We start from the raw sequence: 55,103 nt of genomic DNA, 5'->3' as shown, positions 1-55,103 counted from the left end.
GCGAGTGCGCGATCGAGAAGACGATGGCCGTCGTCGGAACCAAGTCCGCGATGCTGATCATGCGCGAGGCCTACTACGGCACCACCCGATTCGACGACTTCGCCCGCCGGGTCGGCATCACCAAGGCCGCCACCTCGGCGCGGCTGAGCGAACTGGTCGAGCTGGGATTGCTACGGCGCCAGCCCTATCGAGAGCCCGGGCAGCGCAGCCGCGACGAGTACGTGCTCACCGACTCCGGCATCGCATTCATGCCGGTGGTGTGGGCGATGTTCGAGTGGGGGAGACATCATCTGCCCGGCCGCAACCGGCTGCGGCTGGTCCACCTGGACTGCGGCGCCGAGGCGAGCGTCGAAATCCGTTGTGCGGAAGGGCATCTGGTGCCGGCCGACGAGCTCGGCATGCGACTGGCTAAGAAGTCTGGTTGAGCGCGGCCAGCAGCCGGCGCGCCGCGGCGACCCGGCGCACGGCGGGCCCGGTCAACGTGTCCAGGGCGCACTCGGGGTCGGCCGGCGGGCCCATGTGCCCGCAGCCGCGCGGGCAATCCGCAATGGCCTCGGCCAAATCGGAAAACGCCATCATGACGTCGTCGGGCTGGATGTGTGCCAGCCCGAAGGACCGGATGCCCGGCGTGTCGATCACCCAGCCGGTGGTGCCCAGCGGCTCGGTCAGCGGCAGCGCCACCGACTGCGTCGAGGTGTGCCGTCCCCTGCCGATATCGGTCACGACGCCGACGGCACGGTCCGCGTCGGGCACGAGACGGTTGACCAAGGTGGACTTGCCGACGCCGGAATGCCCGAGCAGCACGGTGATCTTGCCCGCGAGCAGGTCCGCGACGGCCAGCAGGGGATCGTCGCGGCCGGCGGCGACCACGGTCAGGTCCAGGTCGACGAACTGTTCCGCGAACGGCTCGGGCGGGGCGAGGTCGGTCTTGGTCAGGCACAAGATCGGCGTGAGGCCGCCGGCGTAGGCGGCGATCAGCGTCCGGTCCACCAGGCCGGTGCGGGGCGGCGGGTCGGCCAGTGCCACCACGATGAGCAGCTGATCGGCGTTGGCCACCACCACCCGTTCGGTCGGATCGGTGTCATCGGCGGTGCGCCGCAACACCGTTCGGCGCTCGCCGCGGCGCACGATGCGGGCCAGCGTATCCGCCCGCCCGGACAGGTCGCCGACCACGTCGACGTCGTCGCCCACGACGATCGGGGTGCGGCCCAGTTCGCGGGCCCGCATGGCGGTGACCCGGCGATCGACGTCGCCGCCCAGCACGCATCCCCACCGGCCGCGGTCGACGCTGACCACCATCGCGGCTTCGGCGTCGGCGTGCTCGGGGCGGGTCTTGGTCCGCGGCCGCGACCCCCGGCCGGAGCGGATCTTGACGTCGGACTCGTCGTAGTCGCCGGGCCTCACATGCCGTGCCCCAGCATCCGGGCCCACAGCTGCGGAAAGTCGGGCAACGTCTTGCTGGTGGCGCCGATGTCGCTCACCTCGACCCCGTCCACCCGCAGCCCGACGATCGCGCCCGCCATCGCCATCCGGTGGTCGGCGTACGCGTGCCACGTCCCGGCGCGCAGCGGCGTCGCGGTGATCACTAGGCCGTCGGACGTTTCCTCGCAATCGCCGCCCAGGCGGTTGATCTCGGCGCTCAGCGCGGCGAGCCGGTCGGTCTCGTGCCCCCGCAGGTGAGCGATGCCGGTGAGCCGGGATACCGATCCGGGCGTCGCCAGCGCCGCCAGGGCGGCCACCGAGGGTGTCAGCTCGCCCACGGCGCGCAGGTCGACGTCGAAGCCGCCGTACTCCTCGGAACCGCGCACCTCCAGAGACGAATCGGTCTGCTTCACAACGGTATTCAACTTGCCTAACACGGACAAAATGTCGTCGGCGGGCTGCACGCTGTCGGCCGGCCAGCCGGTGATGCGCACGGAACCGCCGCTGACCACCGCCGCCGCAAGGAACGGAACGGCGTTCGTCAGATCCGGCTCGACCTGCCAGTGCCGCGCCGCCACCGGCCCCGGGCGAACCGTCCAGCTGTTGGGAACGGAATCGTCGACGTCGACGCCGGCCTGCCGCAACATCACCACCGTCATCGCGATGTGCGGGGCCGACGGCAGTGCCGCACCGGTGTGTCGCACGGTCAGACCCTCGGTGAACGAGGGCGCGCACAACAGCAACCCCGAGACGAACTGCGAGGAGGCCGAGGCGTCGATTTCCACGGTGCCGCCGCTGATCGAGCCGGCGCCCAGCACCCGGAACGGCAGGCCGGAGCCGTCAATCCGGACGCCGAGCCCGCGCAGCGCGTCCAGCAGCGGCGCGATGGGCCGCGCCCGGGCCTGCTCGTCGCCGTCGAACTCCACCACCGACTCGGCCAGCGCCGCCAGCGGCGGCACGAACCGCAGCACCGTGCCGGCCAGGCCGCAATCGACTTGCGCCGGCGTCTCCGGATCGACACGACCGCTGACCGTCAGCTCCGTCCCGTCACCGTCGACACGCAAGCCCAGGGTGCGCAACGCCCCGATCATCAGGTCGGTGTCCCGGCTGCGCAGCGCCCCGCTGATGGTCGGGGCGCCTTGGTCCAGGGCCGCCGCCAGGCCTGCGAGCACCAGGGCCCGGTTGGTCTGCGACTTCGAACCCGGAACGGTCACGGTCGCCCGCACGGGCTGCGATGCCACGGGGGCCGTCCACGCACTCATCGGTCCATCATTGCCTGTCGCCGGTTTTTGCCACCAATAGGATTCGGTGGCTCTGCCACTATGGAATGTATGTGTGGACGGTTCGCGGTAACGACCGATCCGGCCCTGCTGGCCGAGAAGATCAAGGCGATCGACGAGGCGACGGGCGCCGACGCATCCGCGCCCAACTACAACGTGGCCCCGACCTCGACCATCGCGACCGTCGTCAGCCGGCATTCCGAGCCCGACGACCAGCCGACGCGGCGGGTGCGGCTGATGCGCTGGGGCTTGGTGCCGCCGTGGGCCAAGGCCGGTGCCGACGGCGCGCCGGATACCAAGGGCCCGATGCTGATCAACGCTCGCGCGGACAAGGTCACCACGTCGCCCGCCTTCCGGACCAGCGCCAAATCCAAGCGCTGCCTGATCCCGATGGATGGCTACTACGAATGGCGGGTCAATTCGGACGATGCCGCCGGGAAGAAGACCCGCAAGACGCCGTTTTTTATGTACTCCGAAGAAGGCGAGCCGCTGTTCATGGCGGGTCTGTGGTCGGTGTGGAAACCCGCCAAAGACGCCGCACCACTGCTGAGCTGCACCATCATCACCACCGATGCGCCGGGGGAACTGGCGCAGATTCACGATCGGATGCCCTTGGTGATGCCCGAACGCGACTGGGACCGGTGGCTGGACCCGGACGCCGCGATCGATGAAAACCTGCTGGCCCGCACACCCGATGTGCGCGCCATTCGGATGCGCGAGGTGTCGACGTTGGTCAACAACGTCCGCAACAACGGCCCGCAGTTGCTCGAGCCGGCCGAGCCGCAGCCCGAACAGATGAAAATTCTCTAGCGCTGCCTTAGCGCGACGTCGTCATCGGTGCGTTGTTCGCCGATTCGTGATGACTCGATTGAGCAACGGTTTTGTGGCACATACATACCTATTTCTCACCGATGTGGCGCGGGAGAACCCGTCGGCCTGACCATCGATCTCATGACGAGTGCACTGCTTTGCCCCGAGCTTTGCCCCGAGTGCAGCTTTCCCGAACTCGCACCCGGTCTGTGCTACTTCTGCGCTCCCGTTGTCGAAACGCCAGTCATCGCTCTCACGACCGCCCGGCGGCCTAGGGGGCCGCGTGCCGACGCCGAGCGCAGCTTGGCTGCCGCGGGCTGACGCGGAAAGCGCCCCGGCGTTGAGCGGCACGCATCACTGACTGCCGCTCACGTCGAATCGGTTGCGGGAGAACAAGTTTCAGCTTCCGCTTAACTCTGCTGGGCCGCGAGCGCCACCGCGGTGGCGACGGCTTCCAGCAGGCGGCCGAGTTGCTCGGCGTCCCCGACGTCGCGATCGCCGGCGGCCAGCCGGGTGAAGACACCGGCGATGAACGTGGTGACGGCGGTGGTCTGCGCGGCCAGCAGTGCGGGGTCGCGGGTGCCCGGCTGCAGGTGGGCGATGGCGTCGCGGGCCATGCCGTTGATCCGTGCGACGAACACCTGCGACGTTTCGGCCAGGCCGGGGTCGCGGGCGGCGCCCAGCAGCAGTTCGTGGCGCGCTCTGTTGAGCATGAGTCCCGCCCCCTCCGCTTGAAGCATGGTGAGCCGCGCCAGGTGCGCGAAGGGGGAGCGCGGATCGACGGGTTCGTCGATCACCGACTGCAGGTTGGCCACGTCGATCTCCGCGACGCGCTTGCCGACTCCGCGCAGCAGCGCGGCGCGGGTGCGGTAGTAGTACGACGTGGTGCCCTCGGGAACGTCGGCGACGCGGTCGACCCGCCCGTGCGTCAGCCCGCGCGAGCCGTGCTCGGCCAGCACCCGGATCGCCGCATCGCACAGGTCGCGGCGGCGTTCGTCGCCGTCGCGTTTCCGGGTCGTGGTGCCGGCCATCAACGCAGCACCGTGCCGCCGTCGACGTTGACGATCGCCACCCTGTCGGTCAGACCGCGCAGTCCCATGAGCGCCCCTTCCCGCATCGAAGCTATTGACTTTACCTCTAGAACTGTAGAGGATCGCCAGTCATGGCCGGAATTCATCGGGTGCGCCCCGGAGCGGGGGACCTCTCGGCCGCGACGGGCGCCCCCGCGCAGCCCCTGGGCGACGGCGTCTGGATGTCGCCCGGCGTCTCCAACTCGTATGCGGTCGCGACCGACGACGGGCGAGTCATCGTCAACAGCGGCCTGGTCTTCGAAGGACCGTTGCACCGCAAAGCTTTTGCCGACGTGGCCGGGCCGACGCGGGCCATCATCGTCACCCAGGGGCACGCCGATCACTGGGGCGGGGTGAACTCGATGCGCGACGATGAAACCGACGTCGTGATGCACCGCAACTACCGGTATTGGCGCGATGACAACACCCTGCTGATGGGCTACCGGGTCCCCAAAACGTCGTTCGCCTTCGGAAAGTTCTCCGACGCCGTGCTCGAACACTTCAAGACGATCGACCCCGCGACCATCGACTTCTCGTTCCCCGAGCCGACCACGACCTTCGACCAGCACACGAGCGTCACGGTCGGCGCGCGCACCTTCGAACTGGCCTGGACGCCCGGCGGTGAGACCACCGACGCACTGGTGGTGTGGCTGCCCGAGGATCGAATCCTGTTCACCGGCAACCTGTTCGGTCCGCTGTTCGGGCACGTGCCGAACCTGATGACCATCCGCGGTGATCGATATCGCGATCCGATCCTCTACATCGAGTCGCTGAACACCGTGCTCGAATATGGGCCGCGGCGGCTGATCACCGGCCACTTCGATCCCATCGAGGGCGCCGATCGCATCGCGGAGGAGGTCACCGCGATGCGCGACGGGATGCAGGCCGTGCACGATCGCACCGCCGAGCTGATGAATGCCGGCGCCGACATCCACACCGCGATGCGCGAGGTCACGATGCCCGAGCACCTCGACATCGGCGAGGGCTACGGCAAGACCTCCTGGAACGTGCGGGCCATCTGGGAGATGTACACCGGATGGTTCCGGCACCGCTCGACCACCGAACTGTATGGCGTGCCGGCGGATTCGATCGCCGCCGACTTGGTCAGCGCCGCCGGCGCCGACGCGCTCGTGAACGCGGCGAGAGCTCACCTGAGTGCGGGGCGGCCGGTGCAGACCATTCACCTCACCGACCTGATTCTGGCCGCCCAGCCGATGCACGCCGAGGCGCGGGCGGTGGCCGCCGACGCGCACGAGGCGCTGTTGGCCGACACCGAAAACTTCTGGGAAAAGGCCTGGCTCACCAAGTCCATCAACGAATTGAGGACGACCGAATGAACACCGTCAACTTCGACTTCACCGGCGCCCACGCGCTGGTGACCGGCGGCACCAGCGGCATCGGCAACGCGATCGCCGCCGCGTTCGCCGGCGCCGGGGCCGCCGTCACGGTGACCGGGACCCGGGGGTCGGCCGCGGACTATCCCGAGACGGAGCTGAGCGCGTTCACCTACCGTCAGTGCCGGATCCAGGATGCCGAATCCGTTGACGCGCTGGCTGATTCGCTGGGTGACCTGGACATCCTGATCAACAACGCGGGCGGCCCCTATCCCGCGGGCGACGAATACGACCCGGACGGCTACGTCGCGTCGGTGACGCAGAACATGCTGGGCCCGATGCGGCTGACCATGCGCTGTCATGAGCGGCTCAAGTCCAGCCAGGCCCCCGGCGGCGCGAGCGTCGTCAGCGTGGTGTCGATGTCCGCGTTCCGCTCGGCGGTCTTCGTCCCGGGCTACGCCTCGTCGAAGATGGGCCTGATCGCCTTGACCATGAATTTGTCCCGCCGGTGGGCGAACGACGGGATCCGGGTCAATGCCATCGCGCCCGGACTCATCGACACCCGAATGACCCACCCCGCCATGGGAATTCCCGAGGTGATGGACGTCGAGATCGGCTTCCACACCCCACTCGGCCGGCCCGGCACCCCGCAGGACTGCGCCGGCGCGGCGCTGTTCTTGTGTACCGACGCCGCCTCGTACATCACCGGCAGCACCATCGCCGTCGACGGCGGATACCTGACGGTCTAGCGCCATGAGCGACTTCGATAGCATCGCGACTACGGACGACGTCTTCAAACTGGCCGCACAGCGCACCGGCCTGAGCGAAATCGACTCCGACTCTTGGCGAGACGGACTGGCGATCATGCTCGACGAGCTCAACAGTTCCCCGGTGTTCACCCCGTTCGGCCGCGAACGCGTCCTCGACGACGCCACCAACGCTTTAGGCCGGCGCATGCAGGTCCACGACTACATCAAGTCGCATCCGGAGGTGCTGGATACGCCCGTCGAGCGGCCCCTGATCGTGCTCGGCATGCCCCGTACCGGCACCACCGTGATCAGCTACCTGCTCGACCAAGACCCGGCGCGACGGTCGCTGCTGCACTGGCAGTGCGTGCACCCGATCCCGCCCGCCGCCAGCGACGCACTGCGCACCGACCCGCGCTGCCTGGCCCTGCTGGAAGAGCAACGCAAGATCCTCGAAATGGTGACGCAGGCGAAAATGCCGCTGCCGCACTGGGAAGACGCCGACGGGCCCACCGAGGACATGTTCATTCACAACCAGGACTTCAAGGGCCTGTCCTGGGACTCGTTCCTGCCGACGGATCGCTACGCGCGGTGGCTGTTCGACGAGGCCGACATGAGCAGCACCTACGAATATCAGAAGCGCTACCTGCAGGTCCTGCAGTCCACGGCGCCGCGCAACTGGAGCCTGAAGATGCCGTCGCACTCGGTGCACATCGAGGCGCTACTGAAGGTGTTCCCCGACGCCCGGCTGATCTGGGCGCACCGCGATCCGTACAAGGCGACCGGGTCGCTGTGCAACCTGTGGCGACTGCCGCAGAGCCTGGTGATGAACACCGAGCTGCTCGATCAGGCGGACATGGGCCGGCTGGCGATGTGGCAGATGAGCTACCACGTCGAGCGGCCGCTGCGTGCGCGCGACCGCATCGGCGACGAGCGCTTCTTCCACATGTACTACCACGAGATGATGCGCGACCCGATGGACGTCATGCGGCGGATCTATGAGTGGGCGGACGAACCGCTGACCGCCGAAACCGAAGTGCGCATGCGCGATTGGCTCGCCGAGCATCCGCAGGACAGGTTCGCACTCAACGCCTACCGCCTCGACGAATACGGCCTGAGCGTCGAACAACTCGCTCCGGTCTTCGCCGAATACCTCGATACCTTCGACATCGAACTGGAGGGTAGACCGTGAAAGCCTCCGTGGTCACCGGACCCGGCCGGGCAGAGGTTCTGCACACCGAGCGCCCCGAGGTCGGCCCGCGCGACGTCCTGGTGCGGATGCGTGCCTGCGGCATCTGCGGTTCCGACGCGTTCTACATCACCATCGGCGGCATCCCGCCGCGCCAGGGGCACACGCCGCTCGGCCACGAGCCGGCCGGGGAGGTCGCCGAGGTCGGCGCCCAGGTGACCGGGCTGTCCGTCGGCGACCACGTGGTCATCAACCCGATGGCCGCTCCGAGCGGCATCATCGGCAACGGCGGTGCGACCGGGGCGCTCGCCGACTATCTGCTCATCGAAAACGCCGTGCGCGGAACGAGTCTCGAGGTGATCCCGGACCACATCCCGTGGGAGGTGGCCGCACTCAACGAGCCGATGGCCGTCGCGCGCCACGGCGCCAACCGCTGCCGGCCCAAACCGGCGGACAAGGTCGTCGTCTTCGGCGCCGGGCCGATCGGGCTGGGCGCCGTCCTGGCCTTCAAATCCCTTGGCGTCAGCCACGTCGTCGTCGCGGACCTGATCCCCGGCCGGTTGGACAAGGCGCTGCAGATCGGCGCCGACGCCGTCGTCAACTCCGCCGAGGAGGACGTGGTGGCGCCTGATCGAACTGCACGGCGAGGGCGAAGCCGGAATTCCGGGGTTACCCCGGCGCGCAGGCACCGACATCTACCTCGACGCCGCCGGTGTGCCCGCCGTCGTCAACACCGCGCTGGCGGCGGCCAAGAAGGGCGCCACCGTGGGAATCGTCGGCGTGCACAAGGAGCCGGTGCCGGTCGAGTTCGTCAACGTGATGAGCAACGAGATCACCATCCTCGGTTCCATGGGCTATCCCGACGAGATCTTCGAGGTGACAGGGGATCTCGTCGCGAACTGGGAGAAGTACGCGCTGATCGTCAGCCACACGATCCCGTTCGAGAACGTCGGCGAAGCGCTCGAGCTGGCCCACACTCCGGGGGCCGCCGACAAGGTCGTCGTCACGTTCTGCTGATGTCGGCGGTGACCGCGCCGGTGAGGCGGACCAGATCCTGCGGCGCCACCGCGACCTCCCAGCCCCGGCGCCCGGCACTGCAGAACACCCGATCCCACGCCAGCGCACCGGAATCGACAACGGTCGGCAGCTTTTTGCGCTGACCGAACGGCGACACCGCACCGAGCACGTACCCGGTCGCCCGCTCGGCGACGGCGGCGTCGGCCATGGATGCCTTGGCAACCCCCAGCGCGGTGGCCGCCGCCTTCAGCGAGAGCCGGGCGCTCGCCGGCACGATCGCGACCGCCAGCCCGCCCGGAACCGTGACGACCAGCGTCTTGAATATCTGCCCGGGTTCGACGCCGGCTGCCTCGGTGAGCGCTTTGACCGCCTCCGCGCCGAACGACTGCTCCCGCCGGTCGTGCTCGAACGTCAGGACTTCGTGCGGCACACCGGCTTTCACCAACGCGGCAATGCCCGGTGTGGCGGCCACGCTATTACGGGCCCGTGTACCCCGGCGGGTTGACGCCATCGACCCAGAAGTCGACGCCGAGCTTCGAGCCGGGAATGCAGTCGTAGGTGGACAGGTCCGTGACGCCGGATTCCACCAGCACGTCCTCGCACAGCAGCATGTTGCCGGTGAACTCCTTGGCCGGCTTGTTGAGGATGACGTAGGCCGCATCGGAGTAGATCTCGGGCTTGCGGGCCCGTCCCATCGCCTCGTCGCCGCCGAGCAGGTTCTGCACCGCGGCGGTGGCCACCAGCGTGCGCGGCCACAACGTGTTGGACGCGATGCCCTCTTCGCGCATCTCCTGCGCGATGCCCAACGCGCACAACGTCATACCGAACTTGGCCATCATGTACGCCGTCGGCTTCAGCCACTCCTGGCCCAGCAGCACCGGCGGGGACAGCGTCAGGATGTGCGGGTTCTCCCGGCCCTTCATGTGGGGCAGGCACGCTTGGGAGACCGCGTACGTGCCCCGCACCTGGATGCCGTTCATCAGGTCGAACCGCTTCATCGGCACCTCGGAGATGGATCCCAGGTTGATCGCCGACGCGTTGTTGACGCAGATGTCGATGCCGCCGAACTGCTCGACGGTCTTGGCCACAGCCGCCTCGACCGATTCCGGGTCGCGGACGTCCCCGACGATGGGCAGCGCCTGCCCACCGGCTTCCTCGAGTTCCTTGGCCGCCGTGAACACCGTTCCGGGCAGCTTCGGGTGCGGCTCGGCCGTCTTGGCGATCAGGGCGATGTTGGCGCCGTCCTGCGCGGCGCGCTTGGCGATCGCCAGGCCGATACCGCGGCTGGCGCCGGAGATGAACATGGTCTTGCCGTTCAGGGACATGGCGTCACACTAACGCCACGCCCGAACCGCCGGGATCGGGGTCCGATCGGGCCGGCAGGCACCGGTATCGCGCCACATCGGGCTGCGGAAATAGCGAGGTCGTGCGAGGCGTTGATCCAGTCGGTTTCAGATGCGGTGGAGCAGGCCCGGACGGACGGTGTCGGGGTCAGCCTTTAGATTGGGAGGAGCAGCGTGGTGTCAACGGCGACGAGCCTGTTAGGCGAGGAGCGGTTGGCTGGCTTCCTTGCCAGTCCGGTGGCGCTTTCCGTGCTCTCCGGCAACACCGCCGCAGAAGGGACCGGGTTGATCGACATGGCCGATGCTGAAGATGGCCGCGATGGTGCGACGGGGCCCGAGACTGCCGAGCCCGCAGCGCCCGAAGAGACGGACGCCGAGCTAACGGCGCGGTTCGAGCGCGACGCTATCCCCCTGCTGGACCAGCTCTACGGTGGCGCGCTGCGCATGACGCGCAATCCCGCCGACGCCGAAGACCTGCTGCAAGAGACTATGGTCAAGGCCTATGCGGGCTTCCGGTCGTTCCGGGCCGGCACCAATCTCAAGGCGTGGCTGTACCGGATCCTGACCAACACCTACATCAACAGCTATCGCAAGAAACAGCGCCAACCCGCGGAATACCCGACCGAGGAGATCACCGACTGGCAGCTGGCCTCCAACGCCGAGCATTCGTCCACCGGGCTGCGTTCAGCAGAGGTGGAGGCACTCGAGGCGCTGCCGGACTCGGAGATCAAAGACGCGCTGGCGGCTTTGCCGGAAGAATTTCGGATGGCGGTCTACTACGCCGACGTCGAAGGTTTCCCGTATAAGGAAATCGCCGAGATCATGGATACGCCGATCGGAACGGTAATGTCACGGCTGCACCGCGGCCGCCGGCAGTTGCGTGGCCTGTTGGCCGACGTTGCCAAGGAGCGGGGCTTCAACCGCGGTCAGCAGACGCACGAGGAGGTGTCGTCATGAGCGAGTTCTCCGGCCAGGGCGGTGCCTCGCCCGACGCCTGCCCCAACGACGAGTCGCACGGCAGCGTCGGCTGCGCGGAGGTCATCCGGCAGGTCTGGCTGCTGCTCGACGGTGAATGCGGCCCGGACACCCGCGAACAGCTGCGCCGGCACCTCGAGGCATGCCCCGGCTGCTTCAAGCACTACGGGCTCGAAGAGCGGATCAAGGCGTTGATCGCCACCAAATGCAAGGGCGAGAAGGCCCCCGAGGGGTTGCGCGAGCGGCTACGCCTCGAGATCCGGCGCACCACGATCATTCGGGGCACGCAGTAGCGTCGCTCTAGGCGTTGGGGCGCTTGCCGTGGTTGGCCTTGCTGTGCTTGCGGTCGCGCTTCTTACGGCCTCGTTTGGCCATGGTGAAAACCTCCGTGATTGCTGTCAAACTGGGCGCCCCGCGCCCGTTGGCTTGACGGCCATTCTCTCACGGGACGTCCTATGCAGTGTCTTCGCCCTCGCGGGGCCCCTCCGGGCCCCGTGCGCCGCGGCCCCGACCGGCGCTGTGGTTCGATGTATCCGAGCCTGATGGGCGGAAAAGAACCGTGATGACCAGCAGCCAGCCTGCGCGAAGGCCGAGACGAGTGGGGTGAAGATGGCGGAGGATGTGCGCGCCGAGATCGTGGCCAGCGTGCTCGAAGTCGTTGTGAACGAGGGCGACCAGATCGGCAAAGGCGACATCGTGGTGCTGTTGGAGTCGATGAAGATGGAGATCCCCGTCCTGGCCGAAGTGGGCGGCACGGTCAGCAAGGTCAGCGTGTCGGTGGGTGACGTGATTCAGGCCGGCGACCTCATCGCGGTGATCAGCTAGCCTTTCGGACCCCCTCGACCAACCGCCGGGAACGACCCGGGGAGTGAGCGATGTCAACTCTCGGTGACCTGCTCGCCGAACACACCATGTTGCCCGGCAACGCGGTGGACCACCTGCACGCGGTGGTCGGGGAGTGGCAGCTGCTGGCCGACCTCTCCTTCGCCGACTACCTGATGTGGGTGCGGCGCGACGACGGCGTGCTGGTCTGTGTGGCGCAGTGCCGGCCGAACACGGCGCCCACGGCGCTGCAGACCGACGCGGTAGGCACCGCCGTCGGATCCGACCGATTGGCCCTCGTGGCCGAGACGTTCGCGTCGGGCACCGCGCAGCGCAACGACGTTGCCGGACAACAGGATTCGTGGTTGCCAGGCACCCACATCGAGGCGTCTCCGGTGCGTTATGGCGGCAAGGTGGTGGCCGTGCTCACCCACCATCAGACCGCGTTGGCCGCCGACCGCACGTCCGGTCAGCTGGAGATCGCCTACCGGGAGTGCGCCACCGACCTGGTCCACATGCTCGCCGAGGGAACCTTTCCGGACGTCGGGGACGTGGTGATGTCGCGCTCGACCCCGCGCGCGGGCGATGGCTTCATCCGCCTCGACGTGCACGGCGTCGTCGCGTACGCGAGTCCCAACGCGCTGTCCGCCTACCACCGGATGGGCCTGACCACCGAACTGGAGGGGCGCAACCTCATCGAGGTCACGCGCCCGCTGATCTCCGACCCGTTCGAGGCCCAGGAGGTGGCCGAGCATGTAAGTGATCTGGTGGCCGGCGGGCGCAGCATGCGCATGGAGGTCGACGCCGGCGGAGCCACCGTGCTGCTGCGCACGCTGCCGTTGATAGTCGACGGCGCCAGCGCCGGTGCCGCGGTGCTGATCCGCGACGTCACCGAGGTCAAGCGTCGCGACCGGGCCCTGATATCCAAGGACGCCACCATCCGGGAGATCCACCACCGGGTCAAGAACAACCTGCAAACCGTGGCGGCGCTGTTGCGCCTGCAGGCCCGCCGGACCGTCAACGCCGAGGGGCGCGAGGCCCTGATCGAGTCGGTGCGGCGGGTGTCGTCGATCGCGTTGGTGCACGACGCGCTGTCGATGTCGGTGGACGAGCAGGTCAACCTCGACGAGGTGATCGACCGCATCCTGCCGATCATGAACGACGTCGCGTCGGTGGACCGGCCGATCCGCATCAACCGGGTCGGCGACCTGGGTGTGCTGGACTCCGACCGGGCCACCGCGCTGATCATGGTGATCACCGAACTGGTGCAGAACGCGATCGAACACGCCTTTGACCCAGCGGCCGAAGAGGGCTCGGTGACGATTCGCGCCGAGCGATCCGCCCGCTGGCTCGACGTCGTGGTGCACGACGACGGACGCGGCCTGCCGGAGGGATTCAGCCTGGAGAACTCCGACAGCCTCGGTCTGCAGATCGTGCGGACGCTGGTGTCGGCCGAGTTGGACGGCACGCTGGGCATGAGTGAGGCGCCCGCCCGCGGCACCGATGTGGTGCTACGGGTGCCCATCGGCCGGCGGACCCGATTGCTGCTGTAGGCGTGCGCACTGACTTACACGCAAAGGTGCGGCCCCGACTTTCGTCGAGGCCGCACTATTTGCGTTATGTGGGTTAAACCCCGCTGCGGGCCTTCGTCCGGGCGTTGCGACGCTTCAACGCACGCCGCTCGTCTTCGCTCATGCCGCCCCAGACGCCCGAGTCCTGGCCAGTGTTCAGGGCCCAACCAAGGCACTCTGTGGTCACCGGACACCGATTACAGACCAGTTTCGCGTCAGCGATCTGCGCGAGCGCCGGGCCGCTGTTCCCTACCGGGAAGAACAGCTCCGGGTCCTCGTCACGACAGACCGCCTTGTGGCGCCAATCCATACGTCTTTACTCCTCACTGAGTGCGCAGCAAGGCGCACGGCCATTTTCTTCGGCTGTTTAACGCGTGCAGAAGAAAAGGAGTCCGGACTCCTACGTAGTTTCTGCATGCAACCTTTTGATCGTTTCACAGGCTCAACAGATGTCAATAGCGTGAGTTCGCTCGTGGGCTATCTCACTTTGATCATCTAGTCGCCAAGCCCTCACTCCGTTGTACTACACTCCGCGGGCTGCTTCGGTGTGATTTTCTCTTCGCACGCCGCCTCGGCGGCTATCGGAGCAGGTCAGCGCCATTTCTGTTGAGGTGGCGCAACCACCGCCAGCGCGTCCGGGACCGCCTTGAAAGTCATGGTTTCGCGCACGCCGAGGTAATCGCCGTCGAACTGGCAGGCCACTGCGCCTGCGGTCGAGGTAACTCGCACGCACGGCAGGTCGTCCTCGGTAATGAGGTGCTTGAAGTCGAACTTGGGCCGTTTTGCGAACATCTGCCGCACGATTCGCAGGGTGGGGATCGTCTTCATGGTGGTAGGCGCGAACACCCCCAGGCCCGACTCGAAGCTGCAGCCGGGATTGGTCCACACCGGCCGTTCGTTGGCGAAGGTCCACGGGCTGGAGTTCGACACGAACGCGAAGCTGACGCCGGTGATGGGTTCGCGGCCGGGAAGTTCCAGCGTCAGCATCGGTTCGCGGCGCGTGTAGCCCCACACGGCGGGCACCGCCGCGCGGATGTAGCGCCACGCCGAAACCTTGCCGCCCTTGTCCCGTTCGGCCTCGACCGCGGCCACCACCTCGGCATCGACGCCCATGCCGGTGTTGAACACCGCCCAGCGTTCGCCGCAGTCGATCAGGCCGATCCGCCGCCAGGCTTGGCGCCGCTGGTAGTCGTCGAGCAGCTGGATGAGCTGATTGGTGGCCGCGACCGGATCCGCGGAAATACCCAGGGACCGCGCCAGCACGTTCGCCGAACCGCCGGGCACCACGGCAACCGCGGGTATCGGTCCGCCCGGAAGCGGCCCCGGCCGGCCGAGCAGGCCGTTGACCACCCCGCTCACCGTGCCGTCGCCGCCGTGCACCACCACCAGATCGATCCCGTCGGCGACGGCCTTCTGCGCGAGCTCGGTGCCGTGACCACGGTGGTTGGTGTGTTCGACGGTGAGCTGCAGGCGGCTCTTGAGCGCGTGGGCCAGCAGGTCGCGACCGGCCGGGGTGGTGGAAGTGGCTGTGGGGTTGACGATCAGCACGGCCCGCATGAGCCACGAGCTTAGGCGGGCCGGTTAAGGCCACGCTGTGGGGGAACCGCCGGGGACCGGGCGGCTGCCCTGGCTACGCTGACGCTGTGACGCCGCCAGCCGCCCCGATCGCCGTTCGCCGCGCCGGCCTGATCGTCGTGTTGCAGGGGATCGCGGCATTGATCGTGGCGGTGGTGTTGGTGGTCAGGGGCATCGCGGGAGCCGATCAGCAGGTGGTCAACGGCCTGGCAACGGCGGGTTGGTTCGTCTTGGTCGGCGCCGGGGTGATCGCCGCGGGGCGCGCGCTGATTTTCGGCAAGCGCTGGGGCCGCGGGTTGGCGGTCATCACCCAGCTGTTGTTGTTGCCGGTGGCGTGGTACCTGGCGGTCGGATCACATCAGCCGGGATTCGGGATTCCGGCGGGCGCGGTGGCGCTGATCGTGCTGGGATTGCTGTTCAGTCCCGCCGCGGTGCGCTGGGCCGCCGGCGATCAGGGCGACTCCGCCAAGCCGGCCAACGACGCCCCGGACAGCCGGTAGGTCGTCCATTCGTTCTGCGGCTCCCCGCCGATGCCGTCGTAGAGCGTGATGGCGTCGGCGTTCCAGTTGAGAACCGCCCAGGACAGCCGCGTGTATCCGCGCCGCAGGCATTCGGAGGCCAGCGTGGCCAGCAGCGCGCGGGCCAGCCCACGCCGGCGAAACTCCGGCCGCACGAACAGGTCTTCCAGATAGATGCCCGCGACGCCGTCCCAGGTGGAGTAGTTGAGGAACCACAGCGCCATCGCCGCGACCTCGCCGTCCACCTCGGCCACGTGGCCGTACACGGTCGGCGGGTCACCGAAAAGCGCTGCGGCGATTTGCGTTTCGGTCACCGTACACTGATCGGCGGCGTGCTCGAAGTCGGCTAACGCGTGGATCATGCCGGTGATCGCGGTGGCGTCGTGCGGCGCGGCGCGGCGGATGTGGTGGCTCATCGCTCAACTCCCAGAGCGTTGAGGATCGTGCCGAATTTCGTTGTGGTTTCGGCGAGTTCCTCGTCGGGATCGGACTCGGCGACGATACCGCCGCCGGCCCGCGCCAGCGCGCTGCGCCGGTCCGCCGACAGCTGCGCGCAGCGCAGCGACACCACCCAGCGGCCGTCGCCGCGGGCGTCGCACCACCCCACCGCCCCGGCGTAGAACCCGCGGTCGCCCTCCAGTTCGGTGATCAGCCGCATCGCCGCCTTGGTCGGCACCCCGCCGACCGCGGGGGTGGGGTGCAGCGCCAACGCCAAATCGATTGCGGTGCTTGATGTGTCACGCAAGCGTCCGGTGATCGGCGTGCACAGATGCCAGACCGTGGCGGTGTTGCTCAGCTGTGGTTCGGCGGCGATGGACAGGTCGTCGCACAGCGGCTCCAGGGCAGTCCTGATGGATTCGATGACCAGCTGGTGCTCGTGACGGTTCTTGGCCGAGGCGGCCAGCGCGGCGCCGTTCTCGGCGTCGGTCCGCGGGTCGGCGGCGCGCGGGGCCGAGCCGGCGAACGGCCGGCATTCAACGCGGCCACCGCTGCGGGCCACCAGCACCTCGGGGCTGGCGCCCACCAGGGCAGCGCCCGCGTACTCGCCGCCGGCGGCGGTCAGGTCGACCAGGTAGCCGTAGGCCGCCGGGTCCGCGGCAATGAGCCGGCGCAGGATCACGCGCGCATCCAGCGGGGCATCGGCAACCAGGCGCAGGGCGCGGGCCAGTACCACCTTGTCCAGCGGGTTGTCGGCCGCGGCGAGCTGCTCGCAGGAGCGGCGGATCCGGTCGCGGTATTCGACCGGCGGCGGCACGGCTTCGGCCACCCGCACCGGCGGCAGGCCGTCGCGCGGCCAGTCCGGGGGTCCGTTCGTGGCGGCCACCGTCTCGGGCGTCAACAGCGCAGCCGGCCTGGTGACGTCGAAAGGCAACGCGCCCAACACAATCGGCGCTTCCCCCGATTGCAGCGCGGCCTGCGCCGCACCCACCTCGCCGTAACGGCGCCGCACACCTTCGGCAATCAGGGTTCTGGTCGGCCCGCACAGCGCGAATGGCGGTTGGTTGCTCACTGACCGGTCAATCCGAGCGCCCGCAGCTGCCGTACCCCGTGCTCGAACCCGCAGACCGCGATCGACGCGGTGATCATGCCGAAGCGGCTGCCCTCGACCAGCGGCAGTTCTACCCAGCGGGTGATCACCGCGCGGGAGAAGTGGCCGTGGCTGACGAAGATGACGTCACGCGCCTCCATGTGCTCCAGCGCCGTCGCGACGGCCGCGTCGGCGCGCTCGCTGACCTGCTCGACGGTCTCACCACCCGGGCAGCCGTGCGTCCACACCAGCCAATCGGGCACCGTCTCGTGGATCTGCTCCGTGGTCAGGCCCTCGTAGGAGCCGTAGTCCCATTCGGTCAGCAGCTCGGACATTTCGTCGACGGACAGCCCGGCCAGCTGCGCGGTGGTCAGGGAACGCTGCCGCGGACTGCTGATCACCAGGGGATCAACGAGTTTGAGTTCTCGGAGTACGTCGCCGGCCAGCTCGGCCTGCGTTCGGCCGGCCTCGGTCAGCTCGACCTCGGTGCGGCCGGTGTGCTGGCCGGACTTCGACCACTCGGTCTCGCCGTGACGCAGCAGCACCAGGCGGTGGTTGTGCAAGCCCATATCGATCGATTCTGCCGGACGACGCGCGGTGGTTGCTCAGGCCGCAGCGCACGGCGGGCGAACGTGCCAGGATGGGCGTTGTTGAGCGCATGGCGATTACGCAGAGGGGAGAGCCGCGCCTATGGCTGCTAAGACCCGGGTATTGGCGGTGGCCAACCAAAAGGGGGGTGTCGCCAAGACGACCACGGTCGCGTCGCTGGGTGCGGCGATGCTGGACGAGGACAAACGGGTGCTGCTGGTCGACCTCGATCCGCAGGGCTGCCTGACGTTCTCGTTGGGCCAAGACCCGGACAAGCTACCGGTCTCCGTGCACGAGGTGCTGCTCGGCGACGTCGAACCCAACGCCGCGCTGGTCGAGACGGCGGAGGGGATGACGCTACTGCCGGCCAACATCGACCTGGCCGGCGCCGAGGCCATGCTGCTGATGCGGGCCGGTCGCGAATACGCGCTCAAGCGCGCCCTGGCCAAACTCGGCGACGAGTTCGACGTGGTGATCATCGACTGCCCGCCGTCGCTGGGCGTGCTCACCCTCAACGGGCTGACGGCCGCCGACGAGGTCATCGTGCCGCTGCAGTGCGAGACCCTCGCGCACCGCGGGGTCGGCCAGTTCCTGCGTACCGTCTCCGACGTCCAGCAGATCACCAACCCGGAGCTGCGACTGCTCGGCGCCCTGCCGACGCTGTACGACTCGCGCACCACCCACACCCGCGACGTCCTGGCCGACGTCGCCGACCGGTACAACCTGCCGGTGCTGGCCCCGCCGATTCCCCGCACCGTGCGATTCGCCGAGGCCAGCGCCTCCGGCTCGTCGGTGATGGCCGGCCGCAAGAACAAGGGCGCGGTGGCCTACGGCGATCTGGCGGCGGCGTTGCTGAAGCATTGGAAGAGCGGCAAGCCGCTGCCGACGTTCGCCGTCGAGGTCTAACTAGCCCAGTGCGACCAGGGTGTCACCGCGCTGCTCGAGCACCCGGGACCCGATCACGGCCGGGAACACCGGATTGCCCGGCGGCGGGGCGCTCGTCGACCGGTCCACCGGAATGTAGCGTTCGTTGGCGCCGCTCAGCGGGTCGTAGACCCCGATCGCGTCGGTGAGAGGCACCAGCAGCCGGCCCGCCATCATCACCCCGGGACCCAGCGGCGTCTTGTCGCCCGCGGCGATGGTGTAGCGCAGCGCCAGCGTGTTCGCGTCGAAGACCATCAGCGAATCGCCGGTCCACCAGGTGATCTGGCTGCCAGGGTGCGAGACCGCGGCCGAGCGCGACGGCGGCTTGGGCAGCGGGGTGCTGGACACGGTGGCGCCGGTTTGGTCGATCACGTCGACGCGAGGTTGCGGCGCGGGCAGGTAGACCGCGGTGGTGTTCTCCGCGACGGTCAGCACCCGGGCGCCCGAATCCGGCGCGATCCCCGGTTCGGCCACGATGTGTTGCTGGGGTTCGTCGTCGTCCTTGCCCGGCCGCAGCAGCACCAGCCGCAGGTCGGCCTGATTCGCGCAGCTCTCCAGCACCGACACCGCCTGCGAGCTGGCCGCGGCCGAGATCAGCTTGCATCCGGAGTGCAGTCCGCGCGTCGACGGCTTCACCCGCGCGTCGGTCTCGCCGTAGGCCAGCATCCGGACCATGTCCGAACGCCACAGCTCCAGCCGGGTGTCGCCGACCGACAACACCGTCATGCCGTCGGAGGAGAGCCGCACCCTCGGGTCGGCGTAGCCGCTGCGGGCGGGCCCCCGACGACCGGTGGCGCCGTCGAGCGTGCTCACCTGGCCGCAGCCGCGTTCGTCGCGGTAGACGCCGACGGCGTAGCGGTACAGCCAGGTGACCCCGCACAGGTCGATGTCGCGGGCGTAGCTCCAGCGGGACTGGCCGGTATCGGGATCGCGCCCGTCGATCTGGCGCCCGGCAGCGGTGACGACCTCCCCGCCGGCTACCACCGGGGCGGTGGTAGCCGGGCTGGCGGCGCTCCACAGCTGCTTCAGGCCGGCGGGCACCTGACGGGCCGGGGTGGGGTTGGGTGCGGGAAAGGCCGCGGGCCGGCTGATGGTGGCGCGAGCGTCGCTGCTCCACCAGACCAACGCCGCGATGGCGGCGACGACGACCACGATGGCCGCGGCGGCGACGATGTCGCCTGTGGTCCGGCGCTCGGGTCTGACCATGCGTCGGCGCGAACCTCTAGTTGCTCTGCGTGCCGGCCGCGGCCGCGGTGGCGGCTTGTCCTTCGGCGGGCTTGCGACGCCGGCGGCGGCGCCGGGTGGAGCCCGCGTTGCCCGGGGGCGAGGCGGTCGCGGTGTCCGCGGTGGCCTCGCCGTTGCTGCTGGCGGCCCCGTTGCCCGACGGGTGCGCGGTGACGGGTTGGCCGCCCCGGGTGCGCCGGCGGGTGCCGGAGCGGCGCGCGGGCCGCTCCGACTTCTGCTCCGGCTTCCTGCCGTCGCGGTCACCGCCGCGGCGCTGGCCTTGCGGCTTGCGGGCCGCGCCCACGGTGCCGGTGGCCTCGGCGGGGATGCCCATCTCGGCGTGGAGGTGCGGCGAATTGGAGTAGGTCTCGGCGGGCTCGGGGCAGTCCAGCCCCAGCGCCTTGTCGATCAGCGACCAGCGGGGTAGCTCGTCCCAGTCCACCAGGGTGACCGCGATACCGGTCTTGCCTGCGCGGCCGGTACGGCCGATGCGGTGCACGTAGGCCTGTTCGTCCTCGGGGATCTGGTAGTTGATGACATGGGTGATGTCGTCGATGTCGATGCCGCGGGCGGCGACGTCGGTGGCGACCAGCACGTCGATCTCGCCGGTGCGGAAGGCCTTCAGCGCCTTCTCGCGGGCCGCCTGGCCCAGGTCGCCGTGCACCGCGCCCACCGCGAAGCCGCGCTCGGCCAGCTCGTCGGCCACCTTTTGGGCGGTGCGCTTGGTGCGGGTGAAGATCATCGTCGCGCCGCGGCCCTCGGCCTGCAGCACCCGGCTGACCAGCTCCACCTTGTCCAGGGCGTGGGCCCGGTAGACGTACTGAACGGTGGTGTCGTGGGTGGCCGCCGAGTGCGGCGCTTCCGCCCGGATGTGGGTGGGCTGGTTCATGAAGGTGCGGGCCAGCGTGATGATCGGGTCCGGCATGGTCGCCGAGAAAAGCATGGATTGCCGGTCGGTCGGGATTTGGCGCAGGATGCGTTCGATGTCGGGCAGGAAGCCCAGGTCGAGCATCTCGTCGGCCTCGTCGAGCACCAGCACCGACAGCCCGCCCAGTTGCAGGTGGTTCTGCTGGCTCAGGTCGAGCAGCCGGCCCGGCGTGCCCACCACGACGTCGGCGCCGGCGCGCAGCGCCTCGATCTGCGGCTCGTAGGGGCGTCCGCCGTAGATGGGGACCACCGAGAGCGGCCGGCCGCCCTCGGCGATCAGGTGCTTGGCCGCGAGCGTGAGGTCATCGGTGACCTGCAGGCACAGCTCGCGGGTGGGCACGACGATCAGCGCCCGCGGTGTGCCGTTGAGGGGCCGCGCGGCGGTGCCGGCGGTGATGCGCTGCAGCAGCGGCACGCCGAATGCGAACGTCTTGCCCATGCCCGTGCGGGCCTGCCCGATCAGGTCGTCGCCGGCGAGCGCCATCGGCAGGGTCAGTTCTTGAATGGCGAATGGGGTTTCGATCCCCTTTTCGGCGAGCGCGCGCACGATTTCGTCGCGGACGCCGAGTTGCGCAAATGTGGGTTGGGGGGTCAGTTCAGTTGTGCTGGTGAGTGCGGTCATGCGTGGGTAGGTAGCCTCTCGGTGACGTATCGGTTTGTGTCGGTATTTCTCTGTCGCGGTCACGCGCGCACGAGTTCCGACTCCGATTTCGTCGCCGAGTCGCCGGCCCTGGCTCAGTCTGGGATGGCCCAGTTAGGGCGGGCCAGCTGTGCACGCACATTTCGCCGATAGCGGCTTGAAAAACAAATACGGCATGAATAAAGCCGCCATCTACCTACATGATAGCTGGTCGACAGCCGGCTCCCATTTTGCGCTAGGTCAGCCGACTACAGTGTTGCCATGACCCGGCCCTCCTGCGAGCCCTCCCAAGCCGATCTGGCCGCCGAGAACATCGACGATTCGCCCGCCCCGCGGCTGTCGGCCGATCACCCGGGCGTCAACGAGCTGTTCGCAGTCCTGGCCTACGGCGAGATCGCCGCGTTCTATCGGCTCACCGACGAGGCTCGAATGGCCCCTGACCTGCGCGGACGGATATCGATGGCGAGCATGGCCGCCGCCGAGATGCAGCACTACGAGCAGCTGCGCGACGCCCTGGAAAGCCGCGGCGTGGACGTGGTGTCGGCGATGTCCAAATACGTCTCGGCGCTCGAGAACTACCACCGGCTGACCATGCCCAGCACGTGGCTCGAGGCCTTGGTCAAGACGTATGTGGGCGACGCCCTGGCGGCCGATCTCTACCTGGAGATCGCCCACGGACTGCCCGCCGAGGTCGCCGACGTGGTTCGCGCGACGCTGTCGGAGACCGGGCATTCGCAGTTCGTCGTCGCCGAAGTCCGCGCCGCGGTGACGGCCAGCGGCAAGCAACGTAGCCGGCTGGCGCTGTGGTCACGCCGGTTGTTCGGCGAAGCGATCACTCAGGCCCAGTACCTGCTGGCCGACCACGACGAGCTGGTCGACCTGGTGATGTCGGGCGCCGGCGGGCTGGGCCAGCTCAACGCGTTCTTCGACCGGATGCAGCAGACGCACGAGCGTCGCATGCACGAACTTGGCCTGAGCTGAGCGCGGCTCGGCCGTTTGGCCTCAGCCGGCGCAGGTCGCCATGTTCGAGGTGTTGGACGCGATGATCCGCTGACCGGCGGCGTTGAATACCGAGCAGTTGAGCCGGCCGTAGAAGCTGGTCGCGACGACGGATTCGGTCTCCACGCCGGGATTCAGCACCACCACCTTCGACCACGGCAGCGACACGTTGAACTCGGTCTGCGGCACGCCCCGCGCGTCGGTGTAGACGATGTTCACCAGGTCCAGCAGCTGCTTGGTTCCATTGACGCTGTAGACGATGGTGCGCGGGTTGAGCGCGGCCGACGGCGGTGCCGCCGCGAGCGGGGGCGCGACAGTGGGCGCCGCCAGCGCCGGCGGCGCGCTGGGCGCGGCGCTGGGGGTGGTCACCGTGGTGACGGTCTCGGGCGGTAACTGGGTCGGGCGCGGGGCGGCGCTGGGTGCCGCGGATGCCTTCGTCGTCGCGGGTGCCGAGGTCACCGGGTGGGGAGCCGGTGCGCCCACCGTGGCCTTGGTGGACGCGCTGTCGCCGCTGTTGATGATGACCGCGGTGGCGATGGCGCCCAGGGCGACCACCGCGCCCAGCACCGCCGTGGCGGGGCGCCAGCGCGAATCGGCCGGCCAGCCCGTCCAGTTGTAATCGGCGTTCAGGTAGGGATCGGCGTCGTCGAGCTCGTCGAGCTCGTCCGCGGGGTAATCCCGGATCCTGTCGTCAAGGTGCGCCCACGTGGTACCCATGTTGCCGAAGTTAGCCATGTGAAAGCACGGATCGGGTAGCGCGCGGGCGGCCGAGACAACCTGCAAGCGAATCGTTACCGGGCTGCGACCAACGTTTCGCTGACCGCGAAGTGTGGGGACGCGGCGAGGTGGGGTTCAGCCGCGTCCACTAGCCTGCTGCTGACAGGGCCGGGACGGCAACACCTGCGCAAGGCTGCAAGACCCATGGAAGGGGTGACCGTGGAGGTCAAGATCGGTATCACGGATAGTCCGCGCGAGCTGGTCCTGGCCAGCACCCAGACGCCCGCCGAGGTCGAAGAACTGGTCAGCGCCGCGCTGAGCGACGCCTCCGGTCTGCTGCGCCTGAGCGACGAGCGGGGCCGCCGCTTCCTGATTCACACCACCAGAATCGCCTACGTCGAGATCGGCATCGCCGACGCACGCCGGGTGGGCTTCGGGATCAGCGCCGAAACCGGCAAACACGCCGGCAAGTGAGATTAGGAGCGGGTGAGCGGCACGTGTGACAGCCCGCCCCAGGCGAACTGGACCGTGCCGTCGACCGCGTCCGCCTTGGAGATCGGGCGGTCCGAGTCCAGCCAATACCTGGCGCAGTCGACGCTGATGCCGACCAGACCGACGGCGATCATCCGGGCCCGGTGCGGGTCCAGCCCGGAATCCTCGCTGATCAACGCGAAGACCGCGTCGATGCAGGATTCGGTGGCCACGCGAACCTGGGCGGCCACTTCGGGTTCGGTGACGTAGTCGTTCTCGAAGATCAGCCGGTAACCCTGGCTGTCGTGTTCGATGAAATCGAAGAATGCCTGGACCGCGGAGTGCAGTCGGCGCCGGTTGTCGGTGGTGGTGCTCAGCGCGTTTTGAACACCCGAGACCAGATTGTGCACGTGGCGCGCCAGCACCGCCAGGTACAGCTCGAGCTTGCTCGAAAAGTGTTGATATAAAACGGGTTTGCTGACTCCGGCGCGGTCGGCGATCTCGTCCATGCCGGCCGCGTGGTAGCCGCGGTCGACGAACACGTCGCTGGCCACGATGAGCAATTGGCCGCGCCGCTCGTCGCGGGGCAACCTGTTGCCTCGCCGGTTTGAAACGGCAGCTCCGTCTGTCGGCCGACCGCGGTCAGCCGCTCTGACGGCGCGGCGCGCCGGCACCTTGGCGAGTTCGCTCATCCATTCCTCATCTGATTGTCGGCGGCCGGCCCCCGGTAACGCGGGGTCAGCCGCTCGCAGCCCGTGGAAGGTACCTTACTACCCGAGGAGTCGATGCGACCGTCATCGCGGTCGTCGCCGCAGGCAGAAGCGGTGTCGGACGGCGGATTCGGGCGCGCCACGGACGGCGCCGGTCGGCGGCTGTGTAATCCTGGGGAAATGACTTCGCCCCGGCCGCCGCGCAGCACGGGTCGCGTGCCGGTGTTACGCGACGAGTGGCGGGAGCCGCTGCGGGCGCTGCGCGACCCACTCGCGCGGGAAGCCGGGCGGGCCCGGGCCGACCGCGAGCGGCCGCGGCAATGGCGTAAACAAACCTGGCTGGGGCGGTTCGTCTCCACCTATGGATGGCGTGCCTACGCCCTGCCCGTGCTGGTGGTGCTCACCGCGGTGGTCCTGTACCAGACGGTGACCGGCACCGGCGCGCCCGAGCCGACCGCCAGCCGTCCCATTCAGGGCCCGCCGGCGATCGGAGCGGTGGGCACCACGATCATCGACGCGCCGCCGCGCGGGCTCGCCGCGTTCGACGCCAACCTGCCGGCCGGGACCCTGCCCGACGGCGGCCCGTTCACCGAAGCGGGCGACAAGACGTGGCACGTGGTGCCGGGCGCCACGCCCCAGATCGGCCAGGGCACCGCAAAGGTGTTCAGATACACCGTCGAGGTGGAGAACGGCATCGACCCGACGATGTTCGGCGGCGACGACGCCTTCGCCCAGATGGTCGAGCAGACGCTGGGCAATCCGAAGGGCTGGACGCACAACCCGCAGTTCGCGTTCATCCGGATCGACAACGGCAAACCCGACTTTCGGATCTCCTTGGTGTCGCCTGTCACGGTGCGCGAGGGCTGCGGCTACGAGTTCCGTCTCGAAACCTCTTGCTACAACCCGGTTTTCGGCGCAAACCGGGAGGCGCGGGTCTTCCTCAACGAGGCCCGCTGGATACGGGGAGCCGTGCCATTCGAAGGGGACATCGGGTCCTACCGGCAATACGTGATCAACCACGAGGTCGGCCACGCCATCGGATACCTGCACCACGAGGCGTGTGAGCAGCAGGGCGCCCTGGCCCCGGTGATGATGCAGCAGACGTTCTCCACGTCGAACAACGACGCCGCCCAGTTCGACCCCGACGTCGTCAAGGCCGACGGGAAGACCTGCCGGTTCAATCCCTGGCCGTACCCGATCGCCTGACGCGCCTCAGCGCGTTGCCGCGGCCTCGGCGGGCTGCTGTGATGGTGGTAGACGCATTCCACTAGGCCGACGAGGAGATGTTTCGCAGTGTCGACGCCGCTGCCGCCCTTGGTGGCGCCCGCAGCTCACCTGACTGGCGACGAGGTGGCCCGCTACAGCCGTCACCTGATCATTCCCGGCCTTGGTCCGGAGGGGCAGAAGCGGCTCAAGAACGCGCGGGTCCTGGTGATCGGTGCGGGCGGGCTGGGCGCGCCGACGTTGCTCTACCTGGCGGCCGCCGGCGTGGGCACGATCGGCATCGTCGATTTCGATGTGGTCGACGAGTCGAACCTGCATCGCCAAATCATCCACGGGGTTGCCGACGTCGGGCGGTCGAAGGCCCAGTCGGCGCGCGACTCCATCGCCGCCATCAACCCGCTCGTCGACGTGCGGCTGCACGAGTTCCGCCTGGACTCGACCAACGCGGTCGAGTTGTTCGGCTGCTACGACCTGATCGTGGACGGCACCGACAACTTCGCCACCAGGTACCTGGTCAACGACGCCGCGGTGCTGGCGAAGAAGCCCTACGTGTGGGGGTCGATCTACCGCTTCGAGGGCCAGGTCTCGGTGTGCTGGGAGGACGCGCCGGACGGACGCGGACTCAACTATCGCGACCTCTATCCCGAGCCCCCGCCGCCCGGGTCGGTCCCCTCCTGCGCCGAGGGCGGTGTGCTGGGCATCGTCTGCGCCTCCATCGCCTCGGTGATGAGCACCGAAGTGATCAAACTCATCACCGGGATCGGCGACTCGCTGCTGGGCCGGTTGATGATCTATGACGCGCTGGAGATGACCTACCGCACCATCGCGATCCGCCGCGATCCGTCGGACGCGTCCCGGCCGAAGATCACCGAGCTCGTCGACTACGAGCAGTTGTGCGGTGTGGCGCCGCAGCCCCCGGCGCACGACGCGTCGGCCATCACCCCACGGGAGTTGCGCGACTGGCTGGATTCCGGCAAGAAGCTGGCCCTGATCGACGTGCGCGAGCCGGTGGAGTTCGACATCGTTCACATCGAGGGGGCCCAGCTGATTCCGCAGTCGTCGATCAATTCCGGCGAGGGTTTGGCAAAGCTGCCGCAGGACCGCCCGCCGGTGCTGTATTGCAAAACGGGGGTGCGCTCGGCCCAGGTGCTGGCGGTGCTGCGCGAGGCCGGATTCGCCGATGCGGTGCATCTGCAGGGCGGGATCGTGGCATGGGCGCAGCAGATGCAACCCGACATGATCATGTACTGACTGATTGCGCCTGTTGGACTCGTTAGAGTACCGGTGTGACAGTCGAGCCACCGCCGGATCATGTGCTGTCGGCGTTCGGCTTGGCCGGTGTGAAACCCGTCTATCTGGGTGCCAGCTGGGAGGGCGGCTTCCGGTGCGGCGAAGTGGTCCTGTCGCTGGTGGCCGACAACGCGCGCGCGGCCTGGTCGGCACGGGTCCGCGAAACCCTGTTCGTCGACGGCGTCCGGTTGGCCCGGCCGGTCCGTTCGACCGACGGGCGCTACGTCGTTTCCGGGTGGCGGGCGGACACCTTCGTGGCCGGGACGCCGGAGCCCCGCCACGACGAGGTCGTCTCCGCCGCGGTACGCCTGCACGAGGCGACGGGCAAACTGGACCGCCCCCGCTTTCTGACCCAGGGGCCGGCCGCGCCGTGGGGCGACGTCGACATCTTCATCGCCGCCGATCGGGCGGCCTGGGAGGAACGGCCGTTGGCCGCGGTGCCCCCGGGCGCAAGGGTGGCTCCCCCGGCGGCGGACGCCGAACGCTCGGTGGAGCTGATCCACCAGCTGGCCACCCTGCGCAAGCCGACCAAGAGCCCCAACCAGCTGGTTCACGGAGACCTTTACGGCACAGTGCTTTTCGTGGGCACCGCTGCGCCGGGAATCACCGACATCACCCCGTACTGGCGGCCCGCCTCGTGGGCGGCCGGCGTGGTCGTCATCGACGCGCTGTCCTGGGGAGAGGCCGACGACGGCCTGATCGAACGCTGGAACGCCCTGCCGGAATGGCCGCAGATGTTGTTGCGGGCGTTGATGTTTCGCCTCGCGGTTCACGCGCTGCACCCGCGGTCCACCGCCGAGGCGTTCCCCGGCCTGGCCCGCACCGCGGCGCTGGTCCGGCTGGTGCTCTGACCTGGCCGCGTGACGACCCGTCCCCCGCAAGCGGGTGGGGTCCCCGCGGAGCAGGGGAGTACCCCCAGCGCCCGGCTCCGCCCCGCGGGCGATCGCCACTAAGTTCCGTCGGCAAACTCGTAGCGAACCTCGTGCAGCGCGATTCTGCCGTCGGTCGCCAGCACGCCTTCGGCGCGCAGCAACTCCAGCTGCCGGGTCGTCAGGTGGCGTGCGGGGCGCCCGGAGGCGGTGATCACCCGGTGCCAGGGCAGGTCCGAGGAATCCGTCCGCATGATCCACCCGACGATGCGCGGGCTGGAAAGACCTGCGACAGAAGCGATGTCGCCGTAAGTGGCGACCCGACCGGACGGGATCGCGGCGACCAGTGCACGCACCCGCTCCACCTGCTCGTCGGTCACCGGCGCCACGGTCAGCGGGCTTCCAACAGCTCGCGGGTCAGCGCGGCGACTTCGTCGGGCTTGGCGTAGGGCACCATGTGGTTGCAGTCGAAATCCAGCAGCCGGAAATCCGATCCCAACCGTTGCGCCAGGCCGTCGATCAGTTCGTCGGTGACATAGGGCGGGGTGGTCCGCTTGGCCCGCACCAGAACGGTCGGGGTCTTGGCCGGCGGCAGCACCGCGTCGCGGGCCAGCTCGCTCCAGTACGACATCATCGCCGGCAGGCTGACCCGCCAGCCGTAGCGCCCGCCGGGCAGCGTGACCAGATGCTCGTCGATCTCGACGTCGAGCAGGGCAGGTTCCACATCCGACCAGGAGCCGTGCACCTTCTCCATCCGCGCCTCCCGGGCGTCCGGATAGTCGGGCGAGGAGAGCATCGCCTCGGCGATCTCGCGCATCCAGCCGCCATCCAGCCCCACCGCCGGGTCGAGCAGCAGCAGCCCCGCCACCTGGTCGGGCCGCGCCGCGGCCAGGTGCATCGCCAGCCCGCCACCGAACGAGTGACCCACGATCACCACGGGCGTGTCGGGCTGCTCGTCGAGCAGCGCGGCCAACGCCGCGACATTGGCGTCGATGGTCCACGGCGCGGCCCACGACGACCGGCCGTGGCCGACCAGATCCGGTGCGGCGATGCCGATCCCGGGCAGAAAGCCGGACAGATGACCCCAGCGCTGGCCGTGGCCGGTCAATCCATGCAACGCCAGGACCTCTGCGGGACCGGACGGGCCGTAGCGGTGCACATGCAACTTCGCGGTCACGCGTCGATGGTGCCAGCCGCCACTATCGGGAGCGGCGGGCGGTCCTCACCGGTCGTCATCCCGGTCGTCCTCGGTGGAGACGATGTAGGCCTGCTCGATCACGTCGGCCTCGTTGGCCTCCCGGTCCCCGGCCGCGACGTAGTCGATGTCCAGACCGGTCTCGTCATCGGAATCCGCGGGCCGGCGTTGTTCGACCGCGTCGCCCTCCGGCGCCTCGTCGATGGGAAAGCCGCGTTCGTCGTCGTGCATGGTCTTCAACCCCCTCCTTCCGGACGTCGTTCGCTCCCGCTCCAGGGTAGGTGCAGGCGGCGTTCGTCGTGCGCTAGCGGATCTGTCGGACCCTCGTGATGTCATGCCGTCATGGCCTACACCTGGGATGCCGAAGCGAGCAGCGTCTTAGACCCCGGGGCGCGTGGACGGCTGCGAATTCTCGGCGGGCCCGGCACCGGTAAGAGCAGCCTGCTGATCGACGCCGCGGTGGCCCGGATCGAGGCCGGTGTCCAGCCGGAATCGGTTCTGCTGCTTACCGGTTCGGGCCGGATCGGGATGGCCGAGCGCAGCGCGTTGACGACGGCGTTGCTGCGCTCGCGAGCCACCGGCGGCCGGGCCGCCGTCAGCGAGCCGCTGGTGCGGACCGTGCACGGGTACGCGTACGCGGTCTTGCGGCGCGCCGCCGAACGCGCCGGCGAGGCGCCCCCGCGGCTGGTCACCAGCGCCGAGCAGGACGCCATCATCCGGGAACTACTGGCCGGAGACCTCGAGGACGGACCGCGCGCCGCGACGGCGTGGCCCGCCCAGCTGCTGCCCGCGCTGAGCACCGCCGGCTTCGCGACCGAGCTTCGAAACCTGTTGGCCCGCTGCGCCGAACGCGGCGTCGATCCCCCAGAGCTCGAGCGGCTCGGCCGTCGTTGCCGGCGGCCGGAATGGAGCGCGGCCGGCCAATTCGCGCGCCAGTACGAGCAAGTGATGCTGCTGCGCGCGGCGGTGGGGACCGCCGCGCCGGAGGCGACCAGACCGGCCCTGGGCGCAGCCGAATTGGTCGGCGCCGCATTGGAAGCGTTTGCGGTCGACCCCGAGTTGCTGTCGGCCGAACGCGGCCGGATCCGCGTGTTGCTGATCGACGACGCCCAGCAGCTCGACCCGCAGGCGGCGCGCCTGGTTCGGGTGCTCGCGGCGGGCGCCGAGCTGGCGCTGATCGCCGGGGATCCCAACCAGGCGGTGTTCGGCTTCCGGGGCGGCGAACCGGCCGGGTTGCTCGGCGGCGACGCGCCCTCGATGACGCTGACGACGTCGCACCGGTGCGCCCCCGCCGTGGCGCGCGCGGTCAGCGGCATCGCCGGCCGGTTACCCGGCGGCAGCAGCGGCCGGCGGATCGACGGCGCCGGTGCGGGGGAGGGATCCGTCACGGTGCGTCTGGCCGCGTCGGCGCACGCCGAGGCGGCCACCATCGCCGACGCGCTGCGGCGTGCGCACCTGATCGACGGCGTGCCCTGGTCGCAGATGGCGGTCATCGTCCGGTCGGTGCCGCGGGCCGGCGCGCGATTGCCGCGGGCCCTGGCCGCGGCTGGAGTGCCGGTGGCGGCACCCGCGGTACCCGGGCCGCTGTCCGAAGAGCCGGCCGCGCGGGCCCTGCTCAGCGTGCTGCTGGCGACGGCGGACGGGCTCGACGGGCAGCAGGCGCTGGCGTTGCTGACCGGCCCTATTGGGCGCGTCGATCCGGTTTCGTTGCGTCGGCTGCGCCGAACCCTGCAGCGCGCCAACCCTTCTCGCCCCCCGGGAGACTTCGCCGACCTGTTGGCCGAGGCGCTGTCCGCTGACGCGACGCCTGCGGGGCCGCAATTCGCCGCGCTGCGCAAGGTCCGCGCGGTGCTGGACGCGGCAGCGCGCTCGCATGCCGCCGGTGCCGACCCTCGCTTCACCCTGTGGGCCGCCTGGCACCGGTCCGGGCTGCAGCGCCGCTGGCTGTCGGTGAGCGAGCGCGGCGGCCCCGCCGCGGCGCAGGCCACCCGGGACCTCGAGTCGGTGACCGCGTTGTTCGAGGTCACCGACGACTATGTGGCGTGCACCTCGGGTGCGTCGTTGCGCGGTCTGGCCGAGCACATCGCCTCGCTGGCGCTACCGAGCGCCGCCACCGAGCCCGCCACCGCGGCCGAGCAGGTCAGGGTGCTCAGCGCGCACGCCGCGCTGGGGCACGAATGGGATTTCGTGGTCATCGCGGGATTGCAGGATGGCTTGTGGCCCAACACCGTTCCGCGTGGCGGCGTGCTGGCCACCCAGCGGTTGCTGGACGTGCTGGACGGGGTCGGCGCGGACGCCTCGGTGCGGGCTCCGCTGCTGGCCGAGGAGCGCAGGCTGCTGGTGGCGGCGCTGGGCCGGGCCCGGCGCCGGCTGCTGGTGACGGCCGTCGACAGCGAGACCGGTGGGGCGGGTCTGGAGGCGGCGCTGCCGTCGGTCTTCTTCACCGAGATCGCGCAGTGGGCCGACGACGACGCCGATAGCGAACCGGTCTCGGCGCCGCGGGTGTTGTCCGCGTCCGCGCTGGTGGGCCGGCTGCGTGGGGTGGTGTGCGCGCCCGACGGGGCGGTGGACGATCGCGCCCGCGACTGCGCGGCAACGCAATTGGCACGGCTGGCCAAAGCCGGCGTACCCGGCGCCGACCCGGCCGGATGGCACGGATTGACCCCGATCAGCACCGGCGAACCGCTGCACGGCAGTGGTGACGTGGTCACCTTGACGCCCTCGACCATGCAGACACTCAGCGACTGCCCGCTGCGCTGGCTCGCCGAGCGGCACGGCGGATCCGACCCGCGCGACGTGCGCTCGGCGATCGGGTCGATGGTGCACGCCCTGATCGCCGAGCCGCACCGCAGCGAATCGGAACTGCTGGCCGAGCTGGACCGCGCCTGGGAGCATCTGCCCGTTGCGGCGCAATGGCATTCGGATAACGAGCTGGCCCGACACCGCGCCATGCTGGAGGCGTTCATCGAGTGGCGGGCGCAGACCCGGGGCGCGCTGACCGAGGTCGGCGTCGAGGTCGAGATCGACGGAACCCTGAGCACCGGGGACGGCGGCGAGGTGCGACTGCGTGGCCGGGTCGACCGGCTGGAGCGCGACGCCGCGGGGCGGCTGGTGATCGTCGACATCAAAACGGGCAAGAACCCGGCCAGCAAGGACGATGCACAGCAACACGCCCAGCTGGCCGTGTATCAGCTGGCGGTGGCGGAGGGACTGCTCGGCAACGGTGCCGACAACGTCGAGCCCGGCGGCGCGCGGTTGGTGTACCTCGGTAAGGCCGGGGCATCGGGAGTGGCTGAACGCGAACAGGATCCGCTGACCACCGCCGCCGGGGACGAATGGCGCGAGATCATCGCGCGTGCGGCCGGCGCGACGTCCGGACCGCAGTTCGTCGCGCGGCGCAACGACGGCTGCGCGCACTGCCCCGTCCGGCCGAACTGTCCGGCCCACGCCGACGGGTCCCCGCGGTGACCGCGCCGCGCTACAGCCCCGCCGAATTGGCCGGCGCGCTGGGGCTTTTCCCGCCCACCGACGAGCAGGCCGCCGTCATCGCCGCGCCGCCGGGGCCGCTGGTGGTCATCGCCGGGGCCGGCGCCGGCAAGACCGAGACCATGGCCGCGCGGGTGGTGTGGCTGGTCGCCAACGGCTATGCGGCACCCGCTCAGGTGCTCGGTTTGACCTTCACCCGCAAGGCCGCCGGCCAACTGCTGCGCCGCGTCCGGTCCCGGCTGGCCCGGCTGGCCGGTATCGGCCTGGGAGCGCCGGGCGCCGGCGGCGATGCGGCCGTCGACACCGACGGCGCACCGACGGTCAGCACCTACCACGCCTTCGCGGGCTCGTTACTGCGCGACTACGGGCTGTTGCTGCCCGTCGAACCGGACACCCGGCTGCTCGGCGAAACCGAGTTGTGGCAGCTGGCTTTCGACGTGGTGAACACCTATCCCGGGGAACTGCGGACCGACAAGACGCCTGCGGCCGTCACCTCGATGGTGCTGCGGCTGTGGGGACAACTGGCCGAGCACCTGGTGGACACCGGCCAGCTGCGCGACACCCACGTGGAGCTGGAGCGGCTCATCCACTCCCTGCCCGCGGGCCCCTACCAAAGCGACCGCGGCCCCAGCCAATGGCTGCTGCGGTTGCTGGCCACCCAGACCGAACGCGCCGAATTGGTGCCACTGCTCGACGCGCTCAACGACCGCATGCGCGCCGCCAAGGCGATGGACTTCGGGATGCAGATGGCCTCGGCGGCCAGGCTGGCGGCGGCGTTCCCACAAGTCGGCGAGGAGCTGCGTAGCCGCTACCGGGTGGTACTCCTCGACGAGTATCAGGACACCGGTCACGCCCAACGCATCGCGCTCTCAGCACTATTCGGCGGCGGAGTCGACGACGGGCTGGCGCTCACCGCCGTCGGCGACCCCATTCAATCGATCTACGGCTGGCGTGGCGCGTCGGCCACCAACCTGCCGCGGTTCACCACCGACTTCCCCCGATCCGACGGCACCCCCGCCCCCATGTGCGAGTTGCGGACCAGCTGGCGCAACCCGCCGACGACCCTGCGGGTGGCCAACGCGGTCTCGGCGCAGGCGCGGCGGCGATCGGTGGCCGTGCACGCGCTGCGCCCGCGCCCGGATGCCCCGCCCGGCACCGTGCGCTGCGCATTGCTGCCCGACGTGATGGCCGAGCGGGAGTGGATCGCCGACCATCTCGACGCGCAGTACCGGCGGGCCCGCGACGAGGGCGCTGCGCCGCCGACGGCCGCGGTGCTGGTGCGCCGCAACGCCGACGCCGCGCCCATCGCCGACGCGTTGCGCGCCCGCGGCATCCCCGTCGAGGTCGTCGGGCTGGCCGGGCTGCTGGCCATCCCTGAGGTCGCCGAGGTGGTGGCCATGCTGCGACTGATCGCCGATCCGACGGCCGGCGCGGCGGCGATGCGGGTGCTGACCGGGTCGCGCTGGCGCCTTGGTGCCCGCGACCTCGCGGCGCTGTGGCAGCGTGCGCGTGCACTCGGCGGAGCCGCGCCGCCCGCCGAAGCGTCCTCGCCCGAGGCGATCGCGAAAGCGGCCGGCCCCGACGCCGACACCGTATGCCTGGCCGACGCGATCGCCGATCCCGGTGCGGCGCAGGCATATTCGACTCCTGGGTATCAGCGCATCACGGCTCTGGCCGCCGAACTGAGTGCCCTGCGTGCCCACCTCGGCCACCCGCTGCCGGACCTGGTCGCCGAGGTGCGGCGTGTGCTGGGCATCGACTGCGAAGTCCGGGCCGCAGCGGGGGTCGGTGCCGGCTGGGCCGGCACCGAGCACCTGGATACGTTCGCTGACGTCGTCGCCGGTTACGCCGAACGCACCGACCCCGCAATCGGATCGGCGGCCACCTCGGTGGCCGGCCTGCTGGCATTCCTGGACGTCGCCGAGACCGTCGAGAACGGTTTGGCGCCGGCGCCGTTGACGGTCGCCCGCGACCGCGTCCAGGTGCTCACCGTGCACTCCGCAAAGGGGCTGGAGTGGCAGGTCGTGGCGGTGGCTCACCTATCCGGCGGCACTTTCCCGTCGACGGCGTCGAAGAGCACCTGGCTCACCGACGCCGCCGAGCTGCCGCCGCTGTTGCGCGGCGATCGCGCGGCCGCCGGTGCCCTGGGCATCCCGGTGATGGACACCTCCGACGTCACCAACCGAAAGCAGCTGTCGGACAAGATCTCCGAGCATCGCCGCCAGCTCGAGCAGCGGCGCATCGACGAGGAACGACGGCTGTTGTACGTGGCCATCACGCGGGCCGAGGACACCCTGCTGGTGTCCGGGCACCACTGGGGGGCCACCGGCATCAAGCCGCGCGGGCCGTCTGACTTCCTCTGCGAGATCAAGGCGGTCATCGACGATTCGGCCGCGGCCGGCGACCCTTGCGGAACGGTGGAACATTGGGCGCCCGCGCCCGCCGACGGCGAGCGAAACCCCCTACGCGACAACGTCGTCGAAGCGGTATGGCCGCCCGACCCGCTGGGGTGGCGGCGCGACGACGTCGAGCATGGCGCCGCGCTGGTGAGGCGGGCGCTGGTGGCCGACACGACCGAGACCGGCGTCGATGTGGACGGCTGGGCCGCCGACGTCGATGCACTGCTGGCCGAGCGTGCCCGGTCGGTGCAGCCGGCGCCCCACGCCCTGCCGGGCCAGTTGTCGGTCAGCTCCCTGGTGGGGCTGGCGCGTGATCCGGCCGGTACAGCGCGGCGGTTGGCGTACCGGTTGCCGTCTCGGCCGGAGCCGCATGCGTTGCTGGGCAATGCGTTTCACGCATGGGTTCAGAGATTTTATGGCGCCGAGTGTTTGTTCGAGTTGGGCGACCTGCCTGGCGCGGCAGATTGCGATGCCGGCGACGCCGCGGAACTGACCGCGCTGCAGGATGCTTTCACCGAATCACCCTGGGCCGCAAGGGTGCCCGTCGCCATCGAGGTGCCGTTCGAAATGCCGATCGGCGGCACACTGGTACGCGGGCGCATCGACGCCGTCTTCGCCGATCCCGACGGCGGCGCCACCGTGGTGGACTGGAAGACCGGTGAACCGCCGCGAGGGCCGCAAGCGATGCGGCAGGCCGCCGTCCAGCTCGCCGTGTACCGCCAGGCCTGGGCGGCGCTGGCCGGCGTCCCGGAATCCTCGGTGCGCACCGCCTTTTACTACGTGCGCGCCCGCACCACCGTGATCCCCGAGGAACTGCCGAGCGGCGCCGAGGTGGCCGGGTTGCTGATGGTTCCGGACGGCGACCGGCGGGTCCAGGTGTGACGTGCGCCGCCCGAGTACTGGTGGAGGTGTGGCCGTGGTTACATAAGACGCGTGCGTGTCTCGTGCGCAAAAGGTAAGCCGATGACGGACCGCCGTGGGCAACGGTAGGTCCCGAAGGCTGAGCGGTCTGGACGAAACCCTGACCGCTCAGCGCGGTCACCAGCTGATCGGCGTGGTGCGCATCCCCGAGGAGCATGCCAGTCCGATCCGGGTCATCACCCGCCGCCTGGCCATCGCACTCGTGGTGCTGTTCGCGGCGGCGCTCATCGTCTATGTGGACCGCGACGGTTACCGAGACGTCCGCAACGAACCGCTGACCTTCCTGGACTGCGTGTACTTCTCCGCGGTGTCGCTGTCGACCACCGGCTACGGCGACATCACGCCGTACACCGAAACCGCGCGGCTGGTGCACACCCTGATCTTCACCGCGCTGCGGATCGCGTTCTTGGCGGTGTTGGTCGGCACCACCCTCGAAGTGCTGTCCGAGCGATCTCGCCGCGGGTGGAAGATCCAGCGTTGGAGGAGCAGAGTGCGCAACCACACCATCGTGATCGGCTACGGGACCAAGGGGAAGACGGCGGTCGCCGCGATCCTCGGCGACGAGACGGTTCAGACCGAGGTCGTCGTCGTCGACACCGATCGCAGCGCGCTCGAGCACGCCGAAAGCGCGGGCCTGGTCACGCTCCACGGTGACGCCACCAAAGCCGACGTGCTGCGGTTGGCCGGCGCCCAGCACGCGGCCTCGATCATCGTCGCCACCAGCCGCGACGACACCGCGGTGCTGGTGACGCTGACGGCGCGCGAAATCGCGCCCAAGGCCAAGATCGTCGCGTCGATCCGGGAGACCGAGAATCAGCACCTGCTGCAGCAGTCGGGCGCGGACTCGGTGGTGGTGTCCTCGGCCACCGCCGGGCGGCTCCTTGGCCTGGCCACCACCACCCCCAGCGTCGTGGAGATGATCGAGGATCTGCTGACCCCCGACGCCGGGCTGGCCATCGCCGAGCGTGAGGTGGAGCAGACCGAAGTCGGCGGGTCGCCGCGGCACCTGCGCGACACCGTGCTCGGCGTGGTGCGCGACGGCCACCTGCTGCGCATTGGCGCGCCGGAAGTGGACGCCATCGAGGCCAACGACCGACTGCTCTATATCCGAAACGCCGACCACTGATGGCGATAGCGGACTTTCAGCTGCGCAGCGTCCCACTGCTGTCGCGGGTCGGTGCCGACCGCGCCGATCAGCTGCGCACCGACGTCGAGGCCGCCACCGCGGGCTGGGCGGATGCGGCGCTGCTGCGAGTGGATTCGCGCAATCAGGTGCTGGCCGCCAACGGTCGGGTGGTGCTCGGGGCGGCCGCCGAAATCGGCGACAAGCCGCCGTCGGAGGCCGTTTTTCTGGGGCGCCTCGAGGACGGCCGTCACGTCTGGGGCGTGCGCGGCCCGCTGCAGGCTCCGGAGGATCCCGATGCGCCCGCCGAGGTGGTGAATCTGCGCAGCCTCGGTCCGATCTTCGACGACACCAGCAGTCAGCTGGTGTCCGCGGCCGTCGCGCTGCTGAACTGGCATGAGAAGGCGCGTTTCAGCCCCGAGGACGGCTCGCCGACCAGGCCGGCCCGGGCGGGCTGGGCACGCGTCAACCCGGTTACCGGACATGAGGAGTTCCCGAGGATCGACCCGGCGGTGATCTGCCTGGTCCACGACGGCGGTGAGCGCGCGGTGCTGGCCCGCCAGGCGGTGTGGCCGGAGCGGATGTTCTCGCTGCTGGCCGGATTCGTCGAGGCCGGCGAATCTTTCGAGGTGTGCGTCGCCCGGGAAATCCGCGAGGAGATCGGCCTGACGGTCCGTGACGTGCGGTACCTGGGCAGTCAGCCGTGGCCGTTCCCGCGCTCGCTGATGGTCGGCTTCCACGCCGTCGGCGACCCGGCCGAGGAATTCTCGTTCAACGACGGCGAGATCGCCGAGGCGGCCTGGTTCACGCGCGACGAGGTGCGTGCCGCGCTGGCGGCGGGGGACTGGTCCAGCTCGTCGGAGTCGAATCTGTTGCTGCCCGGGTCGATTTCGATCGCCCGGGTGATCATCGAATCCTGGGCGGCGATCGACTGACCGGACGCTTAGGCGCCGGCCTCGGCCAGCTTCGCCTTCACTTCGGCGGCGCTGGGGTTGGTCAGAGTCGACCCGTCGGCGAACTTCACCGTCGGAACCGTCCGGTTGCCGCCGTTGACCGAGCTGACGAAATCGGCGGCCGCCGCGTCGTGCTCGATGTCGACCGCCTCGTAGGGAATGCCGTTGGACTTCAGCACCGTCATGAGCCGATGGCAGTAACCGCACCAGGAGGTGGTGTAGACGGTGAGCGGGGCAGAGGTCATAGCTCGTTAACGTAGCCCGGCGACCATGCATTCCGCGCGGGGGTCCCGCGCAGACGCGCCGCGGCGAGATGCGTGGGATCCGCCGACTCGCCGGGGCGACACGCCAAGTCCCGCCGATTGGGGCGTGGCGATGCGCGGGGTTTGTCGGCGACCGCTGCCAAGATGGACGCCATGCCGACGGTCGCCGATCCATTGACAGCCGGGCTGGACGACGAGCAGCGCGAGGCCGTGCTGGCTCCCCGCGGCCCGGTCTGCGTGCTGGCCGGCGCCGGAACGGGAAAGACCCGCACCATCACGCACCGGATCGCCCAGCTGGTCGCCGGCGGTCACGTCGCGCCCGGTCAGGTGCTCGCGGTCACGTTCACCCAGCGGGCGGCGGGGGAGATGCGCTCGAGGCTGCGGACGATCGACGCCGCGGCGGGCGCCGGTAACTCCGTCGGCGCGGTCTCGGCCCTGACGTTTCACGCGGCCGCGCACCGGCAGCTGCGGTATTTCTGGCCGCGGGTGGTCGGCGACACGGGCTGGCAGCTGCTGGACAGCAAATTCGCCGTCGTCGCCCGCGCGGCCGGCCGCGCCCGGATCAACGCCAGCACCGACGACGTGCGCGACCTGGCCGGCGAGATCGAGTGGGCCAAAGCGTCGTTGATCGGGCCGGAGGAATACCCGGCCGCGGTGGCCGCCGCCGCGCGCGACATCCCGCTCGACGCCGCGCGGGTCGCAGCCGTTTACGCCGCCTACGAGGCGCTCAAGGTCCGCGACGAGAACGTCACCCTGCTCGATTTCGACGACCTGCTGCTGCACACCGCGGCCGCGATCGAAAACGACGCCGCGGTGGCCGAGGAGTTCCGGGACCGCTACCGCTGCTTTGTCGTCGACGAGTATCAGGACGTCACGCCTTTGCAGCAGCGGGTGCTGTCGGCGTGGCTGGGCGATCGCGACGACCTGACGGTGGTAGGCGACGCGAACCAGACGATCTACTCGTTCACCGGGGCGTCTCCGCGGTTCCTGCTCGACTTCTCCCGCCGGTTCCCCGACGCGACCGTGGTCCGCCTGGAGCGCGACTACCGCTCCACCCCGCAGGTGGTGTCGTTGGCCAACCAGGTGATCGCGGCGGCCCGCGGCCGGGTCGCGGGCAGCAAGCTGCACCTGGTGGGTCAGCGGGCGCCGGGCCCGGCGCCGTCGTTCCACGAGCATCCCGACGAACCCGCCGAGGCCGCCGCGGTCGCGGTGTCGATCAAGCGGCTCATCGAATCCGGCACCCCGCCGTCGGAGATCGCGGTGCTGTACCGGGTCAACGCTCAATCGGAGATCTACGAGGAGGCGTTGACCGAGGCCGGCCTTCCCTATCAGGTCCGAGGCGGCGAGGGATTCTTCAATCGCCAGGAGATCAAGCAGGCCCTGCTGGCGCTGCAGCGCGCCGCCGAACGCAGCGGCGCCGAGCCCCTGCGCGAGCCACTGCCCGCCGTGGTCCGTGCGATCCTGGAGCCGTTGGGGCTGACGGCCGAAGAGCCGGTCGGCACCCGGGCCCGGGAGCGCTGGGAGGCCCTGACCGCGCTGGCCGAGCTGGTCGACGACGAGGTGGCCCAGCGGCCGGAGCTCGACTTCCCCCGGTTGGTGGCAGAGCTGCGGACGCGAGCCGACGCCCGGCATCCACCGGTGGTGCAGGGCGTCGCGCTGGCGTCGCTGCACGCCGCCAAGGGGCTCGAGTGGGACGCGGTGTTTCTGGTCGGGCTGGCCGACGGCACGCTGCCCATCTCGCACGCGTTGGCCCACGGCGCCGAAAGCGAAGCGGTCGAGGAGGAGCGGCGCCTGCTCTACGTCGGAATCACCAGGGCCCGCACACATTTGGCGCTCAGCTGGGCGCTGGCCCGCAGCCCGGGTGGGCGCCAGAGTCGCAAGCCGTCGCGGTTCCTCAACGGCATCGCGCCCCACGCGCGCGCCGATGCGGCGCCGAGCAAGTCCCGGCGTAACCGCGGCACCGCGACCCGCTGCCGAATCTGCAACAACAACCTGACCACCCCGGCAGCCGTCATGCTGCGGCGCTGTGAGACCTGCGCCGCCGACATCGACGAGGATCTGTTGCTGCGGCTCAAGGCCTGGCGGCTGGACATCGCCAAGGAGCAGAAGGTGCCCGCCTACGTCGTCTTCACCGACAACACGCTGATCGCCATCGCCGAGCTGCTGCCCGGCGACGAGGAGGCGTTGATCGGGATTCCCGGCATCGGCGCCCGCAAGCTGGAACAGTACGGCCCCGACGTGTTGGAACTGGTCCGCGGGCGCTGACCGATAAACCCGCTGGTCAGAAAATCGGTTGTGGTGATCGGCGGTCACCGTTTACCCTCGAAACCGCAAACTCGGCACTACGGAGAAGGAAGGTGGCCACGATGCTCAACGACGCGTTCGGTGTAGGCGTGGCCCGCGCGACCCGCCCCGTTTCGGCCGCGGCCGCCTTCCATGCCGCACACGCCGCCACGGCGGCCGCGCGTAAGCATCGCGCCGCCGCCGCGACCGACGCGTCCGTAGATGTCGGGGGCCCACCGAAGGCAAGGTAAGCACCCGCCCGGTTTTCTCCCAGATGGCCACGGACCCGAAGTCAAAAGGATCCGTGGCCATAGTTGTAGGTCGGCAACTTTTCGACCTGGTCCGGATCACTGCAAAGCAACCCAGATCAGGAAGTAGGTGGTAGGACATGTCGGCACCGACAGTCCCCAGACAAGCCCTGCCGTGCCACGTCGGCGATCCCGACCTGTGGTTCGCCGACGCCCCGGCCGATCTCGAGCGGGCCAAGACGCTGTGCGCCAGTTGCCCGGTCCGGCGGCAGTGCCTGGCCGCCGCGTTGGAACGGGCCGAACCGTGGGGCGTCTGGGGCGGCGAAATCATCGACCGCGGCTCGGTTCTGAGCTTCAAACGGCCCCGCGGACGACCCCGCAAGGGTTGTGGGCAGGACGGGGCCGCCGCCTAGGGCGACGGACCTAGACGACCGCGCTGTCGGGTTCGGCGAAGCCGGGCACCAGCTCTTCGGACAGCGCCTTGATCGCCACGTGGGCGTCGAGCTGGCACAAGATCGCGGCCACCGACATGATCACCCGCATCGGAATGACCAGTTTGGGCGGCAAGTCCATCTGGCGGGCAGTGCGGATCTGGGATACCGAGCGATCGATCTCGATGGTGGACATCTTCTGCAGCCACTTGCGGGTGTAGTGGAAGACCTCGACCTCGACCGGCTCGACGTACTGACGCAGCATGTCGTCGATGTCACGCACCGACACCTGTTGGCCTTTCTGGATGAAGCCGGCCTTCTCCATCGTCGGCAACAGCATGTCGTAGTTCTTGTCACGGGCCAGCCGGATGGTCATGCCGAGCTCGATCGGCAACCCGCCGGGTAGCGGCGCGACGGCGCCGAAGTCGATCACACCCATGCGGCCGTCGGGAAGCAGCATGAAGTTGCCGGGGTGGGCGTCGCCGTGCAGCATCTCCAGCCGGCGCGGTGCGTCGAAGGTGAGCTCGAGCAGGCGCGTGCCCATCAAGTCGCGCTGCTCGGTGGTGCCGTGCCGGATGATCTCGGCCATCGGGGTGCCCTGCATCCACTCTTGGATCACCACTTTCGGCGCGCTGGCCACGATGCGCGGCACCGCGAAGTGCGGGTGGTCGTGATACGCCTTGGCAAACGCGCGCTGGTTCTCGGCCTCCAGCCGGTAGTCCAGCTCCATCTCGGTGCGCTCGATGAGCTCGTCGACCACGCCCTGGATGTCGGCACCCGGCGCGAGCTGCTTGAACACCCCGACCAGACGCTGCATGGTCTTGAGGTCGGCGCGCAGTGCCTCGTCGGCGCCGGGGTACTGGATCTTGACCGCCACCTCGCGGCCGTCCGCCCAGACGCCCTTATGGACCTGGCCGATGCTGGCCGAGGCCACCGGGGTGTCGTCGAACGTGGTGAATCGCTCGCGCCACTTGGTGCCCAGCTGGGCATCGAGCACGCGGTGCACCTTGGCGGCGGGCAGCGGCGGGGCGTCCTTTTGCAGCTTGGTCAGCGCTTCGCGGTACGGCTCGCCGAACTCCTCGGGAATCGCGGCCTCCATCACCGACAGGGCCTGGCCCACCTTCATCGCGCCGCCCTTCAGCTCACCAAGCACGGTGAACAGTTGGTGGGCGGCTTTCTCCAGAAGCTCGGCCTGAACCTCGTCCCTGGACTTTCCCGTCAGCCGTTTACCGAATCCGATCGCTGCCCGGCCGGCGAATCCGACCGGAATGCTGGCCAGCTTCGCGTTCCGCGCGGCACGGCCCCTTTTGATGTCTGCCACGCATCCATCATCCATGATGACCAGCGCGATGTGGAGAGACGTCGACAACACCCGTTGTCACACTTCGTAAGCGCAGGTCGGCGCGGCGGGCGGTCCTCGCTGGCTGGCCACGAGGCCAAGCGCCGCAACGGAAATGGCGCTTCAGCAGGAGCACAACGGATGTCTGGCCCACGGTCGCGTGGCGATCGCGCCGGAGTGCAGATCGAATTCGAGAGTCGCATTGAGCGTTTGGGGCGGGCCGGCCTCGGCCGTTTCCTGCCCGTGCACTGCCGCGATCACGCGGTTCACCTGGCTGAGCGCCAGCGCGGCGGTCGCCAGCACGGTGGCCCGATCGGCAACACCGACGGTTTCGCGCAACTGCGCGCAGATGGCCGGCCACGCCGCGTCGCGGTCCCGGCGATGCAGGTCCGCGCACCCGAGGCAGCTGGTCACGCCCGGTATCACCAGCGGACCCACCAGCCCGATGCCGTCGCGCACCCGCACCAACAGATGCGCGACGCCCTGGGTGTGCAGGTCGCGCACCATGCGCGGGTCGGCGACCAGGAAGTCCGACAGCACCACCAGGTCGACGTCGTCGGCCGAGACGGCGGCGTGCGGCTGGCTGCTGTGCGCGATCCGGGCGCCCGAGCAGCGCAAGGTCTCCACCAGCAGCTCGGAGAGGGGCCCGCGACCGTGGATCCGCACCGACGCCGCCCGGGCGCGGGGTCGCCCGCATTCGGTGGCGACGCCGGCGCCGACCAGCTGCTCGACGAGGCTGCGCAGACCGTCGGCGTCGGTCAGCCCGCGGTCGAGGGCGCGGCGCTCCAACTCCGATAGCGGGGTCGGCGACCACATCGTCCGCAACAGCGTGGCCAGCTCGGCGGCGGCAAGGCCGGCCGGCGGGCGGACCAGCACCGCGCGGCGCGGGTCCCAACCCACCTGGACCGCACCGTCGGGACGCAGCAGCACCGGCAAAGCGGGATCCAGCGCATAGGTGGAAAGGACGGCCTGGCACCGCGAAGTCACCGCGCAACTGTGCCACGCCGGGCGTCGCGAGTCCGCTCAGTTATCCACAGAGCCGCCGTCGGCACCCGGGCCGTCGGGGCCCTGGCCCTCGCGCTCGAGTTTGGCGATGGCCTCGTCGATTCCGCTGGTGTCGCCGCCGATGATTCGATCGATGAAGCCCGCCGGCTCGTCGAGGTCGTCGGCGTCGGGCAGCAGGTCGGGGTGTTGCCAGATGCCGTCGCGGGTGTCGACCCCGGCGGCCTCCGTCAGCCGCTCCCAGAACGCGGCGGCCTCACGCATCTTGCGCGGCCGCAGCTCCAGGCCGACCAGCGTCGCGAAGGTCTGCTCGGCGGGTCCGCTGCTGGCCCTGCGGCGGCGCATCGTTTCGCCCAGCGCGGCCGCCCCGGGAATCCGGTCGCCCAGCGCGGCGGCCACCACCACCTGCACCCAGCCCTCGATCAGGGCTAGCAATGTTTCCAGACGTTCCAGTGCCTGTGTCTGCGCCGGCGTCGCCTTGGGCTCGAAAACGCCCTGCCCAAGCAGGTTTTCGATCGCTCCCGGGTCCGCCAGTGACGCCGGATTGAAGTCTCGCGCCAGCTCTTCGATGCCGGACATGTCGATTTCCATGCCCATCGCGTACGCCTCGACGGCACCGAGCAGTTGGCTCGACAGCCACGGCACGTGACTGAACAGCCGGTGGTGGGCGGCCTCACGCGCCGCCAGAAACGTCAGGATCTCGCTGCGCGGCCGCTCCAGCCCGGTGGCGAACGACTCGACGGCGTCGGGCATCACCGCCGCAATTCCCTTGGGCCCCAACGGCAAACCGATGTCGGTCGATGTCAACACCTCGCGGGACAGTCGGCCCAGCGCCTGCCCGAGCTGCGACCCGAACGCCATCCCGCCCATCTGCGACATCATCTGCATGAGCGGGCCGGCCATGCTCTTGGCCTCTTCGGGCAGCGACGCCGCCCACACCGTCGAAATCTGTTGTGCCATCGGGTCGCACAGCCGCTTCCACGTCTGCAACGTGTTGTCGACCCAGTCGCCGGGGGTCCAGCCCAGCGCCTTGGTGGTGCCCGCGGGCAGCGCCGTGGCCCCGTCCAGCCAGGTCTCGGCCAGCCGCACCGCGTCGGCGATCGCCGAGTTGGTGGTGTCCGGAACCGGCGCCACAAAGCCGATCGAATTCGTCGCGACGCGCCGCGCCAGTTCGTAATTGACCGGGCCCGAGCCGGTTCCACCGGGTCCGACATTGCCCGCGCTGCTGAACATCTGACCCAGTTGGGTGAAGATCTGCCCCAGGTCGCCCATGTCGAATTCACCGCTCATGCCGAAGGCGGCGAACGGGTCGGACGGGTTCGAGCCCGAATCGGGATCTTTTTTCCCGTGTTTGTCGGGGTCGTCTCCGGAGGAGAAGCCGAAAGGCAGGTCAGCCATACCCCCAACGGTACTCACCACAAGGTCGGACGGCGCGACCTCGGGTCAGCTTGTAGCTGAACCCGGTAGAACGTTGTGGCTGAACACCGCGCCGCAGCCGCCGTCTAGTGTGATCGGCGTGAACAGGCGCATCCTGACCTTGGTGGTCGCGCTGGTGCCGATCCTGGTGTTCGGTGTGTTGCTGGCGGTGGTGACGGTGCCGTTCGTGTCGCTGGGGCCCGGGCCCACCTTCGACACGCTCGGCGAGGTCGACGGCAAGCAGGTGGTGGCGATCGAGGGCACCCAGACGCACCCGACAACCGGCCACCTCAACATGACCACGGTGTCCCAGCGCGACGACCTGACACTGGGCGAGGCACTGACGCTGTGGCTTTCGGACACCGAGCAGCTGGTGCCGCGCGACCTCATCTATCCGCCGGGCAAGTCGCGCGAAGACGTCGACAAGGCCAACAACGCGGACTTCAAGCAATCCGAGGACAGCGCCGCCTATGCCGCCCTGGGCTACCTCAAGTACCCGGCGGCGGTGACGGTCGCCAAGGTCCCCGAACCGGGACCCTCGGCGGGCAAGCTCAAGACCGGTGACGCCATCGACGCGGTCAACGGCGTGCCGGTGGCCACGGTCGACGAGTTCACGGGACTGCTCAAGAACACCAAGCCGGGCCAGGTGGTGACGATCGACTATCGCCGCAAGAACGAGCCGGCCGGGGTGGCACAGATCACGCTGGGTGCCAACAAGGACCGCGACTACGGCTTTCTGGGCGTCGCGGTGCTCGACGCCCCATGGGCGCCGTTCACCGTGAACTTCAACTTGGCCAACGTGGGTGGGCCGTCCGCCGGACTGATGTTCAGCCTGGCGGTGGTCGACAAGTTGACCACCGGGGACCTCGCCAAGTCGAACTTCATCGCGGGCACCGGGACCATTTCGTCCGACGGCAAGGTCGGCCAGATCGGCGGCATCACCCACAAGATGGTCGCCGCGCACGCCGCCGGGGCCACGGTGTTCCTGGTGCCGGCGAAGAACTGCTATGAGGCCAGCTCGGACAATCCGTCCGGCCTGCGGCTGGTCAAGGTCGACACACTCGGCCAGGCAGTGGATGCGCTGCACGCGATCGGGTCGGGCGGGCAGCCGCCAAGCTGCTAGCGAACCTTGATGGTCCCGGGTAGTGCCATGCGTAGAGTTGTCACCGTCTAGCCATCGATCAGGGAGCGTAGCCAGTGGGGATGCGGCCCACCGCACGGATGCCGAAGCTGACTCGGCGCAGCCGGATTCTGATCCTTATCGCACTGGGTGTGATCGCTCTGCTGCTGGCGGGCCCCCGGCTGATCGACGCTTACGTCGACTGGCTGTGGTTCGGCGAGCTCGGCTACCGCTCGGTGTTCTCCACCGTGCTGGTCACCCGGTTCGTGGTCTTCTTGGTTGCGGGTCTGCTGGTGGGCGGCATCGTGTTCGCCGGACTGGCGGTGGCGTACCGCACGCGGCCGGTGTTCGTGCCGAGCAACGACAACGATCCGGTGGCGCGCTACCGCGCCCTGGTGCTGTCCCGGCTGCGACTGGTGAGCGCCGGAATCCCGGTGGCGATCGGCCTGCTCGCCGGCATCATCGCGCAAAGCTATTGGGTGCGAATTCAGCTGTTCTTGCACGGCGGCGACTTCGGCATCAAGGACCCGCAGTTCGGCAAGGATCTCGGCTTCTACGCCTTCGAGCTGCCGTTCTACCGGTTGCTGCTGTCCTACCTGTTCGTCGCGGTGTTCCTGGCCTTCATCGCCAACTTGTTGGCCCACTACATCTTTGGCGGCATCCGGCTGTCCGGTCGGACGGGTGCGCTGAGCCGTTCGGCGCGGATCCAGCTGGTCACTTTGGTCGGGCTATTGGTCGTGCTCAAGGCGATCGCCTACTGGCTGGACCGCTATGAGTTGTTGTCCCACACCCGCGGTGGCAAGCCCTTCACCGGCGCCGGGTACACGGACATCAATGCGGTGCTGCCGGCGAAGCTGATCCTGATGGCGATCGCGCTCATCTGCGCGGCCGCGGTGTTCTCCGCGATTGTGCTCAAGGACTTGCGAATCCCGGCGATCGGGCTCGTCCTGTTGCTGCTGTCCTCGCTGATCGTGGGCGCGGGGTGGCCGCTGATCGTCGAACAGATCAGCGTCAAACCCAATGCCGCGCAAAAGGAAAGCGAATACATCAGCCGCAGCATCGCCGCGACGCGGCAGGCCTATGGCCTGACCTCCGACCAGGTCACCTACCGCAACTACACCGGCGACGCTCAGGCCGCCGCCCAGCAGGTCGCCGACGACCGCGCGACCACGTCCAACATCCGGCTGCTGGACCCGACGATCGTCAGTCCAGCGTTCACCCAGTTCCAGCAGGGCAAGAACTTTTACTACTTCCCCGACCAGCTCTCCATCGACCGGTACGTCGACCGCAACGGCGCGTTGCGTGACTACGTGGTGGCGGCCCGCGAACTCAACCCCGACCGGCTGATCGAGAACCAGCGCGACTGGATCAACCGGCACAGCGTCTACACCCACGGCAACGGGTTCATCGCCTCACCGGCCAACACGGTGCGCGGCGTCGCCAACGATCCCAACCAAAACGGCGGTTACCCCGAATTCCTGGTCAACGTCGTCGGCGCCAACGGCGGTGTGGTGTCCGACGGCCCGGCCCAACTCGACCAGCCGCGCGTCTACTTCGGGCCGGTCATCTCCAATACCTCGGCCGACTACGCGATCGTCGGGCGCAACGGCAACGACCGCGAATACGACTACGAGACCAACAACGAAACCAAGAACTACACCTACACCGGGCTCGGCGGAGTCCCGCTCGGCGACTGGTTGTCGCGCAGCGTGTTCGCCGCGAAGTTCGCCGAGCGAAACTTCTTGTTTTCCAACGTGATCGGCTCGAACAGCAAGATCCTGTTCAACCGTGACCCGGCGCGGCGGGTGGAGGCGGTGGCGCCGTGGCTGACCACGGACAGCGCGGTGTACCCGGCGATCGTCAACAAGCGACTGGTGTGGATCATCGACGGCTACACCACGCTGGACAACTACCCGTATTCCGAACTCACGTCGCTGGAGTCGGCGACCGCGGACTCCAACGAGGTCGCGTTCAACAGGCTCGCACCCGACAAGCGGGTCTCCTACATCCGCAACTCGGTGAAGGCGACGGTCGACGCCTACGACGGCACTGTCACGCTGTACCAGCAGGACGAACAGGACCCGGTGCTCAAGGCCTGGATGCGGGTGTTCCCGGGGACCGTGAAGCCCAAGAGCAACATCACCCCGGAGCTGGCCGAGCACCTGCGCTATCCCGAGGACCTGTTCAAGGTGCAGCGGATGCTGCTGGCGAAGTATCACGTCAACGATCCGGTGACGTTCTTCTCCACCTCGGATTTCTGGGATGTGCCGCTGGACCCGAACCCGACGGCCAGCAGCTACCAGCCGCCATACTACATCGTCGCGAAAAACATTGCGAAGAACGACAATACGGCGTCGTATCAGCTGACCAGCGCGATGAACAGGTTCAAGCGCGACTACCTGGCCGCCTACATCAGCGCCAGCTCCGATCCCGCGACCTACGGCAGGATCACCGTGCTGACCATCCCGGGACAGGTCAACGGGCCGAAGCTGGCCAACAACGCGATCACCACCGATCCGGCGGTGTCCCAGGACCTCGGCGTGATCGGGCGTGACAACCAGAACCGGATCCGGTGGGGCAATCTGCTCACGTTGCCGGTGGGGCAGGGCGGCTTGCTCTACGTCGAGCCCGTATATGCCTCGCCGGGTGCCAGCGACGCGGCGTCGTCGTACCCGCGGCTGATCCGGGTGGCGATGATGTACAACGACAAGATCGGCTACGGACCCACCGTGCGCGACGCCCTGACCGGGCTGTTCGGTCCGGGCGCGGGTGCCGCCGCGACCAGCATCCAGCCCACCGAAGCCGGGACACCGGCCGCGAGTCCGCCGCCCAGCGCGCCGGCGCCGGTTGCCGCGCCCGGGTCACCACCCCCGGTCGCAGCACCCCCGGTGCCCGACGGATCGGTGACGCTGTCGCCCGCCAAATCCGCTGCGCTGCAAGAGATTCAGGCGGCGATCGGCGAGGCAAAGGACGCGCAGAAGAAGGGCGATTTCGCCGGTTACGGTGCGGCGCTGCAGCGGTTGGACGACGCGATCACCAAATACAACAACGCCAAGTAGGTCGGCCGTGCGGCGTCGAGCGACGCTGTGACCGTGCGGAGTCGACGAATTCACCCGTAGTGCCAGCCATTTCGCCTATGGGCGGGCTTCGGCTGCCGAAACTCGCCAAGCCCCAGTGACGCTTCGGTGGCGTCGGGGTCAGCGTGTGTCGCATCTTGTGGGAAAGATGGCGCAAATAGTGACGATCGAATATCCCACCGACCCGCAAACTGGCTATCGGGATCACCCAACGAGACGACATCTTCCAACGCGGTCGACGGACACCCTCGCGCCCCAAGATTGTCGATAACAGGTTCGAGAGGAAACACGGGGTAGTCATGGGGAATGGCGCACATGATGTCGGTGGGATGGCGGGGCTCGGACCCGTGCCGATGGAGACCCCTGCGCCGGTTCGCCACGCCGTGTGGGAGCGTCGGACGCTCGGCGCGACCGTCTCGGCCGTCGTCACGGGGATGCTGATCCCCCCGACGCATCGAGCGGCCATCGAAGCGCTGCACCCGGTCGCGTACCTGTCGATGAGCTACGCCGAACTGTGGCTTTATGCACTCGAGAGGTGTGCCGTATCGGCCGGCGTCCTCACGGACGAGGAGATCGAAGCGCGCGTGGCCGATGCGCTTTCGAATCCCGACGCGCCGCTGCCGCAAGATCGCAACGCGGAGATCCTCGAGAGGGTCAGGGCCCTTGTCGCCCAAGGCGCCCCGCTCGGGCCCGAGCAGCTCGTGCAGCCGCCTCGTTTCGCTGCCGGTGACATCGTGCGCGCCAAGCGCATCGAATCACCCGCGTCGGGCCGTCGCCACACGCGCATACCCGGATACGCACAGGGATGCACGGGAGTCGTCGAGATGGTCCACCGGCCAATGATTCTCGAGGACACGCTGGTGGCGTCGGGCGAAATCCACTTTGAGTACGTCTATGCGGTGCGGTTGCCCGCGTGCAACGTGTGGCCGGACGTCACCGGGCGTGACGCGATCGTCGTCGACTTGTGGGAGAGCTATCTCGAGGACCACGCGCCCAGCGGTGCCGAATTGCAGGAGGAGAACCCATGAGCCCTACCGATCCGTCCTATCTCGCGTTGCGCATGAAGGCCGTTGAGTCATTGCTGATCGAAAAGGGGATGGTCAGCGCCGAGGCGATCGACGAGATCACCAACGCTTACGAGCACGACATCGGGCCGCTGCGCGGCGCCGCCGTGGTGGCCCGTGCGTGGGTCGATGAGGACTACAGGCGGCGGCTGCTGGACGATGCGCCCGCCGCCGTCGCCGAACTGGGCATCGCCGGCTTCGGGGCCGAGGTCCTCGTCGTCGTGGAGAACACGGCGCAGGTGCACAACGTGGTTGTGTGCACCTTGTGCTCCTGCTACCCGTGGGCGCTGCTCGGACTGCCTCCGAGCTGGTACAAGACGCCCCAATACCGTGCCCGCATCGTGCGCTGGCCGCGCGAGGTGCTTGGCGAGTTCGGCCTGACGATGCCCGACGACACCGAGATCCGGATCTGGGATTCCAGCTCCGATGCCCGCTACCTGGTGCTACCGCAGCGTCCCGCCGGGACCGACGGCATGTCCGAGCGGGAGCTCGCGGCGCTCGTCACGCGCGACGCGATGATCGGCACCGGCATCGTCTCGAGCCCAGCCGCGTGAACGCCGCCACCGATATTCTCGGGGCCGACGCGACGGGCCTGGGCGCGCTGCCACGTCGCAACGGCGAGCTGGTGTTCGACGCGCCATGGGAATGCCGGGCATTCGGTGCCGCTGTGGCGATGGCGCAGGCCGGGGTTTACCCGTTCGACGACATGCGCGATCTGCTCATCGAGGAGATCAGCCGGTGGGAGCGCGCGCGTGATACTGCAGATGGCACCTGGAACTACTACGAGCGCTGGCTGGCGGCGCTCGAACGGCTGCTGGCGCGCCGCGGTGTGCTCGATTCCACGGAGATCGAAGAGCGCATGCGCACCATAGCGCTGCAGGACACTGACGAACACGACCACGACTGACCGGTGCCGGCCCGCGATCACTGATTCAGGTGCATGCCGCGTCGGGTGGTGCCGCGCTGCAGCGACTCGAAGACGGGACGGTCAAGCGCAACAACACCCAAATAGCTTCTCAGGCATAGGCCGTGCGGAACCTGTCCCGGTAGGCCTTCGGGCTGATCCCGAGATGGTTGACGAACACCCGTCGCAGCGTTTCGATGCTGCCGAAGCCGGCCATGCCCGCGGTCTCGGTGACCGAGCGGCCGGATTCCAGCGCATTGCGGGCGACATCGATCCGAACCAATTCGACGTAGCGCGCCGGGCTCATCCCGAGCTCGGATTGGAAGAGACGGGTCAACTGGCGGGTGCTCAAAGACGCCAGCGCCGCAAGCTTTTTCACGCTGTAGTCCGCGCCCGGGTCGGCCGCGATCGCGTCGGTGACCGGACGCAACGACGACTCCGGCGGGGGGTCGGCCTCGAGCAACACCGAGAATTGCGATTGGCCGCCGGCGCGTTTGAGGTAGACGACCAGCCACCGAGCCACGTCGCGGACCAGTTCTGTCCCGTAATCCATTTCGACCAACGCCAGCGCCAGGTCGATGCCCGACGAGATGCCCGCGGAGGTGAAGATGTCGCCGTCGCGGACGAAGATCGCGTCCGGCTCGACGGTGACATCGGGAAACGCTCGGCCCAGCAGCCGGGTGTCGTGCCAGTGGGTGGTGGCGCGCCGGCCGCTGAGCACGCCGGCCTGCGCGAGGATGAACGACCCCGTGCAGATGGACGCCAGACGACGGGTCCGTGTTGACACCGATCGGACGGCCTCGACCAGGGCGGGTTCGATGGGTCGCCCCGGCAGGTCGTCGCTGCCCGCGACCATGACGGTATCGGCGGACTCGATCGCCGAAATGCTGTCGGTCACGCCCAATCGGGCCCCGATCGAGCTGGTCACATCGCACCCGTCCACCGACGCGATCTTGAGTCGGTAGTCGGCGCCGAAGCGGTTGGCCTCGGCGAACACCTCACCCGCCCCCGCGACGTCCAACAGCGTCACCCCGTCGAAAACGACGATCACCACGACCCGTGTTTTGGCTGCAGCCACGCACGCCATTGTGTCGCGTTCTGTGGAGAGGACGGCCAGAACGGCCGGGGTCGGATTGTCCGGGCGGCCGCACACTCATAACCAACCCAGAAGGAGACAACATGACCACCAGCTCAATGGACACCATCGCCGGCATCCACGTACCCGACAGCTCGCTGGCCCGCGAGGCGACCGAGTTCATCCGCGACACCGAGGACGAGTTGCTCTTCAACCATTCCCGCCGCGTGTTCTTCTTCGGCGCGCTGCAGGGCATGCGTCGCGGACTGCAGCCGAACCCGGAACTGCTCTACGTCGCGGCGATGTTTCACGACCTCGGCCTGACCGAGCGCTACCGCGACTCGCAGGTCCGCTTCGAGGTCGACGGCGCCGACGCGGCACGGGACTTCCTGATCAACCATGGCGTCGACGAGGCCGAGGCCGCCAAGGTGTGGCTCGGCATCGCCTTGCACACCACCCCCGGCGTGCCCGAGTTCATGGCCCCCGAGGTCGCCCTGCTGCAGGCCGGCGTGGAAGTCGACGTCGTCGGCGTCGGGCGCGAGGAGTTGGCTCCGGAGGCGCTGGCCGCGGTGACCGCCGCGCACCCGCGCCCACAGTTCAAGCAGCGCATCCTGGCGGCGTTCAACGACGGCATGAAGCACCGGCCGCGGACCACCGACGGCACCATGAACGCCGACGTGCTTGCGCACTTCGATCCCGCCTTCGAGCGCGTCGACTTCGTCGACCACATCCTGCACAACAGCTGGCCGGAGTAGCGCAGGCATTGCAGCGCAAGAACATTCGGAGAAGGGTGAGTCAGATGACCGAACCGAACGACATCGGGGTCACCGTGGTGCAGCCGGGGGAGGGCGAAGTCGTCACGCTCCCCGGCTTCGGGGCGGTGTTCAAGATATCCGGCAAGACCAACGGTGGCGAGGTGTCCATCGTCGAGCATCCGTTCGCGGTCGGCCTGCTCACCGCGGCACACCGGCACACCCGGGAGGACGAGCATTCGATCGTCCTGGCCGGCGAGATCGGCTTCCGCTCCGACGACAGCGAGGTGGTCCTGGGTCCCGGTGGTTACATCACCAAGCCCCGCGGCCAGATGCATGCGATGTGGAACGCCGGCAGCGAGCCGGGCCGCATTGTCGAGATCATCACCCCGGGCGGATTCGAGAACTATTTCCGCGAGCTCGGCGAGCTGCTCATCGAGCACGCCGACGACCCGGCGACCGAGCCGCTGCACCAGTTGCCCGAGTTCGGCGAGCTCGCCGATAAATACGGGCTCACGTACGGGTCGCCGGAGTGGATGGACGACATCGCGCAGCGGTACGGGCTGAACCCGCCGTCGCACTGATCTGAGCCCTGTCCATTACGCGCCGAGATTGCCATGACGGCTGTAATCACCGCGTGAAGTACGACCGCGGCGGCAATCTCGGCGCGGGGATGGCCGCTGAGCGCGCGATTTGGCCGCCGTGACACGCGTTCGGTAACCTGGCATTCACCAACGCGGGGTGGAGCAGCTCGGTAGCTCGCTGGGCTCATAACCCAGAGGTCGCAGGTTCGAATCCTGTCCCCGCTACCAGGTAAAACGGCCCCCGGAGATTCTCCGGGGGCCGTTTTCACGCCTAACGGGGCAGCACGGCCTCGATGGCGCTGATGACCTCGGGGGCATCGGGCTCGGTGCGGGGCCGGAACCGGTGCACCACCTCACCGCCGGGGGCGAGCAAAAACTTCTCGAAGTTCCACTGGATGTCTCCGGCCTGGCCGTCGGCGTCGGCGGTCTTGGTCAGCTCGGCGTACAGCGGGTGACGGTCGTCGCCATTGACATCGGTCTTCGCCAGCAGCGGGAACGTCACTCCGTAGGTGGTCGAGCAGAACTCCTGGATCTCGTCGGCCGTGCCCGGCTCCTGGCCCATGAATTGGTTGCAGGGGACCCCGACGACCGTCAGGCCCCGCTCGCCGTAGTCCTTGGCCAGCTTCTCCAGCGCCGTGTATTGGGGAGTCAGCCCGCATTTGGAGGCCACGTTGACGACCAGCGTTGCGCCGTCGGACAATTCGGCCAGCGTGGTCTGCCGGCCGTCGAGGGTGGTCAGGGCGATGTCGTTGAGGGTCACACCGACGACGCTAACGCACCTCAGAGCCAGCCGGTGCGGGCGGCGGCGACCGGCTCGGCGGGGGCCGGGGCCAATTCGCCGTTGCGCACGCCCTCGAGCAACCGTTTCACCGCGGCGACGATCTCCGGGGCCGCCGCCGCGAGCCCGGTGGTGTCGGCTTCGCTGACCTCATCGGCGTCGACGCCGGCGCGGGCCAGGATGGCGGCCGGGTCGGCCAGCTGCTCGGTCAGCCAGGTCAGCGGGTCGGCGGACAGCTCGGGGACGAAGTGCCGGCTGCTGGGTTCCCAGCCGTCGAAACGCGGGTGGTGATGGGCCCGGTCCAGCGTCCCGGGCGGGCTCTCCGTGGACCCGAAAAGATCCACCCGCCACACCGGGCGGGTGAAGGCGATCGGAACGCCGGCGTAGATCGAGCCTTGGGGGGCGGCCCGGTCGACGAGGCGCAGTTCGAGTCTGACCCCGCGCTCCGGGGTCTCCTGACCCTCGAGCGGGGATGGGTCGATGAAGTACATGTCCCCGACGACCACGCCCAGGGATTCGAATCCGAACGCTGCGAGCATCGCGCACCTTTCCTTGTCCTTCTCGAGCGTAGCCCTGGCGTCTGCACCCGGGGCGTCCGTCGGATATGTGAACGACCGTTCGCGCATGTGGGGCCGGCGCGGTACATTTCACTGGTCTTCGTTAAGTTGGAGCCCCCGGCAATGGTTGGGGTCGCTCGCCGCAGCGCGCGGATGCTGCGGCGCGGACGTAAGGGGCAGCAACGGTCTTGTCGACAGATTCAGGTCCGGGCTCACCCGTACAGATCAACTCACAAAGGACTCCGCCGTACAAGTTGATCGCCGTCGCCATGATGGTGGTGTGCGCGCTGATTTTAGCGTTGGTGTACGGGCAATTCCGCGGTGCATTCACCGAGAAGACGCAGGTGACG

55 protein-coding genes, 1 tRNA gene and 1 pseudogene (1 of these 57 running past the window's edge) are annotated in these 55,103 nt (G+C 69.0%); 32 read left to right on the top strand and 25 right to left on the bottom strand.

The annotated features are described in order from the left end of the window. Positions 1–425 carry the 3' portion of a winged helix-turn-helix transcriptional regulator gene (locus AC5Y7E_RS22715; protein ID WP_499950820.1) on the top strand. 52 nt of this gene lie to the left of the window's left edge, so 425 of the gene's 477 nt are visible here — the last part of the coding sequence; its start codon lies off the left edge, out of view; it ends in the stop codon at positions 423–425. On the opposite strand, the gene rsgA is transcribed toward AC5Y7E_RS22715, so the two are convergent. Continuing rightward, complete coding sequence (gene rsgA, locus AC5Y7E_RS22710) at positions 409–1,404, bottom strand: ribosome small subunit-dependent GTPase A (RefSeq protein ID WP_499950819.1); 996 nt, start codon at positions 1,402–1,404, stop codon at positions 409–411. The genes AC5Y7E_RS22715 and rsgA overlap by 17 nt on opposite strands. Further along, entirely contained in the window at positions 1,401–2,684 is a 1,284-nt protein-coding gene (aroA, locus tag AC5Y7E_RS22705) for a 3-phosphoshikimate 1-carboxyvinyltransferase (RefSeq protein ID WP_499950818.1), read from the bottom strand. Before aroA ends, rsgA begins: the two co-directional genes overlap by 4 nt. A gap of 69 nt (positions 2,685–2,753) precedes the next feature. Between aroA and AC5Y7E_RS22700 the strand changes: the two genes are divergently transcribed. Further along, positions 2,754–3,512 carry an SOS response-associated peptidase gene (locus AC5Y7E_RS22700; protein ID WP_499950817.1) on the top strand — a complete coding sequence of 253 codons (759 nt, stop codon included), beginning with the start codon at positions 2,754–2,756 and terminating at the stop codon, positions 3,510–3,512. 410 nt (positions 3,513–3,922) lie between these two features. Here the strand turns inward: AC5Y7E_RS22700 and AC5Y7E_RS22695 are convergent, their stop codons facing one another. After that, positions 3,923–4,543, bottom strand: a complete 621-nt coding sequence (locus tag AC5Y7E_RS22695; protein ID WP_499950816.1) for a TetR/AcrR family transcriptional regulator — start codon at positions 4,541–4,543, stop codon at positions 3,923–3,925. A 131-nt stretch (positions 4,544–4,674) separates the two neighbouring features. Here AC5Y7E_RS22695 and AC5Y7E_RS22690 point away from each other — a divergent pair, with 131 nt between their 5' ends. The 4 genes and pseudogenes from AC5Y7E_RS22690 to AC5Y7E_RS22675 all read left to right on the top strand — a co-directional run bounded on the left by AC5Y7E_RS22690 (position 4,675) and on the right by AC5Y7E_RS22675 (position 8,868). Continuing rightward, positions 4,675–5,919, top strand: coding sequence for an alkyl sulfatase dimerization domain-containing protein (locus AC5Y7E_RS22690; RefSeq protein ID WP_499950815.1), 1,245 nt, complete (start codon positions 4,675–4,677; stop codon positions 5,917–5,919). After that, positions 5,916–6,665: an SDR family NAD(P)-dependent oxidoreductase gene (locus AC5Y7E_RS22685; RefSeq protein WP_499950814.1), complete on the top strand. Its 750-nt coding sequence runs from the start codon at positions 5,916–5,918 to the stop codon at positions 6,663–6,665. The genes AC5Y7E_RS22690 and AC5Y7E_RS22685 overlap by 4 nt, the downstream gene beginning before the upstream one ends. A 4-nt stretch (positions 6,666–6,669) precedes the next feature. Further along, positions 6,670–7,854: a sulfotransferase family protein gene (locus AC5Y7E_RS22680; protein ID WP_499950813.1), complete on the top strand. Its 1,185-nt coding sequence runs from the start codon at positions 6,670–6,672 to the stop codon at positions 7,852–7,854. Further along, a pseudogene (locus AC5Y7E_RS22675) lies at positions 7,851–8,868 on the top strand (zinc-dependent alcohol dehydrogenase). Before AC5Y7E_RS22680 ends, AC5Y7E_RS22675 begins: the two are co-directional and overlap by 4 nt. Here the strand turns inward: AC5Y7E_RS22675 and AC5Y7E_RS22670 are convergent. Both AC5Y7E_RS22670 and AC5Y7E_RS22665 read right to left on the bottom strand, forming a co-directional pair. Then, positions 8,855–9,379, bottom strand: a complete 525-nt coding sequence (locus AC5Y7E_RS22670; protein WP_499920284.1) for an aminoacyl-tRNA deacylase — start codon at positions 9,377–9,379, stop codon at positions 8,855–8,857. The pseudogene AC5Y7E_RS22675 and the gene AC5Y7E_RS22670 overlap by 14 nt on opposite strands. Then, the gene (locus AC5Y7E_RS22665) at positions 9,345–10,193 is read right to left on the bottom strand and encodes an SDR family oxidoreductase (protein ID WP_499920282.1); all 849 of its coding nucleotides are present in this window, start codon (positions 10,191–10,193) and stop codon (positions 9,345–9,347) included. The genes AC5Y7E_RS22670 and AC5Y7E_RS22665 overlap by 35 nt, the downstream gene beginning before the upstream one ends. 312 nt (positions 10,194–10,505) lie before the next feature. On the opposite strand from AC5Y7E_RS22665, the gene AC5Y7E_RS22660 reads away from it, so the two are divergent. Both AC5Y7E_RS22660 and rsrA read left to right on the top strand, forming a co-directional pair. After that, complete coding sequence (locus AC5Y7E_RS22660; RefSeq protein WP_499920728.1) at positions 10,506–11,168, top strand: sigma-70 family RNA polymerase sigma factor; 663 nt, start codon at positions 10,506–10,508, stop codon at positions 11,166–11,168. Then, positions 11,165–11,479 carry a mycothiol system anti-sigma-R factor gene (rsrA, locus tag AC5Y7E_RS22655; RefSeq protein WP_499920281.1) on the top strand — a complete coding sequence of 105 codons (315 nt, stop codon included), beginning with the start codon at positions 11,165–11,167 and terminating at the stop codon, positions 11,477–11,479. Before AC5Y7E_RS22660 ends, rsrA begins: the two co-directional genes overlap by 4 nt. A 7-nt stretch (positions 11,480–11,486) precedes the next feature. On the opposite strand, the gene AC5Y7E_RS22650 is transcribed toward rsrA, so the two are convergent. Further along, positions 11,487–11,561 (bottom strand): 50S ribosomal protein bL37, encoded by a 75-nt coding sequence (locus AC5Y7E_RS22650; RefSeq protein ID WP_011728008.1) that lies wholly within the window; start codon positions 11,559–11,561, stop codon positions 11,487–11,489. 234 nt (positions 11,562–11,795) lie between these two features. Here AC5Y7E_RS22650 and AC5Y7E_RS22645 point away from each other — a divergent pair, with 234 nt between their 5' ends. Both AC5Y7E_RS22645 and AC5Y7E_RS22640 read left to right on the top strand, forming a co-directional pair. Next, positions 11,796–12,011 (top strand): biotin/lipoyl-binding carrier protein, encoded by a 216-nt coding sequence (locus AC5Y7E_RS22645; RefSeq protein WP_007773063.1) that lies wholly within the window; start codon positions 11,796–11,798, stop codon positions 12,009–12,011. A gap of 50 nt (positions 12,012–12,061) precedes the next feature. Next, a complete protein-coding gene (locus tag AC5Y7E_RS22640) occupies positions 12,062–13,561 on the top strand; it encodes a sensor histidine kinase (protein ID WP_499920279.1) in 1,500 nt (499 codons plus the stop codon). 73 nt (positions 13,562–13,634) lie between these two features. Here the strand turns inward: AC5Y7E_RS22640 and whiB1 are convergent, their stop codons facing one another. Both whiB1 and AC5Y7E_RS22630 read right to left on the bottom strand, forming a co-directional pair. Then, on the bottom strand, positions 13,635–13,889 hold the full coding sequence (gene whiB1, locus AC5Y7E_RS22635; protein WP_003874607.1) for a transcriptional regulator WhiB1: 255 nt from the start codon (positions 13,887–13,889) through the stop codon (positions 13,635–13,637). Between the two features lie 281 nt (positions 13,890–14,170). After that, positions 14,171–15,136 carry a diacylglycerol/lipid kinase family protein gene (locus AC5Y7E_RS22630; RefSeq protein WP_499920277.1) on the bottom strand — a complete coding sequence of 322 codons (966 nt, stop codon included), beginning with the start codon at positions 15,134–15,136 and terminating at the stop codon, positions 14,171–14,173. A gap of 86 nt (positions 15,137–15,222) precedes the next feature. On the opposite strand from AC5Y7E_RS22630, the gene AC5Y7E_RS22625 reads away from it, so the two are divergent. Next, positions 15,223–15,654, top strand: coding sequence for a hypothetical protein (locus AC5Y7E_RS22625; protein WP_499920275.1), 432 nt, complete (start codon positions 15,223–15,225; stop codon positions 15,652–15,654). Here the strand turns inward: AC5Y7E_RS22625 and AC5Y7E_RS22620 are convergent. Genes AC5Y7E_RS22620 through AC5Y7E_RS22610 form a run of 3 tightly spaced genes read right to left on the bottom strand, consistent with a single transcriptional unit; the run spans position 15,606 to position 17,769 of the window. Continuing rightward, positions 15,606–16,088 (bottom strand): GNAT family N-acetyltransferase, encoded by a 483-nt coding sequence (locus AC5Y7E_RS22620; protein ID WP_499920273.1) that lies wholly within the window; start codon positions 16,086–16,088, stop codon positions 15,606–15,608. The two genes, AC5Y7E_RS22625 and AC5Y7E_RS22620, sit on opposite strands and share 49 nt — an antisense overlap. Next, positions 16,085–17,182 carry an isochorismate synthase gene (locus AC5Y7E_RS22615; RefSeq protein ID WP_499920271.1) on the bottom strand — a complete coding sequence of 366 codons (1,098 nt, stop codon included), beginning with the start codon at positions 17,180–17,182 and terminating at the stop codon, positions 16,085–16,087. Before AC5Y7E_RS22615 ends, AC5Y7E_RS22620 begins: the two co-directional genes overlap by 4 nt. Next, complete coding sequence (locus AC5Y7E_RS22610) at positions 17,179–17,769, bottom strand: acid phosphatase (protein WP_499920270.1); 591 nt, start codon at positions 17,767–17,769, stop codon at positions 17,179–17,181. The genes AC5Y7E_RS22615 and AC5Y7E_RS22610 overlap by 4 nt, the downstream gene beginning before the upstream one ends. Before the next feature lie 121 nt (positions 17,770–17,890). On the opposite strand from AC5Y7E_RS22610, the gene AC5Y7E_RS22605 reads away from it, so the two are divergent. Continuing rightward, the gene (locus tag AC5Y7E_RS22605; RefSeq protein WP_499920269.1) at positions 17,891–18,694 is read left to right on the top strand and encodes a ParA family protein; all 804 of its coding nucleotides are present in this window, start codon (positions 17,891–17,893) and stop codon (positions 18,692–18,694) included. On the opposite strand, the gene AC5Y7E_RS22600 is transcribed toward AC5Y7E_RS22605, so the two are convergent. Continuing rightward, entirely contained in the window at positions 18,695–19,918 is a 1,224-nt protein-coding gene (locus tag AC5Y7E_RS22600; RefSeq protein WP_499920268.1) for an Rv3212 family protein, read from the bottom strand. Between the two features lie 16 nt (positions 19,919–19,934). Further along, a complete protein-coding gene (locus AC5Y7E_RS22595) occupies positions 19,935–21,485 on the bottom strand; it encodes a DEAD/DEAH box helicase (protein WP_499920267.1) in 1,551 nt (516 codons plus the stop codon). A gap of 279 nt (positions 21,486–21,764) precedes the next feature. Between AC5Y7E_RS22595 and AC5Y7E_RS22590 the strand changes: the two genes are divergently transcribed. Continuing rightward, positions 21,765–22,484, top strand: a complete 720-nt coding sequence (locus AC5Y7E_RS22590) for a ferritin-like fold-containing protein (RefSeq protein WP_499920266.1) — start codon at positions 21,765–21,767, stop codon at positions 22,482–22,484. 21 nt (positions 22,485–22,505) lie between these two features. On the opposite strand, the gene AC5Y7E_RS22585 is transcribed toward AC5Y7E_RS22590, so the two are convergent. Further along, the gene (locus AC5Y7E_RS22585) at positions 22,506–23,219 is read right to left on the bottom strand and encodes an MmpS family transport accessory protein (protein ID WP_499950812.1); all 714 of its coding nucleotides are present in this window, start codon (positions 23,217–23,219) and stop codon (positions 22,506–22,508) included. Between the two features lie 219 nt (positions 23,220–23,438). On the opposite strand from AC5Y7E_RS22585, the gene AC5Y7E_RS22580 reads away from it, so the two are divergent. Then, positions 23,439–23,693, top strand: a complete 255-nt coding sequence (locus AC5Y7E_RS22580) for a DUF3107 domain-containing protein (RefSeq protein ID WP_499920725.1) — start codon at positions 23,439–23,441, stop codon at positions 23,691–23,693. A 2-nt stretch (positions 23,694–23,695) separates the two neighbouring features. On the opposite strand, the gene fasR is transcribed toward AC5Y7E_RS22580, so the two are convergent. Beyond that, a complete protein-coding gene (gene fasR, locus AC5Y7E_RS22575; RefSeq protein WP_499920264.1) occupies positions 23,696–24,382 on the bottom strand; it encodes an HTH-type transcriptional activator FasR in 687 nt (228 codons plus the stop codon). Between the two features lie 93 nt (positions 24,383–24,475). Here fasR and AC5Y7E_RS22570 point away from each other — a divergent pair, with 93 nt between their 5' ends. From AC5Y7E_RS22570 to AC5Y7E_RS22560, 3 genes are all read left to right on the top strand, one after another. After that, positions 24,476–25,606, top strand: coding sequence for a DUF3152 domain-containing protein (locus AC5Y7E_RS22570; protein ID WP_499920263.1), 1,131 nt, complete (start codon positions 24,476–24,478; stop codon positions 25,604–25,606). Between the two features lie 87 nt (positions 25,607–25,693). After that, complete coding sequence (moeZ, locus tag AC5Y7E_RS22565) at positions 25,694–26,875, top strand: adenylyltransferase/sulfurtransferase MoeZ (RefSeq protein WP_499920262.1); 1,182 nt, start codon at positions 25,694–25,696, stop codon at positions 26,873–26,875. Positions 26,876–26,910: 35 nt separating this feature from the next. After that, positions 26,911–27,765, top strand: coding sequence for a TIGR02569 family protein (locus AC5Y7E_RS22560; RefSeq protein ID WP_499920261.1), 855 nt, complete (start codon positions 26,911–26,913; stop codon positions 27,763–27,765). 98 nt (positions 27,766–27,863) lie between these two features. Here AC5Y7E_RS22560 and AC5Y7E_RS22555 read toward each other — a convergent pair whose 3' ends face one another. The 3 genes from AC5Y7E_RS22555 to AC5Y7E_RS22545 are packed head-to-tail and all read right to left on the bottom strand — an operon-like array spanning position 27,864 to position 29,209. Continuing rightward, a complete protein-coding gene (locus AC5Y7E_RS22555) occupies positions 27,864–28,172 on the bottom strand; it encodes an MGMT family protein (protein ID WP_499920260.1) in 309 nt (102 codons plus the stop codon). A gap of 2 nt (positions 28,173–28,174) precedes the next feature. After that, entirely contained in the window at positions 28,175–28,960 is a 786-nt protein-coding gene (locus AC5Y7E_RS22550; RefSeq protein WP_499920259.1) for an alpha/beta fold hydrolase, read from the bottom strand. A gap of 45 nt (positions 28,961–29,005) precedes the next feature. Next, positions 29,006–29,209 carry an Rv3202a family protein gene (locus AC5Y7E_RS22545; protein ID WP_499920722.1) on the bottom strand — a complete coding sequence of 68 codons (204 nt, stop codon included), beginning with the start codon at positions 29,207–29,209 and terminating at the stop codon, positions 29,006–29,008. Between the two features lie 111 nt (positions 29,210–29,320). On the opposite strand from AC5Y7E_RS22545, the gene AC5Y7E_RS22540 reads away from it, so the two are divergent. The 4 genes from AC5Y7E_RS22540 to nudC all read left to right on the top strand — a co-directional run bounded on the left by AC5Y7E_RS22540 (position 29,321) and on the right by nudC (position 37,842). Then, the gene (locus AC5Y7E_RS22540; RefSeq protein WP_499920258.1) at positions 29,321–32,446 is read left to right on the top strand and encodes a PD-(D/E)XK nuclease family protein; all 3,126 of its coding nucleotides are present in this window, start codon (positions 29,321–29,323) and stop codon (positions 32,444–32,446) included. Further along, a complete protein-coding gene (locus AC5Y7E_RS22535; protein WP_499920720.1) occupies positions 32,413–35,745 on the top strand; it encodes an ATP-dependent helicase in 3,333 nt (1,110 codons plus the stop codon). The genes AC5Y7E_RS22540 and AC5Y7E_RS22535 overlap by 34 nt, the downstream gene beginning before the upstream one ends. Positions 35,746–35,839: 94 nt before the next feature. Then, the gene (locus AC5Y7E_RS22530) at positions 35,840–36,910 is read left to right on the top strand and encodes a potassium channel family protein (protein ID WP_499920257.1); all 1,071 of its coding nucleotides are present in this window, start codon (positions 35,840–35,842) and stop codon (positions 36,908–36,910) included. After that, positions 36,910–37,842: an NAD(+) diphosphatase gene (gene nudC / locus AC5Y7E_RS22525; RefSeq protein WP_499920256.1), complete on the top strand. Its 933-nt coding sequence runs from the start codon at positions 36,910–36,912 to the stop codon at positions 37,840–37,842. The genes AC5Y7E_RS22530 and nudC overlap by 1 nt, the downstream gene beginning before the upstream one ends. An 8-nt stretch (positions 37,843–37,850) precedes the next feature. On the opposite strand, the gene mrx1 is transcribed toward nudC, so the two are convergent. After that, positions 37,851–38,105, bottom strand: a complete 255-nt coding sequence (mrx1, locus tag AC5Y7E_RS22520) for a mycoredoxin Mrx1 (RefSeq protein WP_067128113.1) — start codon at positions 38,103–38,105, stop codon at positions 37,851–37,853. 171 nt (positions 38,106–38,276) lie between these two features. Here mrx1 and AC5Y7E_RS22515 point away from each other — a divergent pair, with 171 nt between their 5' ends. The 3 genes from AC5Y7E_RS22515 to AC5Y7E_RS22505 all read left to right on the top strand — a co-directional run bounded on the left by AC5Y7E_RS22515 (position 38,277) and on the right by AC5Y7E_RS22505 (position 41,067). Further along, positions 38,277–40,388: an ATP-dependent DNA helicase UvrD2 gene (locus tag AC5Y7E_RS22515; protein ID WP_499920255.1), complete on the top strand. Its 2,112-nt coding sequence runs from the start codon at positions 38,277–38,279 to the stop codon at positions 40,386–40,388. A gap of 101 nt (positions 40,389–40,489) precedes the next feature. Next, complete coding sequence (locus tag AC5Y7E_RS22510; protein WP_499950811.1) at positions 40,490–40,657, top strand: hypothetical protein; 168 nt, start codon at positions 40,490–40,492, stop codon at positions 40,655–40,657. A 137-nt stretch (positions 40,658–40,794) separates the two neighbouring features. Beyond that, positions 40,795–41,067 carry a WhiB family transcriptional regulator gene (locus AC5Y7E_RS22505; protein ID WP_499920254.1) on the top strand — a complete coding sequence of 91 codons (273 nt, stop codon included), beginning with the start codon at positions 40,795–40,797 and terminating at the stop codon, positions 41,065–41,067. 10 nt (positions 41,068–41,077) lie between these two features. Here the strand turns inward: AC5Y7E_RS22505 and AC5Y7E_RS22500 are convergent, their stop codons facing one another. The 3 genes from AC5Y7E_RS22500 to AC5Y7E_RS22490 form a co-directional block, all read right to left on the bottom strand. Next, complete coding sequence (locus AC5Y7E_RS22500) at positions 41,078–42,421, bottom strand: macrolide-binding ATPase MABP-1 (RefSeq protein WP_499920718.1); 1,344 nt, start codon at positions 42,419–42,421, stop codon at positions 41,078–41,080. Positions 42,422–42,547: 126 nt separating this feature from the next. Next, complete coding sequence (locus AC5Y7E_RS22495; protein WP_499920253.1) at positions 42,548–43,411, bottom strand: cyclodehydratase; 864 nt, start codon at positions 43,409–43,411, stop codon at positions 42,548–42,550. 36 nt (positions 43,412–43,447) lie between these two features. Further along, complete coding sequence (locus AC5Y7E_RS22490) at positions 43,448–44,842, bottom strand: zinc-dependent metalloprotease (protein ID WP_499920252.1); 1,395 nt, start codon at positions 44,840–44,842, stop codon at positions 43,448–43,450. 100 nt (positions 44,843–44,942) lie between these two features. On the opposite strand from AC5Y7E_RS22490, the gene AC5Y7E_RS22485 reads away from it, so the two are divergent. From AC5Y7E_RS22485 to AC5Y7E_RS22465, 5 genes are all read left to right on the top strand, one after another. Further along, positions 44,943–45,965 (top strand): YlbL family protein, encoded by a 1,023-nt coding sequence (locus tag AC5Y7E_RS22485; protein ID WP_499920251.1) that lies wholly within the window; start codon positions 44,943–44,945, stop codon positions 45,963–45,965. Positions 45,966–46,039: 74 nt separating this feature from the next. Beyond that, positions 46,040–49,021 carry a UPF0182 family protein gene (locus tag AC5Y7E_RS22480; RefSeq protein ID WP_499920250.1) on the top strand — a complete coding sequence of 994 codons (2,982 nt, stop codon included), beginning with the start codon at positions 46,040–46,042 and terminating at the stop codon, positions 49,019–49,021. Positions 49,022–49,338: 317 nt separating this feature from the next. Then, complete coding sequence (gene nthB / locus AC5Y7E_RS22475; protein WP_499920249.1) at positions 49,339–50,067, top strand: nitrile hydratase subunit beta; 729 nt, start codon at positions 49,339–49,341, stop codon at positions 50,065–50,067. Then, a complete protein-coding gene (gene nthA, locus AC5Y7E_RS22470; RefSeq protein ID WP_499920248.1) occupies positions 50,064–50,657 on the top strand; it encodes a nitrile hydratase subunit alpha in 594 nt (197 codons plus the stop codon). The genes nthB and nthA overlap by 4 nt, the downstream gene beginning before the upstream one ends. After that, a complete protein-coding gene (locus AC5Y7E_RS22465; RefSeq protein ID WP_499920247.1) occupies positions 50,654–51,010 on the top strand; it encodes a nitrile hydratase accessory protein in 357 nt (118 codons plus the stop codon). The genes nthA and AC5Y7E_RS22465 overlap by 4 nt, the downstream gene beginning before the upstream one ends. Positions 51,011–51,119: 109 nt before the next feature. On the opposite strand, the gene AC5Y7E_RS22460 is transcribed toward AC5Y7E_RS22465, so the two are convergent. Next, positions 51,120–52,094: a GlxA family transcriptional regulator gene (locus AC5Y7E_RS22460; protein ID WP_499920246.1), complete on the bottom strand. Its 975-nt coding sequence runs from the start codon at positions 52,092–52,094 to the stop codon at positions 51,120–51,122. 92 nt (positions 52,095–52,186) lie between these two features. Here AC5Y7E_RS22460 and AC5Y7E_RS22455 point away from each other — a divergent pair, with 92 nt between their 5' ends. The 3 genes from AC5Y7E_RS22455 to AC5Y7E_RS22445 all read left to right on the top strand — a co-directional run bounded on the left by AC5Y7E_RS22455 (position 52,187) and on the right by AC5Y7E_RS22445 (position 53,646). Continuing rightward, positions 52,187–52,837, top strand: a complete 651-nt coding sequence (locus AC5Y7E_RS22455; protein ID WP_499920245.1) for an HD domain-containing protein — start codon at positions 52,187–52,189, stop codon at positions 52,835–52,837. 44 nt (positions 52,838–52,881) lie between these two features. Then, positions 52,882–53,418, top strand: a complete 537-nt coding sequence (locus AC5Y7E_RS22450; protein ID WP_499920244.1) for a cupin domain-containing protein — start codon at positions 52,882–52,884, stop codon at positions 53,416–53,418. 151 nt (positions 53,419–53,569) lie between these two features. Then, positions 53,570–53,646, top strand: a tRNA-Met gene (locus AC5Y7E_RS22445). Positions 53,647–53,689: 43 nt separating this feature from the next. Here the strand turns inward: AC5Y7E_RS22445 and AC5Y7E_RS22440 are convergent. Then, the gene (locus tag AC5Y7E_RS22440) at positions 53,690–54,178 is read right to left on the bottom strand and encodes a glutathione peroxidase (RefSeq protein WP_499920243.1); all 489 of its coding nucleotides are present in this window, start codon (positions 54,176–54,178) and stop codon (positions 53,690–53,692) included. A 20-nt stretch (positions 54,179–54,198) separates the two neighbouring features. Next, positions 54,199–54,735 (bottom strand): hypothetical protein, encoded by a 537-nt coding sequence (locus AC5Y7E_RS22435; RefSeq protein ID WP_499920242.1) that lies wholly within the window; start codon positions 54,733–54,735, stop codon positions 54,199–54,201. Positions 54,736–55,103: the final 368 nt, after the last annotated feature.

The organism is Mycobacterium sp. NGS17 (assembly GCF_059813205.1).
This window is presented reverse-complemented; position numbering and strand designations above follow the sequence as displayed.

Coding starts and splice junctions, on each gene's coding strand:
- AC5Y7E_RS22515 (WP_499920255.1), top strand. CDS start 38,277: ATGCCGACGGTCGCCGATCCATTGACAGCCGGGCTGGACGACGAGCAG.
- AC5Y7E_RS22570 (WP_499920263.1), top strand. CDS start 24,476: ATGCGACCGTCATCGCGGTCGTCGCCGCAGGCAGAAGCGGTGTCGGAC.
- AC5Y7E_RS22620 (WP_499920273.1), bottom strand. CDS start 16,088: ATGAGCCACCACATCCGCCGCGCCGCGCCGCACGACGCCACCGCGATC.
- AC5Y7E_RS22460 (WP_499920246.1), bottom strand. CDS start 52,094: ATGGCGTGCGTGGCTGCAGCCAAAACACGGGTCGTGGTGATCGTCGTT.
- AC5Y7E_RS22435 (WP_499920242.1), bottom strand. CDS start 54,735: ATGCTCGCAGCGTTCGGATTCGAATCCCTGGGCGTGGTCGTCGGGGAC.
- AC5Y7E_RS22505 (WP_499920254.1), top strand. CDS start 40,795: ATGTCGGCACCGACAGTCCCCAGACAAGCCCTGCCGTGCCACGTCGGC.
- AC5Y7E_RS22610 (WP_499920270.1), bottom strand. CDS start 17,769: ATGGGCTTGCACAACCACCGCCTGGTGCTGCTGCGTCACGGCGAGACC.
- AC5Y7E_RS22585 (WP_499950812.1), bottom strand. CDS start 23,219: ATGGGTACCACGTGGGCGCACCTTGACGACAGGATCCGGGATTACCCC.
- AC5Y7E_RS22680 (WP_499950813.1), top strand. CDS start 6,670: ATGAGCGACTTCGATAGCATCGCGACTACGGACGACGTCTTCAAACTG.
- nthA (WP_499920248.1), top strand. CDS start 50,064: ATGAGCCCTACCGATCCGTCCTATCTCGCGTTGCGCATGAAGGCCGTT.
- aroA (WP_499950818.1), bottom strand. CDS start 2,684: ATGAGTGCGTGGACGGCCCCCGTGGCATCGCAGCCCGTGCGGGCGACC.
- AC5Y7E_RS22590 (WP_499920266.1), top strand. CDS start 21,765: ATGACCCGGCCCTCCTGCGAGCCCTCCCAAGCCGATCTGGCCGCCGAG.
- nthB (WP_499920249.1), top strand. CDS start 49,339: ATGGGGAATGGCGCACATGATGTCGGTGGGATGGCGGGGCTCGGACCC.
- AC5Y7E_RS22595 (WP_499920267.1), bottom strand. CDS start 21,485: ATGACCGCACTCACCAGCACAACTGAACTGACCCCCCAACCCACATTT.
- AC5Y7E_RS22545 (WP_499920722.1), bottom strand. CDS start 29,209: ATGCACGACGACGAACGCGGCTTTCCCATCGACGAGGCGCCGGAGGGC.
- AC5Y7E_RS22700 (WP_499950817.1), top strand. CDS start 2,754: ATGTGTGGACGGTTCGCGGTAACGACCGATCCGGCCCTGCTGGCCGAG.
- AC5Y7E_RS22630 (WP_499920277.1), bottom strand. CDS start 15,136: ATGCGGGCCGTGCTGATCGTCAACCCCACAGCCACTTCCACCACCCCG.
- AC5Y7E_RS22660 (WP_499920728.1), top strand. CDS start 10,506: ATGGCCGATGCTGAAGATGGCCGCGATGGTGCGACGGGGCCCGAGACT.
- fasR (WP_499920264.1), bottom strand. CDS start 24,382: ATGAGCGAACTCGCCAAGGTGCCGGCGCGCCGCGCCGTCAGAGCGGCT.
- mrx1 (WP_067128113.1), bottom strand. CDS start 38,105: ATGACCTCTGCCCCGCTCACCGTCTACACCACCTCCTGGTGCGGTTAC.
- AC5Y7E_RS22640 (WP_499920279.1), top strand. CDS start 12,062: ATGTCAACTCTCGGTGACCTGCTCGCCGAACACACCATGTTGCCCGGC.
- rsrA (WP_499920281.1), top strand. CDS start 11,165: ATGAGCGAGTTCTCCGGCCAGGGCGGTGCCTCGCCCGACGCCTGCCCC.
- AC5Y7E_RS22540 (WP_499920258.1), top strand. CDS start 29,321: ATGGCCTACACCTGGGATGCCGAAGCGAGCAGCGTCTTAGACCCCGGG.
- AC5Y7E_RS22500 (WP_499920718.1), bottom strand. CDS start 42,421: ATGGATGATGGATGCGTGGCAGACATCAAAAGGGGCCGTGCCGCGCGG.
- AC5Y7E_RS22645 (WP_007773063.1), top strand. CDS start 11,796: ATGGCGGAGGATGTGCGCGCCGAGATCGTGGCCAGCGTGCTCGAAGTC.
- AC5Y7E_RS22600 (WP_499920268.1), bottom strand. CDS start 19,918: ATGGTCAGACCCGAGCGCCGGACCACAGGCGACATCGTCGCCGCCGCG.
- AC5Y7E_RS22605 (WP_499920269.1), top strand. CDS start 17,891: ATGGCTGCTAAGACCCGGGTATTGGCGGTGGCCAACCAAAAGGGGGGT.
- AC5Y7E_RS22695 (WP_499950816.1), bottom strand. CDS start 4,543: ATGGCCGGCACCACGACCCGGAAACGCGACGGCGACGAACGCCGCCGC.
- AC5Y7E_RS22685 (WP_499950814.1), top strand. CDS start 5,916: ATGAACACCGTCAACTTCGACTTCACCGGCGCCCACGCGCTGGTGACC.
- AC5Y7E_RS22510 (WP_499950811.1), top strand. CDS start 40,490: ATGCTCAACGACGCGTTCGGTGTAGGCGTGGCCCGCGCGACCCGCCCC.
- nudC (WP_499920256.1), top strand. CDS start 36,910: ATGGCGATAGCGGACTTTCAGCTGCGCAGCGTCCCACTGCTGTCGCGG.
- AC5Y7E_RS22455 (WP_499920245.1), top strand. CDS start 52,187: ATGACCACCAGCTCAATGGACACCATCGCCGGCATCCACGTACCCGAC.
- AC5Y7E_RS22450 (WP_499920244.1), top strand. CDS start 52,882: ATGACCGAACCGAACGACATCGGGGTCACCGTGGTGCAGCCGGGGGAG.
- AC5Y7E_RS22670 (WP_499920284.1), bottom strand. CDS start 9,379: ATGGCGTCAACCCGCCGGGGTACACGGGCCCGTAATAGCGTGGCCGCC.
- AC5Y7E_RS22665 (WP_499920282.1), bottom strand. CDS start 10,193: ATGTCCCTGAACGGCAAGACCATGTTCATCTCCGGCGCCAGCCGCGGT.
- AC5Y7E_RS22690 (WP_499950815.1), top strand. CDS start 4,675: ATGGCCGGAATTCATCGGGTGCGCCCCGGAGCGGGGGACCTCTCGGCC.
- whiB1 (WP_003874607.1), bottom strand. CDS start 13,889: ATGGATTGGCGCCACAAGGCGGTCTGTCGTGACGAGGACCCGGAGCTG.